The sequence below is a fragment of the Phycicoccus sonneratiae genome (assembly GCF_016887965.1).
Taxonomy (GTDB): domain Bacteria; phylum Actinomycetota; class Actinomycetes; order Actinomycetales; family Dermatophilaceae; genus Phycicoccus; species Phycicoccus sonneratiae.
In genome coordinates, this window is sequence record NZ_JAFDVD010000003.1 from 112376 (window position 1) to 169213 (window position 56838).

51 protein-coding genes and 1 riboswitch (2 of these 52 only partly in view) are annotated in these 56838 nt (G+C 74.9%); of the genes, 25 read left to right on the forward strand and 26 right to left on the reverse strand.

The window, feature by feature from the left end; genetic code table 11:
• The 4 genes from JQN70_RS01305 to JQN70_RS01320 form a co-directional block, all read right to left on the reverse strand.
• Window positions 1-858, reverse strand: partial view of a rod shape-determining protein gene (locus JQN70_RS01305; RefSeq protein WP_204129510.1) — the 5' portion only. Its footprint begins 177 nt before the window's first position; only the first 858 of its 1035 coding nucleotides appear in the window; it begins with the start codon at window positions 856-858; its stop codon lies beyond the left edge, outside the window.
• Window positions 859-1078: 220 nt separating this feature from the next.
• A complete protein-coding gene (ndk, locus tag JQN70_RS01310; protein ID WP_204129511.1) occupies window positions 1079-1501 on the reverse strand; it encodes a nucleoside-diphosphate kinase in 423 nt (140 codons plus the stop codon).
• A gap of 9 nt (window positions 1502-1510) precedes the next feature.
• Entirely contained in the window at window positions 1511-1909 is a 399-nt protein-coding gene (locus JQN70_RS01315) for a DUF4233 domain-containing protein (RefSeq protein ID WP_307835747.1), read from the reverse strand.
• The gene (locus tag JQN70_RS01320; RefSeq protein ID WP_204129512.1) at window positions 1906-2193 is read right to left on the reverse strand and encodes a hypothetical protein; all 288 of its coding nucleotides are present in this window, start codon (window positions 2191-2193) and stop codon (window positions 1906-1908) included. The genes JQN70_RS01315 and JQN70_RS01320 overlap by 4 nt, the downstream gene beginning before the upstream one ends.
• Window positions 2194-2379: 186 nt before the next feature.
• Here JQN70_RS01320 and JQN70_RS01325 point away from each other — a divergent pair, with 186 nt between their 5' ends.
• From JQN70_RS01325 to JQN70_RS01345, 5 genes are all read left to right on the forward strand, one after another.
• The gene (locus JQN70_RS01325; protein WP_204129513.1) at window positions 2380-4596 is read left to right on the forward strand and encodes a carboxypeptidase-like regulatory domain-containing protein; all 2217 of its coding nucleotides are present in this window, start codon (window positions 2380-2382) and stop codon (window positions 4594-4596) included.
• 86 nt (window positions 4597-4682) lie between these two features.
• Complete coding sequence (locus JQN70_RS01330) at window positions 4683-5597, forward strand: ABC transporter ATP-binding protein (RefSeq protein ID WP_204129514.1); 915 nt, start codon at window positions 4683-4685, stop codon at window positions 5595-5597.
• Entirely contained in the window at window positions 5594-6418 is an 825-nt protein-coding gene (locus JQN70_RS01335) for an ABC transporter permease (protein ID WP_204129515.1), read from the forward strand. The genes JQN70_RS01330 and JQN70_RS01335 overlap by 4 nt, the downstream gene beginning before the upstream one ends.
• A gap of 12 nt (window positions 6419-6430) precedes the next feature.
• Window positions 6431-7612 (forward strand): sensor histidine kinase, encoded by a 1182-nt coding sequence (locus tag JQN70_RS01340; protein WP_204129516.1) that lies wholly within the window; start codon window positions 6431-6433, stop codon window positions 7610-7612.
• Complete coding sequence (locus tag JQN70_RS01345; RefSeq protein ID WP_204129517.1) at window positions 7609-8220, forward strand: response regulator transcription factor; 612 nt, start codon at window positions 7609-7611, stop codon at window positions 8218-8220. The genes JQN70_RS01340 and JQN70_RS01345 overlap by 4 nt, the downstream gene beginning before the upstream one ends.
• Window positions 8221-8240: 20 nt before the next feature.
• Here the strand turns inward: JQN70_RS01345 and JQN70_RS01350 are convergent, their stop codons facing one another.
• The 4 genes from JQN70_RS01350 to JQN70_RS01365 all read right to left on the reverse strand — a co-directional run bounded on the left by JQN70_RS01350 (window position 8241) and on the right by JQN70_RS01365 (window position 11516).
• Entirely contained in the window at window positions 8241-9650 is a 1410-nt protein-coding gene (locus JQN70_RS01350; protein WP_204129518.1) for a bifunctional folylpolyglutamate synthase/dihydrofolate synthase, read from the reverse strand.
• A gap of 25 nt (window positions 9651-9675) precedes the next feature.
• Window positions 9676-10479: a class I SAM-dependent methyltransferase gene (locus JQN70_RS01355; protein WP_204129519.1), complete on the reverse strand. Its 804-nt coding sequence runs from the start codon at window positions 10477-10479 to the stop codon at window positions 9676-9678.
• A 97-nt stretch (window positions 10480-10576) separates the two neighbouring features.
• Entirely contained in the window at window positions 10577-11020 is a 444-nt protein-coding gene (locus JQN70_RS01360) for a VOC family protein (RefSeq protein ID WP_204129520.1), read from the reverse strand.
• A 22-nt stretch (window positions 11021-11042) separates the two neighbouring features.
• On the reverse strand, window positions 11043-11516 hold the full coding sequence (locus tag JQN70_RS01365) for a helix-turn-helix transcriptional regulator (protein WP_204129521.1): 474 nt from the start codon (window positions 11514-11516) through the stop codon (window positions 11043-11045).
• 255 nt (window positions 11517-11771) lie between these two features.
• Between JQN70_RS01365 and JQN70_RS19770 the strand changes: the two genes are divergently transcribed.
• Window positions 11772-12257 (forward strand): cysteine dioxygenase, encoded by a 486-nt coding sequence (locus tag JQN70_RS19770; RefSeq protein ID WP_307835748.1) that lies wholly within the window; start codon window positions 11772-11774, stop codon window positions 12255-12257.
• On the forward strand, window positions 12254-12655 hold the full coding sequence (locus JQN70_RS01375) for a rhodanese-like domain-containing protein (RefSeq protein WP_204129523.1): 402 nt from the start codon (window positions 12254-12256) through the stop codon (window positions 12653-12655). Before JQN70_RS19770 ends, JQN70_RS01375 begins: the two co-directional genes overlap by 4 nt.
• Here the strand turns inward: JQN70_RS01375 and JQN70_RS01380 are convergent.
• Together JQN70_RS01380 and ileS are read right to left on the reverse strand one after the other, a co-directional pair.
• The gene (locus JQN70_RS01380) at window positions 12642-13199 is read right to left on the reverse strand and encodes a GNAT family N-acetyltransferase (protein ID WP_204129524.1); all 558 of its coding nucleotides are present in this window, start codon (window positions 13197-13199) and stop codon (window positions 12642-12644) included. The two genes, JQN70_RS01375 and JQN70_RS01380, sit on opposite strands and share 14 nt — an antisense overlap.
• Window positions 13196-16528: an isoleucine--tRNA ligase gene (ileS, locus tag JQN70_RS01385; RefSeq protein ID WP_204129525.1), complete on the reverse strand. Its 3333-nt coding sequence runs from the start codon at window positions 16526-16528 to the stop codon at window positions 13196-13198. The genes JQN70_RS01380 and ileS overlap by 4 nt, the downstream gene beginning before the upstream one ends.
• 323 nt (window positions 16529-16851) lie before the next feature.
• Window positions 16852-16924: riboswitch (cobalamin riboswitch) on the forward strand.
• 106 nt (window positions 16925-17030) lie between these two features.
• On the opposite strand from ileS, the gene JQN70_RS01390 reads away from it, so the two are divergent.
• The 7 genes from JQN70_RS01390 to JQN70_RS01420 all read left to right on the forward strand — a co-directional run bounded on the left by JQN70_RS01390 (window position 17031) and on the right by JQN70_RS01420 (window position 24357).
• The gene (locus tag JQN70_RS01390) at window positions 17031-18575 is read left to right on the forward strand and encodes a hypothetical protein (RefSeq protein ID WP_204129526.1); all 1545 of its coding nucleotides are present in this window, start codon (window positions 17031-17033) and stop codon (window positions 18573-18575) included.
• The gene (locus tag JQN70_RS01395) at window positions 18575-19417 is read left to right on the forward strand and encodes an SCO2322-related protein (RefSeq protein ID WP_204129527.1); all 843 of its coding nucleotides are present in this window, start codon (window positions 18575-18577) and stop codon (window positions 19415-19417) included. Before JQN70_RS01390 ends, JQN70_RS01395 begins: the two co-directional genes overlap by 1 nt.
• Before the next feature lie 21 nt (window positions 19418-19438).
• On the forward strand, window positions 19439-20557 hold the full coding sequence (locus JQN70_RS01400) for an energy-coupling factor transporter transmembrane component T (RefSeq protein WP_204129528.1): 1119 nt from the start codon (window positions 19439-19441) through the stop codon (window positions 20555-20557).
• Window positions 20554-22326 (forward strand): ABC transporter ATP-binding protein, encoded by a 1773-nt coding sequence (locus JQN70_RS01405; protein WP_204129529.1) that lies wholly within the window; start codon window positions 20554-20556, stop codon window positions 22324-22326. The genes JQN70_RS01400 and JQN70_RS01405 overlap by 4 nt, the downstream gene beginning before the upstream one ends.
• A complete protein-coding gene (locus tag JQN70_RS01410; protein ID WP_307835749.1) occupies window positions 22323-23204 on the forward strand; it encodes an ECF transporter S component in 882 nt (293 codons plus the stop codon). The genes JQN70_RS01405 and JQN70_RS01410 overlap by 4 nt, the downstream gene beginning before the upstream one ends.
• Window positions 23201-23740, forward strand: a complete 540-nt coding sequence (locus tag JQN70_RS01415) for an NUDIX hydrolase family protein (protein WP_204129530.1) — start codon at window positions 23201-23203, stop codon at window positions 23738-23740. The genes JQN70_RS01410 and JQN70_RS01415 overlap by 4 nt, the downstream gene beginning before the upstream one ends.
• Before the next feature lie 140 nt (window positions 23741-23880).
• Window positions 23881-24357 carry a VOC family protein gene (locus tag JQN70_RS01420; RefSeq protein WP_204129531.1) on the forward strand — a complete coding sequence of 159 codons (477 nt, stop codon included), beginning with the start codon at window positions 23881-23883 and terminating at the stop codon, window positions 24355-24357.
• Between the two features lie 89 nt (window positions 24358-24446).
• On the opposite strand, the gene JQN70_RS01425 is transcribed toward JQN70_RS01420, so the two are convergent.
• Both JQN70_RS01425 and eccCa read right to left on the reverse strand, forming a co-directional pair.
• Window positions 24447-25199, reverse strand: coding sequence for a lysophospholipid acyltransferase family protein (locus JQN70_RS01425; RefSeq protein ID WP_204129532.1), 753 nt, complete (start codon window positions 25197-25199; stop codon window positions 24447-24449).
• Between the two features lie 14 nt (window positions 25200-25213).
• Window positions 25214-29194: a type VII secretion protein EccCa gene (eccCa, locus tag JQN70_RS01430; protein WP_204129533.1), complete on the reverse strand. Its 3981-nt coding sequence runs from the start codon at window positions 29192-29194 to the stop codon at window positions 25214-25216.
• A gap of 112 nt (window positions 29195-29306) precedes the next feature.
• Here eccCa and JQN70_RS01435 point away from each other — a divergent pair, with 112 nt between their 5' ends.
• Window positions 29307-30878: a hypothetical protein gene (locus JQN70_RS01435; protein ID WP_204129534.1), complete on the forward strand. Its 1572-nt coding sequence runs from the start codon at window positions 29307-29309 to the stop codon at window positions 30876-30878.
• Between the two features lie 30 nt (window positions 30879-30908).
• Here the strand turns inward: JQN70_RS01435 and JQN70_RS01440 are convergent, their stop codons facing one another.
• The 5 genes from JQN70_RS01440 to JQN70_RS01460 form a co-directional block, all read right to left on the reverse strand.
• Window positions 30909-32312 (reverse strand): WXG100 family type VII secretion target, encoded by a 1404-nt coding sequence (locus JQN70_RS01440; RefSeq protein ID WP_204129535.1) that lies wholly within the window; start codon window positions 32310-32312, stop codon window positions 30909-30911.
• Complete coding sequence (locus JQN70_RS01445) at window positions 32309-33796, reverse strand: S8 family peptidase (protein ID WP_204129536.1); 1488 nt, start codon at window positions 33794-33796, stop codon at window positions 32309-32311. The genes JQN70_RS01440 and JQN70_RS01445 overlap by 4 nt, the downstream gene beginning before the upstream one ends.
• Window positions 33796-34380, reverse strand: coding sequence for a hypothetical protein (locus tag JQN70_RS01450; RefSeq protein ID WP_204129537.1), 585 nt, complete (start codon window positions 34378-34380; stop codon window positions 33796-33798). The genes JQN70_RS01445 and JQN70_RS01450 overlap by 1 nt, the downstream gene beginning before the upstream one ends.
• 121 nt (window positions 34381-34501) lie before the next feature.
• A complete protein-coding gene (locus JQN70_RS01455; protein WP_204129538.1) occupies window positions 34502-34792 on the reverse strand; it encodes a WXG100 family type VII secretion target in 291 nt (96 codons plus the stop codon).
• A gap of 44 nt (window positions 34793-34836) precedes the next feature.
• Complete coding sequence (locus tag JQN70_RS01460) at window positions 34837-35154, reverse strand: WXG100 family type VII secretion target (protein ID WP_166121259.1); 318 nt, start codon at window positions 35152-35154, stop codon at window positions 34837-34839.
• Window positions 35155-35386: 232 nt separating this feature from the next.
• Here JQN70_RS01460 and eccD point away from each other — a divergent pair, with 232 nt between their 5' ends.
• From eccD to valS, 4 genes are read left to right on the forward strand one after another with little or no spacing between them, the layout of a single operon-like run.
• Window positions 35387-36718: a type VII secretion integral membrane protein EccD gene (gene eccD, locus JQN70_RS01465; protein ID WP_204129539.1), complete on the forward strand. Its 1332-nt coding sequence runs from the start codon at window positions 35387-35389 to the stop codon at window positions 36716-36718.
• A 1-nt stretch (window position 36719) separates the two neighbouring features.
• Window positions 36720-38051, forward strand: a complete 1332-nt coding sequence (gene eccB, locus JQN70_RS01470; RefSeq protein ID WP_204129540.1) for a type VII secretion protein EccB — start codon at window positions 36720-36722, stop codon at window positions 38049-38051.
• Window positions 38048-39292, forward strand: a complete 1245-nt coding sequence (locus tag JQN70_RS01475) for a S8 family serine peptidase (protein WP_204129541.1) — start codon at window positions 38048-38050, stop codon at window positions 39290-39292. Before eccB ends, JQN70_RS01475 begins: the two co-directional genes overlap by 4 nt.
• A 43-nt stretch (window positions 39293-39335) precedes the next feature.
• Window positions 39336-41966: a valine--tRNA ligase gene (gene valS, locus JQN70_RS01480; protein WP_204129542.1), complete on the forward strand. Its 2631-nt coding sequence runs from the start codon at window positions 39336-39338 to the stop codon at window positions 41964-41966.
• A 136-nt stretch (window positions 41967-42102) separates the two neighbouring features.
• On the opposite strand, the gene JQN70_RS01485 is transcribed toward valS, so the two are convergent.
• Window positions 42103-42576: a hypothetical protein gene (locus JQN70_RS01485; protein WP_204129543.1), complete on the reverse strand. Its 474-nt coding sequence runs from the start codon at window positions 42574-42576 to the stop codon at window positions 42103-42105.
• 6 nt (window positions 42577-42582) lie between these two features.
• On the reverse strand, window positions 42583-43260 hold the full coding sequence (locus JQN70_RS01490; protein WP_307835750.1) for a hypothetical protein: 678 nt from the start codon (window positions 43258-43260) through the stop codon (window positions 42583-42585).
• An 89-nt stretch (window positions 43261-43349) separates the two neighbouring features.
• On the opposite strand from JQN70_RS01490, the gene JQN70_RS20745 reads away from it, so the two are divergent.
• The 5 genes from JQN70_RS20745 to JQN70_RS01515 are packed head-to-tail and all read left to right on the forward strand — an operon-like array spanning window position 43350 to window position 47343.
• Window positions 43350-44057, forward strand: coding sequence for a DUF4129 domain-containing protein (locus tag JQN70_RS20745; RefSeq protein WP_204129544.1), 708 nt, complete (start codon window positions 43350-43352; stop codon window positions 44055-44057).
• Window positions 44050-44517 carry a hypothetical protein gene (locus JQN70_RS01500; protein WP_204129545.1) on the forward strand — a complete coding sequence of 156 codons (468 nt, stop codon included), beginning with the start codon at window positions 44050-44052 and terminating at the stop codon, window positions 44515-44517. Before JQN70_RS20745 ends, JQN70_RS01500 begins: the two co-directional genes overlap by 8 nt.
• Window positions 44514-45479 carry an AAA family ATPase gene (locus JQN70_RS01505; protein WP_204129546.1) on the forward strand — a complete coding sequence of 322 codons (966 nt, stop codon included), beginning with the start codon at window positions 44514-44516 and terminating at the stop codon, window positions 45477-45479. The genes JQN70_RS01500 and JQN70_RS01505 overlap by 4 nt, the downstream gene beginning before the upstream one ends.
• The gene (locus JQN70_RS20750) at window positions 45476-46825 is read left to right on the forward strand and encodes a DUF58 domain-containing protein (RefSeq protein WP_204129547.1); all 1350 of its coding nucleotides are present in this window, start codon (window positions 45476-45478) and stop codon (window positions 46823-46825) included. The genes JQN70_RS01505 and JQN70_RS20750 overlap by 4 nt, the downstream gene beginning before the upstream one ends.
• Entirely contained in the window at window positions 46822-47343 is a 522-nt protein-coding gene (locus tag JQN70_RS01515) for a hypothetical protein (RefSeq protein WP_204129548.1), read from the forward strand. The genes JQN70_RS20750 and JQN70_RS01515 overlap by 4 nt, the downstream gene beginning before the upstream one ends.
• Window positions 47344-47385: 42 nt before the next feature.
• Here the strand turns inward: JQN70_RS01515 and clpX are convergent, their stop codons facing one another.
• The 6 genes from clpX to JQN70_RS01545 form a co-directional block, all read right to left on the reverse strand.
• Entirely contained in the window at window positions 47386-48672 is a 1287-nt protein-coding gene (gene clpX / locus JQN70_RS01520; RefSeq protein ID WP_204129549.1) for an ATP-dependent Clp protease ATP-binding subunit ClpX, read from the reverse strand.
• Window positions 48673-48822: 150 nt separating this feature from the next.
• On the reverse strand, window positions 48823-49557 hold the full coding sequence (locus JQN70_RS01525) for a DUF4118 domain-containing protein (RefSeq protein WP_204129550.1): 735 nt from the start codon (window positions 49555-49557) through the stop codon (window positions 48823-48825).
• Window positions 49558-49641: 84 nt separating this feature from the next.
• Entirely contained in the window at window positions 49642-51768 is a 2127-nt protein-coding gene (locus JQN70_RS01530; RefSeq protein ID WP_204129551.1) for a hypothetical protein, read from the reverse strand.
• 196 nt (window positions 51769-51964) lie between these two features.
• The gene (locus tag JQN70_RS01535; protein WP_204129552.1) at window positions 51965-52609 is read right to left on the reverse strand and encodes an ATP-dependent Clp protease proteolytic subunit; all 645 of its coding nucleotides are present in this window, start codon (window positions 52607-52609) and stop codon (window positions 51965-51967) included.
• Window positions 52610-52636: 27 nt separating this feature from the next.
• Window positions 52637-53263, reverse strand: coding sequence for an ATP-dependent Clp protease proteolytic subunit (locus JQN70_RS01540; protein WP_307835751.1), 627 nt, complete (start codon window positions 53261-53263; stop codon window positions 52637-52639).
• Between the two features lie 159 nt (window positions 53264-53422).
• Window positions 53423-54685, reverse strand: coding sequence for an MFS transporter (locus JQN70_RS01545; RefSeq protein WP_307835752.1), 1263 nt, complete (start codon window positions 54683-54685; stop codon window positions 53423-53425).
• A 103-nt stretch (window positions 54686-54788) separates the two neighbouring features.
• Between JQN70_RS01545 and JQN70_RS01550 the strand changes: the two genes are divergently transcribed.
• Window positions 54789-55856: a LacI family DNA-binding transcriptional regulator gene (locus tag JQN70_RS01550; RefSeq protein ID WP_204129553.1), complete on the forward strand. Its 1068-nt coding sequence runs from the start codon at window positions 54789-54791 to the stop codon at window positions 55854-55856.
• A gap of 72 nt (window positions 55857-55928) precedes the next feature.
• Here the strand turns inward: JQN70_RS01550 and tig are convergent, their stop codons facing one another.
• Window positions 55929-56838 carry the 3' portion of a trigger factor gene (gene tig, locus JQN70_RS01555; protein ID WP_204129554.1) on the reverse strand. 443 nt of this gene lie beyond the right edge of the window, so 910 of the gene's 1353 nt are visible here — the last part of the coding sequence; the start codon falls outside the window, past its right edge — the gene reads right to left on this strand; its stop codon occupies window positions 55929-55931.

A 56838-nucleotide genomic window follows, 5' to 3' on the forward strand; every position in this document is an offset into this window, starting at 1 on the left:
GATGCCGCGGTCGACGACGTCGCCGGCGAGCTCGGGCGGGCAGACGTCGAGCACGGTGCGGACGAGCTCGACGACCTGCGCGACCGGGGTCTCGATCGCCCGGCGCACCTCGGCCGACCCGATGGTGACGGTCTTCGGCAGGCCCGTGACGAGGTCGCGGCCGCGGACCCGTTCGGAGAGCTCGTCGCGCAGCGGGAACGCCGACCCCGCACCGATCTTCAGCTGCTCGGCGCTGGACTCCCCGAGCAGGAGGGAGTACTCGGACTTCACGTGCGCGACGATCGCGTCGTCGATCTCGTCGCCGCCGATGCGCACGGTGCGCGAGGTGACGAGGCCACCGAGGCTGATGACGCCGACGTCGGTGGTGCCGCCGCCGATATCGACGACCATCGACGCCCGCGTCTCGTCGACCGGCAGACCGGCCCCGATGGCCGCCGCCATCGTCTCCTCGATGACGTAGACGCGCCGGGCGCCCGAGCGCAGCGTGGCGTCCTCGAGGGCGCGGCGCTCGACGCTCGTGATGTCGCTCGGGACGCAGACGACGACGCGGGGGCGGACGAGCCGCGAGGGGGCCACCTGGTCGACGAACCAGCGGATCATCCGCTCGGTGACGTCGGCGTCGGAGATCACCCCGTCGCGCAGGGGGCGCACCGCGGTGACCGTCTCCGGGGTGCGGCCGAGCATGTCCTTGGCGCGGCGCCCGGCCGCGACGAGCTGGCCGGTGCCGGCGCGGACGGCGACGACCGAGGGCTCGTCGAGGACGACGCCGCGGCCGCGCTCGTAGACGACGGTGTTCGCGGTGCCGAGGTCGATCGCGAGGTCCCTCCCCCGGACCCATCCCGCCGACCACCCAGCCATGGCCAGCAGGCTAGGTCGGTCCGGGAGTGCCTCCGCGACGCAACGCCGGGGGCGGGCGGGACACGTCGGCATCCGCGTGACGCGTGTGACGCCTGATGCCGATGGGGCTCCCGAGACGAGGACACTTTCTCTCCGGATGCCGGAAGGTTCAGTGACCTGCCGGTTGCAAGCGGCAGGTCACCGAAGGAACCGGCAGCCGGAGAGAAAGTTGAGGCTCGGGTCAGAGCTCGGGGAACCAGATGCCGATCTCGCGGGCGGCCGACTCCGGGGAGTCCGAGCCGTGGACGATGTTCTCCTGGACCTTCCGGCCCCAGTCTCGGCCGAGGTCGCCGCGGATGGTGCCGGGCAGCGCCGCCGTCGGGTCCGTGGCCCCGGCGAGGGCCCGGAAGCCCTCGATGCACCGCTCGCCCTCGATGACGACCGCCGTCACCGGACCGCTGGACATGAACTCGCACAGCGGCTCGAAGAAGGGCTTGCCGACGTGCTCCTCGTAGTGCACGTGCAGCCGGTCGAGGTCGGGCGTGAGCACCTGGAGGGCCACGAGCCGGTAGCCCTTGGCCTCGATGCGGCGCAGCACCTCCCCGGTGAGGCCCCGGGCGAAACCGTCGGGCTTGACGAGGACGAGCGAGCGTTCTGTGGTCACGCCGCCAGCCTACTCAGCGGCGGCGGCGCCCTCGGCGGCGCGTCGGGCGCTCAGCGCATCGACCCGGGTGCCCTGGACGAGCAGGAGCACCCAGAGGGCGGTGAAGACGACGGCGACCCCGACCATCGCCGGCACGAGCAGCGCGCTCGCCCACGTGAGGACCTGCACGAGCCACCCCAGCGGCAGGCCGACCGGCCCCCGCATCAGGCCCGCGGCGACCACCGCGAGGGCCGCGAGCCCGAGCCCCACCCAGAGCAGCCGTCCGCCGTCGGCGGCCCGGTCGTCGGCGATGGCCAGGGCCCGCACGACGAGGGCGAAGAACGAGAGCACGACGGCCTGCCCCACGAGCGCCACCGCGAGCAGCCGGTAGGTGAACTTCCCCGTCGTGCCGACGAGCGGCAGCCTCACCGGGCGTCCCCGCCGTGCTTCCAGCGGTAGGTCTCGACGGCGGTCTTCGACTCCTTGAGCCCGGCCCCGGTCGCCTCGCGGTAGAGCTTGATCGCACCGATCAGCTGGTCCTGGGCGAGCTGGACGTCGATGGCCTGCTGGGCCTGCTCGGGCAGCTCCTCGACCGGTGTGAAGCTGACGTGCGAGCGCAGTGACGGCCCGGTGCCGTCCCGCAGCGCCCGGACGACGAACCACACGGCGGCCACCACGGCGACGAGCAGGAGGAGCTTGACGAGGGGGCTCATGCCTCCAGCGTAGGTGGCGCCCGGCGGAGGGCGCCTCGGCGACCTCGCCCGAGCCGGCCCGCGCCCGCTGCCGGTGGACTTCCTGAGAGGCCGTCTGCGAGAACTCGCAACCCGTGCTCGCGGACGGCCCCCGCCGACATATCCTCCGACCGTCCGACCGCACGACCACTCCCGGGGGAACCCTTCATGGCCCGCGCCCGCACCACCCTCACCCGCCTCGTCACCGTGGTCGGCGTCGCCGCGCTCGCGGTGCTCCCCGCCGCCGCCGCGCGGGCCGCCGCCCCGTCGACCGCGCACCCGGTCGCCGCCGTCACCGCGGCCCCGGCCCCCACCGTCGAGCGCACGAGCGGGGTCACCCAGCTGAGCGACCAGGCGACGCCCGAGGCCCCCGGGACGGTCCTGTACGACTCGCGCTCGCAGGGTGGCGCGCTCAGGGCCAAGGAGGTGCGTTCGCTCGACCTGCTCTCCGGCACGCCGCTCACCGCGCCGTCGGACGCCACGGCGGTGATCCTCAACGTCACCGCGGTCTCGCCGAGCACGGCCGGCTGGCTCACCCTCTGGCCGGCGGACCAGAGCCGCCCCGCCGCCTCGACCCTCAACTTCGCCCCCGGCACGCCGACGCCGAACATGGCGGTCGTCCGGCTCACCGGCTCGCGCACGCTGCGGGTGATGAACGGCTCGGGCGGCACGACCCACGTCCTCGTCTCCTTCCGGGGCTGGGTCCGGTCGAACAGCGGTCAGCAGCGCCCCGGCTCCCTCACCCCGACGGACGCGACCCGCGTGCTCGACACCCGGCTCACCGGTCCCGCCGTCCCGGCGTACGGCTACCGCGACGTGACGGTCACCGGGGTCGGGGCGCCCAGCGGCGCCTCGGCGGCCCTGCTCGACGTCGTCGCGGTCAAGCCGACCCGGGCCGGCTACCTCGTCGCGCACCCCTCCGACACCGCCCGGCCCGCGACGACCGCCCTCACCTACCGGGTCGGCGGCGACCGGGCCGCGCTCTCGCTCATGCGGCTGTCGTCCGGTGGCGCCGTGCGGGTCTGGAACATGTCCAGCGCGCCAGTGCACCTCGTCGTCGACTCCTTCGGCTGGGTGGCCGGCGGCGACGACACCGGGACCCCCGCGGTGATGTCCGCGCAGGCCCCGGTCCGCGTGCTCGACACCCGGCCCTCCATCGGCGCACTCTCGCCCGGCCACAGCTCCGTCGAGGTCCCCGTCCCCGGCGACGACCAGGGCTCGCCCGGCGACCGGCCCTCCGGCGTCGTGCTGGCCATCACCGCCACGGCCGGCACCTCCGGCGGCCACCTCGACCTCGACGTCGACGGCAACACCACGCTCGACCCCGCCGCCCTCACCCCGAGCATCGTCAACTTCGGCCGCGGCGAGACCGTGACGAACACGACCGTCGTCAGCGTCCCCACCGGCGGCCGCCTGCGCCTCCACTCGAACACGACGGGGTCGGTGCACGCCGTCGTCGACGTCGTGGGGGTGGTGCGGCCGCGCACCGAGCTCAACGGCCGGCTGGTCACCGAGGACGGCGGCGCCCCGGTCTCGCCGGGGGCGGTCACCTTCGGCCCCAGCGGGTCGTTCGTCGGGCGGACCGCCGCGGACGGGACGTACCGCGTGCGGACGAACACCGTCTACGCGGTCAACGCCTGTGGGCGCGCGACGACGACGCAGGGCGCCACCGACCCCGCGTACGCCCTCGCCTGCGCCGGCGGCACCGTCTACCCCACCTCCATGCCGCTCGGCGTCGGGGTGCGGGTCAGCGCCCCCGACGTGCTCGTGCCCCGGGTCGGCAGTGCGACGGGCACGGTCACCGTGCCCTTGGGGAGCTCGGTCTCCGGTACCTCGGTCGTCCTGCGCCGCACCGACGACGCCTACGCCGTGCGGATCACCCCCAACGCCGCGGGTCAGTGGACCATGCCCGCCGTGCCGGTCGGCGACTACCTCGTGAGCGCCAACGCCCCCTTCGGCCTCGTCGGGGAGGTGCTCGACGAGCTGCCCTCGGACCTCGGGGCCGGCACCGCGAGCGCGCAGCAGGCTCGCATCGACGACCTGCTGGCGGCCGGCGCGCAGACCCTCACGGTGTCGGCCGGCGCCCAGTCGACGCCGCCCGAGGCCCAGCTCCTCGTCCCCGGCTCGCTCACGGTCGACGTCACCGACCCCGACGGGTCGTACGGGAACGTCACGACGACGTGGCGCACCGCGTCCGGCTACGTGGCCCTCACCATCACGGGCAGCCAGACGTTCACCCGCTCGCTCCGTCCCGGCGCGTACACGGTCTGCGCGACCGAGGGCACCGCGACCGTCTGCACCGGCGGTGCCTCGACGTGGCAGGAGGCCACCCCGGTCACCGTCGAGTCCGGCGCCACGACGGTCGTCCCGCTCTCCGTGCCCTGACCGCCGGCGTCCCCTGACATCCGTCACGACCACCTCGTGACCGGCGTCGGGGGCGCTGCGGCCGACGCCGGGCCACCGTGGAGGGCATGAACGCGATCACCCTCCGCTCCGTCACGAAGCACTTCGGCGAGGTCCGGGCCGTCGACGGCATCGACCTGACCATCGGCCAGGGCGAGGTCGTCGCCGTCCTCGGGCCCAACGGTGCCGGCAAGACGACGACCATCGACATGGTCCTCGGCCTGAGCACGCCCACCGACGGCGACGTCGCCGTCTTCGACCTGCACCCGCGGGAGGCGGTCGAGCGGGGGCTGGTCTCCGCCGTCCTCCAGAGCGGCGGGCTGCTCAAGGACATGACCGTGCGCGAGTCGGTCGAGTACACCGCCGCGCTCTTCCCGTCGGCCCGCCCGGTCGACGAGGCGCTCACGGCTGCCGGCCTCACCGCCATCGCCGACCGGCGGATCAAGGACTGCTCGGGCGGTGAGCAGCAGCGCACCCGCTTCGCGATGGCGCTCGTGCCGGACCCCGAGCTGATCATCCTCGACGAGCCGACGACCGGGATGGACGTCGCCGCCCGCCGGGCGTTCTGGCAGGCCATCCACGCCGACGCCGAGCAGGGCCGCACCGTCGTCTTCGCGACGCACTACCTCGAGGAGGCCGAGACCTGGGCCGACCGGGTGGTCGTCGTCCGCTCGGGGAAGGTCGTCGCCGACGGCACCCCGGCCGAGCTCGGCGCGATGACCGCCGGACGCGTCGTCCGGGCGACCCTGCCGGACGCCGATCCCGACGCCCTGCGCGCCCTCCCCGGCGTCGTCGAGGTCGAGGTGCGCGGCTCCTCGGTGACGCTCGTCAGCACCGACTCCGACGCCCTCGCCCGCCACCTCCTGACCCAGACCGCGGCCCGTGACCTCGAGGTCGCCGGCCGCAGCCTCGAGGACACCTTCGTCGCGCTGACCGGCGGCGACGCCGAGACCACCCCCGCACCGGAAGGACTCCCCCGATGACCACCGCCCCGTCGACCGACGTCACGAGCCGGCCGCTGCCCCGGCGCACGCTCGTCAACCCGACGATCCTGCGCATCGAGATGCGCCGGCTGGTGCGCAACCGGCGCATCCTCGTCTTCACCTTCGTCTTCCCCGCCGTGATGCTCGTCTTCATCGGCAGCCAGATCACCGGCTCCGACGACTCGATGGGCCCGCACGCCGTCGCCAACGTCGGCGCCTACGTCATGGCGAGCATGGCGGTCTACGGCGCGGTGATGGCGACGACCTCGGCCGGGGCCTCCGTGTCGATCGAGCGGGCCGCCGGCTGGAGCCGCCAGCTGCGCCTCACCCCGGCCCGCCCGCTGTCGCACGTCGTCGTGAAGATGCTCGTCGCCGTCGTGCTCGGCGCCACGGCGACCCTCGTCACCTTCGTCGTCGGGGCGGCCACCGGGACCGCGCACGTCACGGCGATTGCGCCCTGGTGGCAGATGGCCCTCGTGATCGTGCTCGGCTCGCTCGTCTTCGCCGCCTTCGGCCTCTTCATGGGCTACCTGCTGCCGAGCGAGAACGCGATGCAGTTCCTCGGCCCGATGCTCGCCATCCTCTCGATCTTCGGCGGACTGTTCTCCGGACCGCTGCCGACCGACTCGCTCTACGGGCAGATCGCGCAGTGGACGCCGATCTACGGGCTGAGCCAGCTCGCGCACTGGCCGCTCACCCTGACCACGACCGGGGCGCACGACGCCTTCCGGATGGCCTGGGTGCTCAACCTCGTCGTCTGGGGCCTCGTCTTCGTCGCGGGTGCCGTGTGGCGGTTCCGCCGTGACACCGAACGGGTCTGACACGCTGTGAGCGTGGGTGGGCTGACACGGACCGGCCGGTGGGACGAGGACGACCTCGTCGCACCGGCCCATCCGGCCGGGCGGACGGCCGGCCGGGCCCTCGCGCTCATCTGGCTGTTCTACCTCGCCGAGCCGTTCGTCACCGCGTGGAACGACCCGCAGCGGCTGCGCGGCGTCACGGCGATGCTCGCGCTCGTCGTCTTCGCCGGGCTCTACGTGTGGCACTTCCTCGTCTCGCCGCTGCCGGTGCTGGGCCGTTCCGGCTTCCGGCCGCACCCGGGCCCCCGGTGGCCCGCGCTGGCCCGCTACGCGGCGCTCGCGGTGGCCGCCGCGGTCGCGACGCTCCTCGTCGGTCAGTCGGCCGCCTCCACCTGGGTCTTCCTCGCGGTCTCGGGCATCTGGGCCCTCACCGGGTGGTGGCCCTACGTCGTCGCGGTCGTTCTCGGCGCCGGGTACGAGCTCGCCGCCTACCGGCTGGACAGCTGGGAGCGCGACAGCAGCCTCGTCTTCGGCCTCGCGGTGGCGATCGTCGCGGTGACGAGCATGACGATCGCCGTCGGCCGCTCGCGCGACCTCGCGCTCGCCCAGCGAGAGAACGCGCGGTTGGCCGTGCAGGAGGAGCGCAACCGCGTCGCCCGCGACCTCCACGACATCCTCGGCCACTCGCTCACCGTCATCCGGATCAAGTCCGAGCTCGCCGGGCGGCTCGTCGAGCTCGACCCCGCCCGCGCCCGCGCGGAGGTGGAAGCCGTCGAGGCCCTGGCCCGCGAGGCGCTCGCCGACGTGCGCGGGGCGGTCGAGGGCTTCCGGGAGATCTCCCTGTCCGGCGAGATCGCCCGGGCCCGCGCGGCCCTCGAGTCGGCGGGCATCGAACCCTCCCTGCCCCGGGCGGTCGACGGGGTCGACCCCGACCTGCGCGAGCTGTACGCCTGGACGGTGCGCGAGGGCGTCACGAACGTCATCCGGCACAGCGGCGCGAGCACGTGCACCGTGACGATCGACGCGCACGGCCTGCGCCTGCGCGACGACGGGCGCGTCCCTCCGGCCGGACCCGCGGCGCGCGCGGGCGGCCACGGCCTCGGCGGGCTCGCCGAGCGGGCCCGTGCGGCCGGTGCGACCCTCACCGCCCGGCGCCTCGACCCGCGCGGCTTCGAGATCGTCGTCGCTCCCGTCCCGGCCGCGAGCGAGCGGTGACCCCCATCCGCGTCGTCCTCGCCGACGACCAGGCGCTCGTGCGGGGCGGGCTCGCCGCCCTCCTCGACCTCGAGCCGGACCTCGAGGTCGTCGGGCAGGCCGAGGACGGCGAGCAGGTGCTGCGCGTCGTCGGCGAGACGGTGCCGGACGTCGTGCTCATGGACGTCGAGATGCCCGGCGGCGACGGCATCGAGGCCACGGCCCGGGTGCGCGAGCGGCACCCCGGGGTCCGGGTGCTCGTCGTGACGACCTTCGGCCGGCCGGGCTACCTGCGGCGCGCGATGCAGGCCGGCGCCTCCGGGTTCGTCGTCAAGGACACGCCGGCGCACGCACTCGCCGACGCCGTGCGCCGGGTCCATGCCGGGCTCCGGGTCGTCGACCCCGCGCTGGCGGCCGACTCCCTCGCCCTCGGCGACTCGCCGCTCACCCCGCGCGAGACCGACGTGCTCCGGGCCGCCGAGTCGGGGGCGACGGTCGCCCAGCTGGCCCGCTCGCTGCACCTCTCCGAGGGCACCGTGCGCAACCACCTCAGCGCGGCGATCGGGAAGACGACGGCGCGCAACCGCGCCGACGCGGTGCGCGTGGCCCGCGACGCCGGCTGGCTCTGACCCTCGTCGGGGCCGGCGGGTCAGACCTCGGTGGTGCCGAGGAGCATCCTCACGTCGGCGGCGGTGACGACCGAGCCCGTGGCGAGCACCCCACCGGCGACGCCGCCCTCGTCGGCGAGACCGGCGGCCCGGTCCAGGGCGTCGGGCAGGTCGTCGACGACCGTGACCCGGTGCTCGCCGAAGATGTCGGACGCGATCTCGCCGAGCTCGGCGGCCCGCATCGAGCGCGGCGAGCTGTTGCGGCTGACGACGACCTCGTCGAGGACCGGCTCGAGGAGCTCGAGCATCTCGGCGGCGTCCTTGTCCCTCATGACGGCCAGAACACCGACGAGCCGGACGAAGGTGAACGCCTCGGAGAGGGCGTCGCGCAGGGCCCTGGCCCCAGCCGGGTTGTGCGCGGCGTCGACGAGCACGGTGGGGCTGCGGCGGACGATCTCGAGCCGGCCCGGTGACTCGACCGCGGCGAGCCCGGCGCGCAGGACCTCGATGTCGAGGGGCTGCTCGCCCCCGCCGACGAAGGCCTCGACGGCGGCGACGGCGACCGCCGCGTTCTGCGCCTGGTGCGTGCCGTGGAGCGGGAGGAAGAGGTCGGGGTACTCGGCCGCCAGGCCACGCAGCGACAGCTGCTGCCCGCCGACCGCCACGTCGTGCGCGGTGACGCCGAAGTCGTTGCCCTCGAACACGATCCGCGCACCGACCTCGGTGGCGCGGTCGACGAGGACCTCCGCCGCGGCGAGGTCGGGCTGCACCGCGGACACGGTGATGGCGTCGGGCTTGATGATGCCGGACTTCTCGCCGGCGATCTCCTCGGGGGTGTCGCCGAGGAAGTGCCGGTGGTCGACGTCGATGGGCGTGATGACCGAGACGGGGGCGTCGACGACGTTCGTGGCGTCCCAGGCGCCACCCATCCCCACCTCGACGACGGCGACGTCGACGGGCAGGTCGGCGAAGGCCGCGTAGGCGACGGCGACGAGCACCTCGAAGTAGGTCATCCGCGGGCCGCCCTCCTCGGCCGAGCGGGCGTCGACGAGGTCGATGAACGGCGCGACGTCGTCGTACGCGGCGAGGAAGCGCTCGGCCTCGATCGGCCGGCCGGCGACGGCGATCCGCTCGAGCATCGAGTGCAGGTGCGGGCTGGTGAATCGCCCTGTCTTGAGCCCCATCTCGCGCAGCACCGACTCGACGATGCGCGCCGTGCTCGTCTTGCCGTTCGTCCCCGTCACGTGGACGACGGGGAAGGTGCGCTGCGGGTCGCCGGCGAGCTCCATGACGGCCCGGATGCGGTCGAGGGAGGGCTCGAGGTCGTGCTCGGGGGCGCGGGCGAGGATCGACTCCTCGACCTCGCGCATCCGCTTGCGGACCTCGAGGGCGTGCGCGGCCTCGCGCTGGGCGGCGTCGGGTGCAGGGCTCACCGGCCCATCCTCCCGCATCCGGCGGCGGGCACGGGCGCGGGCCTCAGCCGGGGCGGCGGGCCACGGCGCAGCGGGCCAGGGCACCGAGCGTGAACCCGCCGGTGGGGTCACCGAGCCGTCGCCCCACCTCGGACCGCACCCGCGCCCGCTCGTCCTCGGCGAGCGAGAGGCAGTGCGTGCCCGCGGGGCCGATGCCCGCGAGGAACCCGGACCACAGCTCGTCGAGGTCGCGGTAGGTCGACGACACGGAGAGCTCGGACTCCTCGACGTCGACCAGTCCGGCGGCCTCGAACAGGTCGGCGATCTCGCCCGGCTTCCCGAAGCGCAGCGTGCGGGCCTCGTCGGGGGCGTCGGGGTCGACCACCAGGGCCGCGTCCCAGTAGACGCGCAGCATCTCCATCCCCGCGGCGAAGTCCCAGACGCACGCGGCGACGGTGCCGCCGGGGCGCACGGCGCGGGACATCTCGGCGGCGGCCGCGGCCGGGTCGCTCGTGAAGTGCAGGACGAGCTGGGCGAGCGCGACATCGGCGGAGGCGTCGTCGACCGGCAGGTCCTCGGCCCGGCCGAGGCGCACGTCGACCCCCGGGTTCCGGTCCCGGCAGGAGGCGACGAAGGGCTCGGAGGGGTCGACGGCGGTGACGACGTCGGCACCGAGCCGGTCGACCAGCACGGTGGTCAGCGCCCCCGGTCCGCAGCCGACGTCGAGCGCCGTCGAGCCCGACGCCACCCGGGCGGCGTCGGCGAACACCGGCGCCAGGGACCGGGAGTAGCGGCCCATGAAGAGGTCGTAGACCTCGCCGGGCTGCCGGAACGAGCGGGCGCCCTCGACGTCGGGGACGGGGTCCATCGGTCCTCCTCGGGCTGCCGCCCGTCCGGGAGGAGGACGGCCGGTGCCGCCCCGGACGCTACGCCGGTGCGGCAGCGGGCGACACCCCTCGACCGGATCAGGCGGGCGGGACGCCGCCGAAGTCCTCCGGCGTGAACTCGCGCGGCTCGACGAGCACCATCCAGTTGCCCGAGTTGTCGCGCATGAGCGCCTCGACGCCGTAGGGCCGGTCCTCGGGCTCTTGGAGGAACTCGACGCCCTTGGCCTTGAGCTCCGCGACCGTCCGCCGGCAGTCGTCGACGTGCAGGCCGACGCCCGGCAGGCCGCCCTCGAGCTGGGCGCGCTGCATCGCGGCGATGAGGTCGTCGGAGAGGGGCTTGCTCGGCGTCGTGAGGTGGAGAGAGAGCTCGGGCTGCTCGGGGTGGGTCACGGTGACCCAGCGGAAGTCCTCGCCGAGGGTGATGTCGTCACCCGGTGCGAAGCCGAGGACGTCGGTGTAGAAGGCGAGGGACTCGTCGAGGTCCTTGACCCAGACGGACACGAGGGAGACGTTGGTGATCATGGCTCGACGCTAGGGGCTCACCTCAGCCGGACGCTTCTCCCGGATTGCTCGCCCGTCCCGTCCCGTCGTGCGCCGGCGCCCCACGCCGCTCGACGAGCCCGGACATGAAGACCCAGCAGCCCGGGATGCGCGGCGCCCCCTGCACGGCGTACCGACCCTGGAACGCACTCGGCGTCTCGCCGACGACGTCCCGGAAGCGGGCCGAGAACGACCCGAGGCTGGAGTAGCCGACCGCGTGGCAGACCTCCGTGACCGTGAGGTTCGTCGTCCGCAGCAGGTCCTGGGCGCGCTCGACCCGCCGCTCCCCGAGGTAGGCCAGCGGGGTCGTGCCGTAGACGGCCGCGAAGGAGCGGAGGAAGTGGAACTTGCTGAGCCGCGCGGTGGCGGCGAGCAGGTCGAGGTCGAGCTCGTCGGCGAAGCGCCGGTCGATGAGGTCGCGCGCCCGGCGCAGGTGCACGAGGACGTCGCCGGGGACGCGACGCTCGGGCTCGGGCACGACCCCGACCCTACGGGTGGTCGCGGAACCGAAACCCCTGTACCTACATGTGGTTATGGGTTGCATAACGTTGTGTTGGGGCATACCGTCGTCGCATGAGCTCGTCCCGACCGACCACCACTCGCCCGGCCCCGCCGGCGATGCGCTGTCGCTGTCCGCGCTGACCGCTCCCTCGACCCGCACCTCCTCGTGGCGGCGACCCCGGTGGTCGCGCCCTCCCCGAACGCACCCCGATCCCCCACCGAAGGACCTCCCGTGACCGTCATCGCCCGACCCCGGACCCTCCCGACCACGCACGTCGCCGGGCCGCTCGCCACCGCGCGCCGGCTCGCCGCCGACGACACCCTCTGGCGCCCGCACCTCGACTTCGACCCCGTGAGCCGCTACTACCGACGCCTCCTCGCGACCGGCGAGCACGAGGCCTGGCTGCTCACCTGGCTCCCCGGGCAGGGCACGCCGTGGCACGACCACGGCGGCAGCGCCGGCGCCTTCGTCGTCCTCCAGGGCGCACTCGTCGAGCGCACCGCACGGCACGGGCTGGTCCGCGGCCCACGGCGCATCCACGGCCGCGGCGCCACCCACGCGTTCGGGCCGGAGTACGTCCACCGCGTGACCAACGAGGGCTCCGACCCCGCGGTCTCGCTGCACGTGTACGCCCCGCGGCTGGCCTCGATGACCGACTACGAGGAGGATGACGGCGTGCTCGCGCCCACCCTCGTCCGGACGGCGGAGGCCTGGTGACCAGCCGGGTCGACCTCCTCCTGTCAGCGGCCCGGGCCCGCCTCGACCGGCTGTCCCCGGAGCAGGCGGCCGCCGAGATCCGTTCCGGGGCAGCGGTTCTCGTCGACATCCGGCCCGCCGCCCAGCGTGCGGAGCAGGGCGAGCCCGACGGCGCGCTCGTCGTCGAGCGCAACGTCCTCGAGTGGCGCTTCGACCCGACGAACGACGCCGCCCTGCCGATCGCCGCGGACGACCTGCGCGTCGTCGTCATCTGCCAGGAGGGCTACACGTCCTCGCTCGCGGCCGCGGCGCTGCGCGACGTCGGCGTGCACCGGGCGACCGACGTCGACGGCGGGTTCGCCGCCTGGCGCGCGGCCGGGCTCCCGACGACCCCGGGCCGGGCGGTCAGCCCCCGCTGACCGGCCGGAGCGCGGCGAGCAGCACCATGTCGCACCACGCGCCGCCGATCCGGTGGTGGTCGCGCAGCAGGCCCTCGCAGACGTAGCCGGCCCGCTCGGCCGTGCGGAGGGAGGCCACGTTCCACGGCTCCACGTACAGCTCGACCCGGTGCGCGACCTCGAGGGTCCACGCGAACGCGGTCAGGGCCCGGAGCGCGTCCCCCGCCAGGCCGTGACCGCGGCGGCCCGGGGCGATGGTGTACCCACCCCGGAACCGGCCGTGGCCGAGGTCGTCGACCCACAGACCCGCGGTGCCGACGGCGGCGGAGTCGTCGGTGAGGGCCACGCAGAAGCTGAAGCCGCGCCCCTCGGCGAGCCGTCCGTGCTGGCGCCCGATGTAGGCCAGCGCCGCCGCCTCGTCCGCGTCGGCGGGCAGCGTCGAGATCCGCGGGACGTACGGGTCGGTCGCGAGGTCGAGCACCATCGGGAGGTCGGTGTCCCGGAACGCCCGCAGGCGCACGCGGCCGGCCACCGGGTCGGTGGCCGGCCAGCGCAGCGGCGTCACCGGCGGGTGACCCGCACGTGGGCCTGGTGGCCGTCGCCGACCGTGACGACCGAGACCCGCTCGCCGTCCGGCGCGAGGAGCGGCTCGACCTGCGCGGCGAGGGTCTCCGCCGCGACGAGGTCGCCGTGCGCCTCGACCGCGGCCTCGACCTCGGCGTCGCCGGAGACCTCGAGGTGGATGCGGTCGGAGACCTCGAGCCCGGCGTCCTTGCGGGCCTGCTGCACCGCGCGGACGAGGTCGCGGGCGATGCCCTCGCGGGCCAGCGCGGGGGTGACCTCGGTGTCGAGGACGACGAAGCCGCCGCCGGGGAGCATGGCGGTGGCCAGCGAGCCACCGCTGCCGCCCTCGACGACCGTCTCGAGCGAGTACTCGCCCTCGACGAGCGCCAGCCCGCCGGCCGTCACCGTGCCGTCCTCGGCCACCGACCAGTCGCCGGACTTCGAGCCCTTGATGGCGGTCTGCACGTCGCGGCCGAGGCGCGGCCCGGCCGCGCGCGCGTTGACCGTGAGCCGCTGGCTGATGCCGAAGTCGGACTCGTGCGCCTCGGCGACGTCGAGGACGGTGACGCCCTTGACGTTGAGCTCGTCGCGGACGATCCCGGTGAACGGCTCGAAGCCCGCGGGGTCGGCCGTCACGACGGTCAGCTCGCGCAGCGGCAGGCGCACCCGCAGCCCCTCGGCCTTGCGGAGGGAGGACCCCGTGGAGCACACGGCCCGCACCTGGTCCATCGCCGCGACGAGGGCGTCGTCGGCCGGCAGGTCGTCGGCGGAGGGCCAGTCGGCGAGGTGGACGGACCGGCCGCCGGTGAGCCCCCGCCAGACCTCCTCGGTGAGCAGCGGCAGAAGGGGCGCGGCGACGCGGGTCAGCACCTCGAGCGCCGTGTAGAGGGTGTCGAAGGCCGCCTGGGCCGCTGAGGAGTCACCGGAGCCGGTGTCCCAGAACCGCTCCCGCGACCGGCGGATGTACCAGTTGGTGAGCCCGTCGACGAAGCCGCGCACCGACTCGCACGCGCCGGGCACGTCGTAGGCGTCCATCTGGGTCGTCACCGTGCCGACGAGGTCGTGCAGCTTCGCGAGCACGTAGCGGTCGAGCGGGTCCGTGGACGCCGTGGACCAGCGCGCCTCGTACCCGGCCCCGCCGTTCGCCGCGTTGGCGTACAGCGAGAAGAAGTACCAGCAGTTCCAGAGCGGCAGGATGACCTGGCGCACGCCCTCGCGGATGCCCTCCTCGGTGACGACGAGGTTGCCGCCACGCAGGATCGGGCTGGCCATGAGGAACCAGCGCATCGCGTCGGCGCCGTCGCGGTCGAAGACCTCGCGCACGTCGGGGTAGTTGCGCAGCGACTTCGACATCTTCTGCCCGTCGTTGCCGAGGACGATGCCGTGGCTGATGCACGACGAGAACGCCGGCCGGTCGAAGATGGCGGTCGCGAGGATGTGCAGCGTGTAGAACCAGCCGCGGGTCTGGCCGATGTACTCGACGATGAAGTCGGCCGGGAAGTGCGCGTCCTCGCTCTCCGTGCCGGCGAACCAGTCGGCGTTCTCGAACGGGTAGTGCACCTGCGCGTAGGACATCGAGCCGGAGTCGAACCAGACGTCGAGGACGTCGCTGACGCGGCGCATCGTCGAGCGGCCGGTGGGGTCGTCGGGGTTGGGGCGGGTCAGCTCGTCGACGAAGGGCCGGTGCAGGTCGGGGTTGCCCTCGCGGTCGCGCGGGAGGTCGCCGAAGTCGGCCTCCATCTGCTCGAACGAGCCGTAGACGTCGACGCGCGGGTACGCGGGGTCGTCGGACTTCCACACGGGAACCGGGCTGCCCCAGAAGCGGTTCCGCGTGATCGACCAGTCGCGGGCATTCTCGACCCACTTGCCGAACTGGCCGTCCTTGACGTGCTCGGGCACCCAGGTGATCTGCTGGTTGAGCTCGGCCATCCGGTCCTTGAACGCGGTGACCTCGACGAACCAGGACTCGACGCCCTTGTAGATGAGGGGCTCGCGGCAGCGCCAGCAGTGCGGGTAGCTGTGGTCGTAGGACTCGCGGCGTAGCAGCACCGTCCCGGGCGACACCGACCCGGTCGGCCCCTCGCCGCGGGTGGCCGCCCGGAGGTGGTCGATGACGAGCGCGTTGGCGTCGAAGACCTGGACGCCCTCGTAGTCGGTGACGGGCGCGGTGAACCGGCCGTCCTTGCCGACCGGCATGACCGCCTCGATGCCCTCGCGGTCGGTGACCTCCTTGTCGACCTCGCCGAAGGCGCCGGCCGTGTGCACGACGCCCGTGCCGTCGGTGGTGGTCACGGCGTCGTCGGCGGCGACGATGCGGAACGCGTTCTCGTGGCCGGCGTAGTACGAGAAGGGCGGGGTGTAGGTGCGCCCGACGAGCTCGGACCCCTTGTAGCGCCCGACGACCGCGAACTCGCCCTCGGCGGAGGCCAGCTCGCGCTTGTGGGCCTCCAGCCGCGCCTCGGCGAGGACGTAGCGCGCGGTGCGTTCCGTGCCCGGCACCGGGGCCTCGACGACGACGTAGTCGATGTCGGAGCCGACCATCGCCGCGAGGTTGCTCGGCAGCGTCCACGGCGTCGTCGTCCAGACGAGGAGGTGCGCGCCGTCGAGCACCGGGTCGGTGCCGGTGTCGTCGAGCAGGTAGCCGACGGTGACCGACGGGTCCTGCCGGTTCTGGTAGACCTCGTCGTCCATCCGCAGCTCGTGGTTGGACAGCGGCGTCTCGTCGTTCCAGCAGTAGGGCAGCACGCGGAAGCCCTCGTAGACGTACCCCTTGTCGTACAGGGACTTGAAGGCCCAGATGACCGACTCCATGTAGTCGGCGTTCATCGTGCGGTAGTCGTTGTCGAAGTCGACCCAGCGGGCCTGCCGGGTGACGTACTCGCGCCACTCGCCCGTGTACTTCATCACCGAGTCGCGGCAGGCGGCGTTGAACTTCTCGATGCCGAGCTCGAGGATCTCGTCGGTGGTCTTGATGCCGTTGAGGCGCATCGCCTCCAGCTCGGCGGGCAGGCCGTGGGTGTCCCAGCCGAAGCGGCGCTCGACGCGGCGGCCGCGCATCGTCTGGTACCGGGGCACGACGTCCTTGACGTAGCCGGTCAGCAGGTGGCCGTAGTGCGGCAGGCCGTTGGCGAAGGGCGGGCCGTCGTAGAAGACGAACTCGTTCTCGCCGCGCTCGCCGGGGTCGCGCTGGTCGATCGAGGCCTGGAACGTGCCGTCGGCCGCCCAGTGCGAGAGCACCGCCTCCTCGACCTCGGGGAGGCGGGGGCTCGCGGGGACGCCGAAGGCCGCACCGGTGTGGTCGCCGGTGGTGGACACCCTGGGGTAGGTCATGGCGGTGCTGCTCCTGCGGGTCGTCGACTCGTTCCTCACGAGGACGACGGGCCCGGCCGCTCGCCGGGCACCTCCGCGGTACCACCTCGCTTGCCGCCCCGGAGGACGACCGCTCTTGCACCAGGTCGTGACGTGACCCCGACGTCCGGTTCTACTGGGGCCACCCGGGGGCGGCCCGTTCTTCCGGAGGCTCGCCGCTGATGACGGCTCGAACGCCTGTGCCCGGGAGTCTACCGGGGCGGACGCGCGGTTCCGACCGGGTTCCCGAGGAGGTAGCATCGCGGCGTCGCCCGTGACGGGCGGCACCCACACGCACCTGTCTGGGGGAAGCCGGTCCGAGTCCGGCACTGTCCCGCAGCCGTAGGTCACCCGCGAGGGTGGCGAGTCGGAATGCCCATCAGGCGCGAGCGGCTCCATCAACCCGTCGAGGAACGCGGGGCGGAGCCCGAGTGCCGGGGTTCCGGTGGTTCGGGCGTCGTCCCGAACCGCTCAGGAAGGCCCCATGTCCCCCACCACGCTCCGCCCCGGCGCCCGCGCGCTCGGTGCCCTGCTCACGGCCGTCGTGCTCGTGGGCGCCCCCTCGGCCGCTCTCGCCGACGACGCCACGCCGACGCCCACCGCGAGCGGCTCCCCCTCCCCGAGCGCCACCGACGCCTCGACGCCCACCCCGAGCGCGACGCCCACGCAGACCCCCGGCGACGAGCCGACCCCCTCGGCCACCGTCACGCCGGCGCCCACCGCGACCGCCCCGGCCCCCGCCCGCCCGGCGACGACGGCCCCCGTGCGGGCCCAGGTGCTCCCGGGTCCGGCCGAGCCCGAGACCCAGGCGGCCTCGGACTTCATCGCCCGCACCCTCGCGCAGTACGGCGACCACTACGTGTACCCCGACGGGGCGGGCGCCCTCGACCCCTCGGGCTACCCGGACCACGGCAACACGATCGACGCGATGATCGCGCTCACCGCCGCCGGGGCCCACCCCGACCAGGTCGCGCGCTCGCTCGCGTGGCTCGAGTCCACCGTCGGCTCGTACACCGGCGCCGACTTCGGCGCGTCCTACGTGGGCGCGACGGCCAAGGCGCTCATCGGAGTCGTCGTGGCCGGGGGCGACCCCCGGGACGTCGACGGCACGGACCTCGTCGCCCAGCTGGAGGCCCTGCGCACCCCGACCGGGCGGTTCAGCGACACCGGCGGGGACGACTACACGATCACCCTGACCCAGGCCCTGGCGCTGCTCGCCCTCGACCGCGCGGGTCGGCCGGTCACCACCCCGTCGATCGAGCTCCTCCTCGACCAGCAGTGCGGTGACGGCGGGTTCCGCAGCGCCATCGGTGGTACGACCTGCGTCAGCGACCCCGACGCCACCGCCTTCGCGGCCCAGGCCCTCCTCTCGCTCGACGACACCCTCCTCTGCTGGGGCGACGTCGACGGCACCCGGGCGGCGGCCGCGGCCGGTGCCGAGCGGGCCCTCGACCACCTGGCCGCGGCGCAGGACGCGTCGGGCGGCCTCGAGAGTGCCGACGGCATCCTCAGCGCGAACACCGCGGGCGTCGCCGGCCAGGCCTTCCTCGCCGACGGACGGAGCGCGGAGGCTGCCGACGCGGCGGCCTTCGTCGCCACGCTCCAGTACGGACCCACCGCGCCCGCGGCGCTGCGCGGCGGGATCGCCAAGTCCGACGGCGACCGCTCGACGACCGTTCCGGCCGACACTGACCTGCGCGCGACGCCGCAGGCCGCCCTGCTGCTGGCCGGTGGCGACCTCCTCGACACCCTCGCGGAGGGCTCCGAGCCCGCACCGCCCGCGACCGTCTGCCCGGCGCAGCCGACGAGCACGCCGACGACCACCCCCACGTCGGGCACGGACCCGAGCACGACCGCGCCGGCCGGCGACGGCGGCTCGACCCCGAGCACGCCCGTCGCGGCCGCCCCGGCGGGGGCGCTGGCCCAGACCGGCACCGACCCGCTGCTGCCGGTGCTCCTCGGGTTCGCGCTCGTGCTGCTCGGCGCCGTCGCGGTCGTGGCCTCCCGACGCCGGGGGGCGCACGCCTGATGCGCCGCCTCCTCGCCCGTCTCTGCGGTGCCGTCGCGGCGCTGGGCCTGGCCGGTGCCGGGCTCGCCGTCGTGGCGGCCCCGGCCCAGGCAGCGGCCTGCTCGGGGTCCACCGGCGTCACGGTCGTCATCGACACCGGCTCGTCGTCGAGCACGTCGTGCGCCTCGAGCGGCGGCACCGCCATGGCGGTGCTGAAGTCCGTGGCCACGGTCGTCAGCCCCCAACAGTTCCCCGGCTCGGTCGTCTGCCGCATCAACGGCACACCGGCGAGCGACCCGTGCGTCCGGATGCCCCCGGCCTCGGCCTACTGGGGGTTCTTCCACGCCCCCCGCGGCGGGTCGTGGACCTACAGCAGCACGGGCGTCGCCTCGTACACGCCGGCCGCGGGCACGGTCATCGGCTTCCGGTTCGGCTCCGGCCAGCAGCCGCGCACCGCGCCGCCGGCCACGGCCTCGAGCCCGGCCCCGAAGCCGACGACGAAGCCCAAGCCGACCCCGACTCCCGCTCCGAAGAAGCCCACGGCCAAGCCGCGGCCGACCGGTGCCGGCGCGACGGCCGGTTCGTCGGGCGCCACTGCCGCGCGCCCGGGCGCCACCGGCGCCGCGCCGTCGGGCAGTGCGTCGCCGTCCGCCCCGGCCGGCGCGTCCCCGAGCCCCTCCTCGACGCTCGCCCCCACCGGGTCGCCGTCCGCGACCCCCGGCGACGGCACGACGACGCTCGCCTCGGAGCCGACGTCCACCGAGGCCCGGGGGTCCGGCGCCGGCACGCTGCTCGCCGGAGGTGCCCTCGTGCTGCTCGTCGCCGGTGGTGCGGGCGTCGCCGCCTGGCGCCGTCGCGGCTGACCCGGCTGGGATGATGCCCCGGTGACCCGTCCGCTCCCCCGTGCCGTCCACCCGGCGGCGTGGTGGGGCTGGGCGGTCGGGCTCGCCGTGGCCGTCAGCACGACGACCAACCCGCTCCTGCTGCTGCTCGCCCTGGCCGTCACGTCGCTCGTCGTCGCCGCCCGCCGGGGGTCCTCCCCGTGGGCGCGGGCCTTCCGGCTCTACCTCTGGCTCGGGATGGCGATCGTCGCCGTCCGGCTCGTGCTCCACGTCCTCGTGGGGCTCAAGGTCGGCTCGACGCTGCTCCTGCCGCTGCCCGAGGCGAGGTTGCCGTCGTGGGCGGCGGGCATCCAGCTCGGTGGCGACGTGTACCTCGAGGGGCTGCTGGGGGCGGCGCTGCTCGGCCTGCGGCTGGCCGTCATCATCGCCTGCATCGGCGCGGCGAACGCGCTGGCCAACCCCAAGCGCCTGCTGCGGAGCCTGCCGAGCGCGCTCCACGAGGTCGGGGCCGCCGTCGTCGTGTCGGTGTCCGTGGCGCCGCAGCTCGCCGAGTCGGTGCAGCGGGTCCGCCGGGCCCGTCAGCTGCGCGGCGACGGCGGGCGCGGGCTGCGGGCCGTGCGACGCATCGCCCTCCCGGTCCTCGAGGACACCCTCGAGCGCTCGCTGCTGCTCGCGGCGGCGATGGACTCGCGCGGGTACGGGCGGTCCGGCGCGGCGCCGGAGCGCGAACGGAGGCTCACCGGGGCGGTCGTGCTCGTCGGGCTGCTCGCCTGCGCCATCGGCCTCTACGGCGTCCTCGACGCCACCACGCCGGCCCTCCTCGGCACGCCGACCCTCGTCGTCGGGCTCGCGCTGTCGGCGCTCGGCCTGTGGCTCGGGGGCCGGCACGTGCGCACGACGACGTACCGGCCCGACCCGTGGCGCGGCGCGGAGTGGCTGACCCTCGGCTCCGGGGTCCTCGCGGCCGCCGCCACGACCGTCGTGGCCCGGACCGCCCCGGACGCCCTCGCCATGCCGCTCGACCCGCTCGGCGTGCCGGCCCTGCCGCTGGTCGCCGTCGCCGGGCTCCTCGTCGCGGCGCTGCCGGCCGTCCTCACCCCGGAGCCGCCGCGCCCGGCGCCCCGGGTCGTCGTGCGCGGGGCCGTGGGGGTGGCGGCGTGAGCGAGCACGCGGTCGTCCTCGAGTCGGTGTCGGTCGTGCCGGCCGGTGCCGAGGGTCCCGTCCTGCGCGACGTCGACCTCGTCGTCGAGGAGGGCGAGCTCGCGCTCGTCGTCGGACGCACCGGGTCGGGCAAGTCGACCCTGCTCGGCGCGATGTGCGGGCGGGTCCCGCACTTCACGGGCGGGACGCTGCACGGCCGCGTGCTCGTCCACGGCCGCGACACGCGTGAGCACCGCCCCCGCGACCTCGCCGACCTCGTCGGGGTCGTCGGGCAGGACCCGCTCGCCGGCTTCGTCACCGACACGGTCGAGGAGGAGCTGGCCTACGGGATGGAGCAGCTCGGCCTGCCAGCCGCGACGATGCGCAAGCGGGTCGAGGAGACGCTCGACGTCCTCGGCATCCCCGAGCTGCGTGGCGCCGCCCTGCGCGAGCTGTCCGGTGGGCAGCAGCAGCGGGTGGCCATCGGGTCCGTGCTCACCGCCCACCCGCGGGTCATCCTCCTCGACGAGCCGACCTCGGCCCTCGACCCCACCGGCGCCGAGGAGGTGCTCGCGACGATCACGCGGCTCGTGCACGACCTCGCCGTCACCGTCGTCGTCGCCGAGCACCGCGTCGAGCGGGTGCTGCACTACGCCGACCGGGTCGTCCACGTGGCGGTCGACGGCACGGTCACGGTGGGGGCGCCGGCCGGGGTCATGGCGACGAGCGACATCGCGCCGCCGGTCGTCGAGCTCGGCCGCTGGGCCGGATGGACGCCGCTGCCGCTGTCGGTGCGCGACGCCCGGCGGGCCGCCCGGGGGCTGCGCGAGCGGCTGGCCACCACCTCCGGGTCCGGGCCCGACGACGTGCCGGGCCCGGACGGCGCGCGCGACCCGTCCAACAATCGACACATTCGTCGAAAGATGGACGACCCCCACCCCACCGAACCGTCCAACAATCGACACATTCGTCGAAAGATGTCGACGGCCACGTCCGCGCCGTCGGTCGTGCCGGTGCTGCAGGCGTCCGGGGTCGTCGTCCGGCACCCCGGCGACGTCGTCGCGGTGGCCGGGGTCGACCTCGACCTGCACGCCGGCGAGGTCACCGCGCTCATGGGGCGCAACGGGTCCGGCAAGTCCTCGTTGCTCTGGGCCCTCCAGGGCAGCGGCGCGACCGCGGCCGGTCGGGTGCGGGTCGGTGGCCCGACCACGCCGGCCGTCGACCCCGCCGCCCTCGACCCCGTCGAGCGCCGGGCCCGCGTCGGCCTGGTGCCGCAGAGCGCCACCGACCTGCTCTACCTCGACTCCGTCGGCGCCGAGTGCGCCCAGGCCGACCACGAGAGCACCGTCCCGGCCGGCACCTGCGCGGCGCTGCTCGCCCGCCTCGCGCCCGGCGTCCCTGCCGACCGGCACCCCCGCGACCTCTCCGAGGGTCAGAAGCTCGCCCTCGTCCTCGCCGTCCAGCTGACCGCGGACCCGCCCGTGCTCCTCCTCGACGAGCCGACGCGCGGGCTCGACCCCTCCGCCAAGGCCGTGCTCGCCACGACGTTGCGCGACCTCGCCGCGCGCGGCCGGTCGGTCGCCGTCGCCACGCACGACGTCGAGTTCGTCGCCGAGTGCGCCGACCGGGTCGTCGTCATGGCCGCCGGTGAGGTGGTCGCCGACGGCCCGACCGCCGAGGTCGTCGTCTCCTCGCCCGCCTTCGCGCCCCAGGTCGCCAAGGTCCTGGCGCCGGGACCGTGGCTGACCGTCGACGACGTCCGGTCCGCCGCCCCGGGGGTGGCACCGTGACGGCCGCGGCACCCGCGCGGCGCACCGCCGCCGTGGCGCTCCGGCCGCGGTCGGCGGCGGCCGTGGCCCTCGTCAGCGTCGCGGGGCTCGTCGCGTTCGGCTGGCCGCTGCTCGTCACCCCGGGGTCCGGCCTGGCGCACTCGACCGACGCCCCCCTCGTCCTCGCCCTCGTCCTGCCGCTGCTGCTCGCCGTCGTCCTCGCCGAGGTCGCCGAGGGCGGGATGGACGTCAAGGCCGTCGCGATGCTCGGGGTCCTCTCGGCGGTCGGCGCGGCGCTGCGCCCGCTCGGTGCCGGCACGGCCGGGCTCGAGACGGTCTTCTTCCTCCTCGTGCTCGGGGGGCGCGTCTTCGGAGCGGGGTTCGGCTTCGTGCAGGGCGCCGTCACCCTCTTCGCGTCCGCGCTCATCACCGGCGGCGTGGGGCCGTGGCTGCCCTTCCAGATGCTCGGGGCGGCGTGGGTCGGCTGGGGCGCCGGCCTCCTGCCGCGCGCGTCCGGGCGCCGCGAGGTGGCGATGCTCGCCGCGTACGGCGCCTTCGCCGGCCTCGCCTACGGGGCGCTGCTCAACCTCTCGTTCTGGCCGTTCTCGACCGGTCTGGCGGGCGAGCTGTCCTTCGTCGCCGGCGCCCCGCTGCTGGAGAACCTCCACCGCTTCCTCGTCTTCAGCCTCGCGACGAGCCTCGGATGGGACCTCGGCCGCGCGGTGACCAACGTCGTGCTCGTCACCCTCACCGCCCGACCGGTCCTCGGGGCCCTGCGCCGCGCCTCCCGCCGGGCCGCGTTCGGCGCCCCGGTGGCCTTCGCGGACGCCGCAGGTCAGGGCCGGTCGGCGCGCCCGGGGCAAGCCACACCGGAGGGCTTGGCACAATCGCCCCCATGAACCCCCTCGAGCTGGACCGCGACCCCGCCTGGCTGAGCCGCGAGGAGCTCGACTCGGCGCGCGAGAAGCTCCCGATCCTCTACGTCGACGCCGTGCCGGTGCGCGTCGACGAGCGGGGCGAGGTCTCGGCCCTCGGGGTGCTGCTGCGCCTCGACGGGGAGGGCCGGGTCTGCCGCGAGCTCGTGTCCGGCCGGGTGCTGCACCACGAGCGCGTGCGCGATGCGCTGCTGCGGCACATCGAGAAGGACCTCGGGCCGGTGGCCCTCCCCCGCATCCCGGCCTCGCCGCAGCCGTTCACGGTCGCCGAGTACTTCCCGACGCCCGGCGTCACGCCCTTCCACGACCCGCGCCAGCACGCGGTCTCGCTCGCCTACGTGGTGCCGGTCGCCGGCGACTGCGCCCCTCAGAACGACGCCCTCGACCTCACCTGGCTGACGCCGAGCCAGGCGCTCGACCCCGGCATCCAGGCCGAGATGGAACGCGGCCACGGCGTGCTGCTCCGCCAGGCGCTGGCCCACCTCGGCCACTCCGTCTGACCCGCCCGCTCTTCCCCGACCTTGTGGGGGCACATCCGGTGAAACGCCGCAGAAACCGGGTGTCTGGCGGACGGCGGCCCACAAGGTCGGGGTGAGGCACCCCGTTGACGGCCGAGGTCCACCGGACGACAGTGGCCGACATGCCGGAGTTCTCGGGTCTGAACCACGTCTCGCTCAGCGTCACCGACCTCGATGCCAGCCAGCGCTTCTACACCGAGGTGCTCGGGTTCCGCCGCATCCTTGACGTCGGGTACGCCCGCATCTGCATCCACCAGCGCACAAGGTTCGTGCTCGCCCTGGTCCACCACGCCGAGGGCACGGGTGGCCGGTTCAGCGAGCTGGCCACCGGGCTGGACCACCTCGGTCTGGCCGCGCGGGACCGCGACGAGGTCGTCGAGTGGGAGGCCCGGCTCGAGGCAGCGGGTGTGCCCCACAGCCCGATCCAGGACATGCCGCTCGGGTACCACCTGAACTTCCGCGACCCCGACGGCATCGCGCTCGAGCTGCAGGCCCCCACCGCCCAGTACGCCGCCGTACTCGCCGACGTCGCGGCCCAAGAGGTGTCCGACGAGGAGGTCGCCGCCCTCGCGGCACGACTGCTCGGACCACCCGCCTGACCCCCGCGTCCCCGACCTTGTGGGGGCAGGTCCGCTGAATCGGCGCAGAAACCGGGTGTCCGGCGGACGGCGCCCCACAAAGTCGGGGGTCAGCCGGTGAACTTGTCCCGGGTGCGCTGCATGTCCGAGGCGTCGGCCTCGTGCGACTGCTCCGGGGTCGGCGCCGTGCCGCCGAGGCGGGCCGGCACGTACCGCAGCTCGTCGCCGGACAGGGTCGGGTAGGCCGCCTGCTGCGCGTCGAGCTGGGCCTGCATCGCCGCCTTGACCCGCGCCGTGGCCTCCTCGACGTTCTCCCGCCGGCCGATCTCCAGCGGCTCGCCGACGGTGATCGAGATCGGGATGTTGGCCCGGCCCATCCGCTTCGGGAGGTCCTTGGTCCACACCCGCTGCCCACCCCAGATCGTCACCGGCAGCACCGGCACCCCGGCGACCTGGGCCATCTTCACGGCCCCGGGCTTGAACTCCTTGAGCTCGAAGGAGCGCGACATCGTCGCCTCGGGGAAGACCCCGACGATCTCGCCGTCCTTGAGCGCCCGCACGGCGTCCTTGAACGCCTGCCCGCCCTGGTGCCGGTCGACGGGGATGTGGTGCATCCCGCGCATCAGGGGCCCCGAGACCCGGTGCGCGAAGATCGACTTCTTGGCCATGAACCGCACGTAGCGGCGGTGCGGCCAGGCCGGCAGCCCGGCGTACATGAAGTCGAGGTAGGACGTGTGGTTGATCGCCATGACGGCGCCGCCGACCCGCGGCACGTGCTCCTCGCCGGTGATCCTCAGGCGCGCACCCTGGAGGAAGAACAGCGTCTTCGCCGCGTGGATGACGGGCCGGTACACGGGCTCCATGCCCGCAGCCTAGGTCAGTCGTGCCGCGGCGGCTGCCACGCGGTCTGGAAGACCTGGTCGCCGAGGTCGCGCGAGACGATGCGGGCCCGCCCGGGTGGCTGGACCGAGGCCTTGACCCGGCCGATGAGCATCCCCTCGTCGGCGCTGCCGGACAGGAGGATGCCCGGCGACCCGAGGTCGCGGACCGACTGGAGCACGGGCTCGAAGAGCGCCCGCGACGCACCGCCGGTGCGCCGGGTGAGGACGAGGTGCAGGCCGACGTCACCGGCCTGGGCGAGCATCGGCACGAGGGGACGCAGCGGCGAACCGGAGGACGTGACGACGAGGTCGTAGTCGTCGACGAGGAAGTACACCTCGGCCCCGGACCACCACGAACGCGCCCGCAGCTGCTCGGGCGTGACGTCGGGGCCGGGCAGGCGGCTGCGGAGGAAGTCGGCGATGCCCTCGACCGCGGCGACGGTCTGCTCCTCGGTGGTCAGGTACTCGCCGACGTGCGCCTCGGGGAGCTCGCCGAGCAGGCCGCGACGGTAGTCGACGACGAAGAGCTTGGCCTGCTCCGGGGTGTGGAGCCGGGCGACCTCGTGGGCGACGGTGCGCAGGAACGCGGTCTTGCCGCTGTCGCCGTCGCCGAGCAGGTAGAGGTGCGGCTCCTCGGTGAGGTCGAGGCCGATCGGGGCGAGGTTGGCCTCGTCGACACCGAGCAGCAGCCGCCGGTCGTCGGGCCCCGCGAGCGCGCGGACCTCGTCGAGGGTGATCTGCTCGGGCAGCAGGCGCAGCTTCGGGCCGCGAGGCCCCTGCCACGCCGCGTTGACGCGCGTCACGAGGTCCTCGACGCCGTCGCCGAGGTCGTCGACGCTGCCGCGGTCGTCGATGCGCGGGACGGCACCGAGGAAGTGGTGCTTGGTCATCGTCAGGCCGCGGCCGGGGCGCCCCTTCGGGACGTTCGCCGCGACCTTGCGGTCGACCTCGGAGTCGGTGGGGTCGCCGAGCCGCAGCTCGACGCGGGTGCCGAGGACGTCACGGATCTGGTTGCGGAAGTCCATCCAGCGCGAGGTCGTGACGACGAGGTGGACGCCGAAGGTCAGGCCGCGACCGGCGAGCTCGGTGATCTGCGCCTCGAGCTCGTCGAACTCGGCGCGCACCGTGGGCCAGCCGTCGACGACGAGGAAGACGTCGCCGTAGCCGTCGTCGGCCCGGCCCTCGGCCCGGCGCCGCCGGTAGGTCTCGATGGAGTCGATGCCCTGGGTGCGGAAGTAGGACTCGCGGGCGTCGACGATGCCGCGGATCTCGGCGACGAGGCGGCGCACGACCTCGGGCTCGCTGCGGTTGGCCACGCCGGCCACGTGCGCCAGCTTGGCGAGCGGCGTGAACGTGCCGCCGCCGAAGTCGAGGACGTAGACCTGGCTCTCGAGCGGCGTGGTCGTCAGGGCGATCGCGGCGACGACGGTGCGCGCGAAGGTCGAGCGTCCCGAGCGCGGACCGCCGACCACGGCGACGTGGCCGGCCGCCCCGCCGAGCCGCAGCACGTAGAGCTCGCGGCGCTGCTCGAGCGGGCGGTCGACGATGCCGACCGGCAGCACGTAGTCGCCCCGGTCGCGCCACGAGCGGCTGACCAGCCCGAGCTCGGGGTCGGCGACGAGGTCGCGGAAGAGCTGGTCCATCGAGTGCGGGACGTCGAGCGGCGGCAGCCAGACCTGGTGTGCCGGACGCCCCTTGCCCTTCATGCGCGAGACCGCGATGTCGAAGACCGCGCGCTCCTCGGGCGCCTCCGTGGCCGCGACCTCGACCGGCTCGACGCTCCCCCGGCGTCCACCGGTGACGGGCGCGAGCGTGAACGGGAGGATCTCGGTGGACGTGCTCGGGGCGCCGCTCTCGGCGGCCGCCCGGCGACGGCGGCCCTTCGGCGGCCCCGAGACGTAGGCGGCCTTGAACTTCGTCAGCGTCGTCTGGTCGGGCTTGAGGTAGCCCAGCCCCGGCACCGGCGGCAGCTCGTAGGCGTCGGGGACGCCGATGACCGTGCGCGACTCGCCGGCCGAGAAGGTCCGCAGGCCGATGCGGTACGACAGGTGCGACTCGAGGCCGCGCAGGCGCCCCTCCTCGAGGCGCTGCGAGGAGAGCAGCAGGTGCATCGAGAGCGAGCGGCCGAGGCGGCCGATGGCGACGAACAGGTCGGCGAACTCGGGCTTGGCCGCGAGCAGCTCGGAGAACTCGTCGGCGACGATGAGCAGCGCCGGCAGCGGCTCGAGGTCGGCGCCGCCCGCGCGGGCCCGCTCGTAGTCGGTGACGTTGGCGAAGTTGCCGGCCGAGCGGAGCAGCTCCTGGCGGCGGGTCATCTCGCCCTGGAGGGCGTCCTGCATGCGCTCGACGAGGGTGAGCTCCTGGCCGAGGTTGGTGATGACGGCCGAGACGTGCGGCATGTCGGCCATCCCGGCGAACGTCGCACCACCCTTGAAGTCGACGAGGACGAAGTTCAGCGCCTCCGGCGAGTGGGTCATCGCGAGCGCGAGCACGAGGGTGCGCAGCAGCTCGGACTTGCCGGAGCCGGTGGCGCCGATGACGAGGCCGTGCGGCCCCATGCCCTGCTGGGCCGACTCCTTGATGTCGAGGGCGACCGGCAGGCCCTTCTCGTCGACGCCGATCGGCACGCGCAGGCGGTCGCGCTGGAGCCGGGCCCGCCACGCGGACTCGGTGTCGAAGTCGCGGACGTCGCCGGTGCCGAGCAGGTCGACGAGCTCGGTGGAGGCGGTGAGGGCGTCGCGGACCTCGGGCTCGTCGGCGGCGAACCGCGGCGCGAGCCGGCGGGCGGCGGCCTCGGCGCGGGTGGTGGAGACCTGGTCGGCGACGCCGTGGGCCACCCCGCGCGCGAGGCTGATGATCTCGAGCGGTGCGGTGCCGGCGCGGGGCCCACCCTCGGTCCGCGCCCCGACGGCGAGTCGCAGCGTGGTCGGCGAGTCGAGCTCGCCCCACTGCTCGGGCAGGTCGAGGACGGTGACCCCGAGGACGCCGTCGGCGGTGACGACCGGGTTGCCCGGCGGCACGTGGCCGCCGTCGACGACGAGGAGCACGTGCGGCAGCGACGGGCGGTCGGTGGGGCCGAAGCGGGGCCGCTCGACGATCTCCTGGGGCAGCAGCGGCAGCAGGTCGTGGACCGACTCGCCGACGAGGCGCACCGGCCCGACGGCGTCGTGCTCGCGCGGGCTGAGGGCGTGCGGGAGCCACTTGAGCCACTCCCACTCGGCGCGCGCCTCGCGGGAGACGAGGGCCGCGACGACGAGGTCCTCGGGCCCGTGCTGCATCGCCGCCTGGAGGACGACGGAGCGGGCCAGCGAGCGCGCGGGGTCGGCGTCGCCGGTGACCTCGACGTGCGGCCAGGCCCGCAGCGCGACCGAGGCCGGCAGGCCCGGCTGGACGCGGTGCGTGGAGAGCAGGCGGTGCAGCCCCGAGGCCGCGACCGGGTCGAGCTGGGCGAGCGGGGCGGTCTCGGGGGCCTCGAGCTCGAGGCAGAGCGGCTGGGCGGTCGTGCCCATCCGGACCTGGAGGAAGTCGACGTCGGAGGGCTGGCGCTCCCAGACCCGGCTGCCCTCGGCGGCGATGACGGGGAGGGCACCGGGGTCCGGGTAGTCCCAGAGGGCGGCCTCGCGCTGGCGGGCGGCGGCGTCGCGGATGGTCTCGCGGACCTCGGCGAGGTAGGCGAGGTACTCGCGCCGGGCGGCGATGACGCCGGCCCCGTGCTGCTGGCGCTGGCGCACGCCGCTGACCGCGACGAACCCGACGCTGGCGACGAGGAACATCCCGGCCGTGAACCAGGCCCGGGCGCCGTTCTGGGAGAGCGCGACGAAGCCGATGGACCCGAGCGACCCGAGCATCGGCACGGCCTGCATGAGCAGGCCGCTCGCCCCCTCGGACGGGGTGATCTCCGGGGGTGGCTGGAGCGCGATCCGCCCGGTGGGCACCTCCGGTGCCTTCTCGCGGGCGCCGCGCGCGGCCACCGTCATTCCCGTCCCCTCCCGTGTCGTGCTGCCGGACGGGCCCACGGTACCCGTGGATACTGTTCCTCGCGGGCAGTGGCCGCAGCTCGCGGCCACGACGACACGGGGAGGGACGACGGTGGAGCCGACGCACCAGCTGACGCTCGTCGCCGACGAGCGGCGCTACGACCTCGTCGTGCCCGTGGGCACCCGCGTCACCGAGGTGCTCGCGGTCCTCGGCATCTCCTCGAGCGCCGCCCCCAGCTCGGTGGCGACCGCGGCCGGACACGTCTACGGGCCCCAGGACCGCATCGGCGAGGAGCTGCCCACCGGCGCCGTCCTCACGGTGGTCCGCACGACGACGCACCGGCTGCACCGCGAGGTGGTCAGCCTCGGCCGGTCCTCCGCGGCCCCCGGCGCACGAGCCGCCGGACCGTCGTGGGCCGGCGGGTCGCGCTCGGTGGCGGCCCCCGAGCGCCCGGCCGTCTCGCTCGTCGACGACTCCACCCGCCGCCGCGACGAGGTCGACGACGGCGAGGCCACCGTCAGCCGGGCCGCGCTGCACGCCGAGCGCCGCCGTCGTGGGCGTGGCCGCCGACCGCGCCGCCGCGGCCGCGGGCTCGACGCCGGTCCCGCCCTCGTCGTCGGCACCGCGCTCGTCAGCCTCGTCGCGGGCGTGCTCGCGCTCGCCGTGCCGGCGGGCGAGTCCACCGGGCTCCTCGGGTCCACCACCGCGCGCTGGGTGGCCTCGGGCCTGCTGCTCGCCGCCGCGGCCGCGGCCACGCTCCTCACGCCCCGGCACCGGGAGGGCGCCGGGCTGGTCCGCCTCGCGGGCGCCCCCGCGCTCGCCGCGGCGGCCGGCCTCGTCGCACCGCTCGCCGACTCGCCGTCACGGGTCGCGGTGTCGCTCACCGTCGCCGCCGCGCTCGGGGCGGTCGTCACGGCGCTCGCGTCCTCCGACGGCTCCCCCGCCGACCGGGCCGAGCGCACGGCCACGGCCTGCCTCGGCGGGGTCGCGGTGGTCCTCGCGCTCACCGTCCTCACGGGTCTGCCGCTGGCCGCCGCGGCCGCGGTGCTCGTCGGCCTCGCGCCGGTCGTCGTGCGCGCGCTGCCCAGTGCGAGCCTCGACGTCGACCCCACGCAGCTCCTCGACACCGACCGGCTCTCGACCACGGTCTGGTCGGTCCGCGAGCGGCACGCGGCGCGCCGGCGCCGGGTCACCGCCCCCGACGTCCTCGACCGGGTGGCGCAGGCCCGCTCGGTCGTCTCGGTCGGCACCGCCTACCTCGCGCTGCTCGCCGCCGTCGGCGGCTGGGCGCTGGCCCTCACCCCGGCACTGTCCACCATCGCGCCGTGGGCCCGCTGGGCCGTGCTCGCCGGGGCCGCGGTGGCGCTCGGGTACCAGTCGCGCCACGTGCGCGACCGGCTGGCCCGCTACGCGATGCTCGCCGCCGCCGCCTCCCTCACGGTCGCCGGGTCGGTCGCCCTCGTCGACTGGGACGGCGACTGGCGCTGGCCGCTCGTCGGCGTCGGGGTCCTGCTCGGGGTCGTGGGGGTCGTCGCGGCCGTGGCCATCGCCGGCGGCTGGGCCTCGACCCGCCTGTCCCGCCTCGCCGACCGGCTCGAGTCGCTCGCGGTGGTGACCGCGCTGCCCCTCGGCGTGCTCGCCGCCGGAGCCGTGGAGACGCTGCGGCGCCTCACCTCGGGCTGAGGCGAGACGCCGCACGCGTCGTCGGAGGGGTCAGCGCCACACGGGCGGCGTGGCGTCGTCCTCGCCCTCGAACCAGGTCTCCTCGTCCTCGTGGGTGAGGAAGTCGACGTCCTCCGGGCGGCCGTCCTTGTCCTTCTTCCCGCGCCCGCCCGCGCCGGACCCGGCGGCCACGCCGCCGCGCGCACCGCGCCCGTTCTCGCCGAGCTTGGGGACCCCGTAGCGCCCCGTCCCGCGGGCTCCCCGGACGCCGCCGGACCCCCGGCCACCCGAGCCGCGGCCCGCGGCACCGCCCTGGCCACCGGCCACGAGCCCGCTGCGTCCCGCTCCACCGGCCGCACCGGCCCGCCCCGCGGCACCGGCACCGCGGCCGGTCGCGCCGGAGGAGCCGCCGGCGAAGAGCGCGCCCTTGCCGGCTCCCCCGAGGGCGCCGGCGCCCATCTTGCCGAGCAGGCCCTTGCCGAGCATCGCGGCCCCGCCGGCGAGCACGCCGCCGCCGACCGCACCGGCACCGGTCCCGCCGCCGATGCCGCCGGCACCACCGGAGGACCCACCGGGCCCCGTGCCCGCCCAGTCGACGCTGCCGGGGGTGCCGGGCGTCACCGTGCCGGTCGTCTCGCCGTCGAGGTCCACCCCGGGATCGGGGTCGACGGGGTCGACGATGACGGGCGGGTCGACCTCCGGGGGGATGTACCCGGTGCAGATCACGTAGTCCGTGGGGCCGGTGGTCGGGGGCTCGGTCGGGGTGGTGCCCCACGTGCCGCCACCGGTGGGTGCGACGTACCCGCCACCGGACGGGGTGCCGCCGGTCGGGTAGTTGCCCCCACCGCCCCCACCGCCGCCACCGGACGGGTCGATGGTCACCGCGTCCTGCTGCGCCGCGACGGGCATCTGCTTGGCCGCCGTCGCGATGTTGCCGTCGAACGCCGAGAGGACCTGGCCGGCGGCCTGCTCGCGCTGCTCCCGCTTGCCGGCGACGGCCGCGTCGTACGACGCCTGGTCGAAGCGCGTGCCGTCGGGGATGTGCGGGATGGGGTGCTCGTACGACGAGCGGTCGACGGAGGTCGAGATCGAGCGCACCTGGCCGGAGTAGGCCGTCCGTGCGGTGTCGGCGGCCTCGGCGGCCAGCTCGAGGCCCTTCTTGACGTCGGTGATCTCCCCGGCCCGCTGGTCGAGCTGCTTGGCGAGGGTCCGGAGCGTCCCGAAGGCGCTCTCGGCGGCCGGGCCGCTCCACGGCTGGTCGGCGTTCTGGAGCTTGCGGATGACGTCGCGGACCTCGCTGGCGAGCCCGGTGACCGTGTCGGCCGTGTTCTTCCAGTCGTCGGCGGTCATCCGCACCAGCCCGGACGAGAAGCCGTAGATGTCGTAGAGGCGGCGCTCGTTCGGTCCGGCGTCGGCCGGCAGCGGCGGGTTGACGGGTCCCTCGTCGGGTCTCATCGGTGGATCCTCCCCTCGGCGCCTGGGGCGCCCTGGCTCGTGGAGCTGTCGGTGTCGGTGGGTGTGGTGCCGGGTGCGGCGGCCGCGGAGCCGGCACGGCGTCGGAGGACGACGACGGCCGCCCCGGCGAGCAGGAGGAGCACGACGGCGACGCCGCCGAGCACCGGCAGCACCGAGCCGCCGGACTCGCCGGACTGCTCGGCCGGAGCGGCGGCGGACGGGGCCGTGCTCGAGGCGCTCGGGGACGGGCTCGCGCTCGGCGAGGCGGACGCGGCGGTGCCGGACGCGGCCGTGATCTCGGCCGCGGTCGGCGTGCTCGCGACCTCGTCGGTGACGAACGGGTTGGCGTCCGGCAGGCCGGTGGGGTCGGCGGCCGCGGCGTCGGCGGGGTCGAAGATGCCCCAGCCGTAGGTGCGGTTGGGGGCCGTGACCCGCGGGAGGTCGGTCCCGACCCGGCGGAACCACGTCTCGAACCCGCTGCCCTTCGCCCGCAGCCCGGTGTTCTGCTGGACGGCCTGGAGCACCTGGCCGGCCGTCGCGTCGGGGTGCGCCGACCAGACGGCCGCGATGCCGCCGCTGACCAGCGCCGTGGCGATGGAGGAGCCGGAGACGATGCGGTCGCTGTGCCAGCCGCTCTCGTCGTACCGGCCGGCCATGATGTCCTCGCCGGGGGCCGCCAGCTGGACGAAGCCCTTGTCGCGCACGGCGAAGTCCGTGACCTTGCCGTCCTTGCCGAGCGGGTTGACGAGCAGCACGCCGTTGCCCAGCCCCGGCCACTGCGGGACGACGTCCTCGTTCGGGGTGCCGGCGACGACGATCGCGCCCTCCCGGTAGGCGGTGAGCAGGCCGTCGACCATCGCCTGCGAGTAGCTGCTCACGAGACTGATGCTGATGACGTCGGCGCCGTCCTCGGCGGCCTGGCCGATGGCCTGGCCGATGGCGATCTTCTGCTCGTTGCCGTTCGACGAGAGGTCGATGCCGCACTCCTTGCCGTCGGGGTCGTCGGCCTTCGTGGCGTCGTACATCGCGGCGTAGTGGCGGATGGTGGCGTCGGGGGCGATGCCCCGGATCCCGCGCCCGCCCGGGCCCGTACCCCGGCCGGTGCCGGCGATGAGCGCCGCCATGCTCGTCGCGTGCTCGCCGGCGTGGTTCTTGGCCGTGGCCGAGCGCGGCCGGATCTTCCGGGGCGACGCGGGGTCGTTGCACAGGCTGGTGCTCGAGACCACCTTCCCGCGCAGCTCGGGCACGGTGGGGTCGATCGGGCCGTCGACGACGGCCACGGTGATGCCCTTGCCGGTCCCCTTCGCGTGGAGGTCGTCGACCCCCATCGCGCTCCACCACCACTCGCCCGCGCTCGGCTTCACCTCCGCCGGAGCCGCGACCGCCGACGTCCCGGCGGCCGACGCCGCGGGCACGCCGGCGAGACCGCCGACCCCCGTGACGAGGGCCGCGGCGACGGCGACGGTGGCGGTCCGGCGCGGCATCAGCCCACCTGCATCCCGGTGTCGTCGCCGCCGCTGCCGGGCTCGGAGGCCGGCTGGCCCGGGGTCGTCGCGTCGGTGGGCATCGTCCCGTCGGAACCGCCGTCGGCGGGGCCGTCGCCCTCGGGTGCGGGAGCGCCCTCGGCGAGGGTGACCTGGGCCTCGGACCCGGCCCGGCCCTCGTCGTCCTGGCTGGCCTGGGCGTTGTTCTGGGAGGCCGAGAAGTTGTCGCCGTCGTTCCAGCGCGCCTCGAGGGTCCGGAAGGCGTCGCCGGAGGCCTCGTCGCGGTCCTGGATCTCCTGGTGCGCCTGCGCGAGCGCCGTCGCGGCGGCGACGAGGTCCTCGCGGATGCCGCGCAGGGTCGCCTCGTAGATGTGCTGCGCCGCGGTGTAGACGCTCGCGAAGCTCTTGGCCGACGGGATGTCGCCGAACGTCGTCTCGGTGGTCACCGAGTACTGCACGGTCTTCAGCGCGTCGTGCGTCGTGCCGGTCCAGTTCTGCTCGTAGTCCAGCCCGAGCGTCTGGAGGACGGACGGGTACCGGATGGGCGCGGTGCCGCCCGCGCCGTCGTCGTCGATGCGTGGCACGTTCTCTCCTCCTGCTTCCTCCCCGGGGCCTCGACGGGCCCCGGGACTCCCCCGGTGACGCCGACCGTGCCGGCACCCGGTGGTCCCGGGCGCCGGCACGTCGGCGTGCGTGGTGGCTCGGTCAGCCCCACATGTTCGTGTTGCGCAGCTCGCCCGCGAGGTAGTCCTCCTTGGACGTGATGACGGCCTGGCGCACGTCCTGGAGCAGCATCTTGCACTCCTGGATCTGCTTCTCCCAGTCCGCCTGGGCCTGCGAGTACGCAGCGCGCGCCGAACCGTCCCACTGCTCGACGTACTTGCTGAGGTCGCTCTTCATGTCGCCGAGACGCGTCTCGATGGCCGTGAGGCCCTTCTGCATCTCGTCGACGAGCGTGTCGATGCCGGCGCCGCCGACCTTGATTCCGTCACCCATGGTGGTCGTCCCCTTCGTCTCTCGTCTGAGTTCTCGTCCGCGGCTCAGCCGTTGCCGAGCATGCTGCTGTACTTGCTGAGGTTCGAGGCCGACGCCTGGTCGTCGGCGTCGTACTGACGCTGCGTCCCGGTGAGGTTGGCCTCGAAGGTGTCGAGCACGTCGACGATGTCCTGCGTCTGGATCTTCCAGGCCTCGCTGACCTGCTGGAAGCTGGAGGCGCCCTGGCCCTCCCAGTGCGCCTTGACGGCCTCCATCTGCGTGCGGAGGTTGTTGACCTGCGTGCGCAGGTCGCCCCGTGCGACCGACACGATGTCGGCGCTGGCCTTGACGACGCCTGCGCCGGCCCTGAACTGGTCACCCATGGTGTGTCCTTCCTTCGTGCGACGACGATCGTGTCGCGGTCGATTCCACTGTCCCCCTGAAGGGCTGGTGTCCTGCAGACGGGGACCGTCGCGGTCCCTCGTCCTGCCCTCGACACTACGGTGCCATGCCGAAAGGGTCGATGGGGAGAACTCCCCGAGACTCGCGCGTCTATGCTCGGAGCCCGTCGGCCGGCACCGCCCGGGTGTGCCGCCGGAGGGGAGAGCCGTCATCGTGAGCCAGACCAGCGCCGCCGCGTCGCTCGTGCGCGTCTCCGTGTCGTCGGGGACCCGCCGCGCGGACCTCGGTGTGCCCGGGGGCATCCCGGTCGTCGAGATCGTCCCCGAGCTCGCCCGCGAGCTCGGCGTCCTCGACACCGAGCAGGCCTCGCACGGCTACCGGCTCGTCGCCGGCGGGGGCGTCCTCGTCGACCCCGACCGTTCGCTCGCGGCGCAGGGCATCACCGACGGCACGGTGCTCTCGCTCGAGGTCGTCGACCCCTCGACCGAGAAGGTCTACGACGACGTCGTCGAGGCCGTCGCCGACGTCGTCGAGACCCAGTTCGCGCCGTGGACCGCCCGGCACAGCGCCGGCACGGCCGTCGGGGCGGCCACCGTCTTCTTCCTCTGCGCCGCCTGGGCGCTGTTCACCGCGCGCGACTCCGGCGCGCTCGTCGCGGCCGTCTCGCTCGCGGTCGCGCTGCTCCTCGTCGGGGCGGCCGCCGTGCTCCACACCCGGGCCCAGACCGGCGGCGCGCTCGCCCTCGGCCTCACCTCGCTCGCCTACGCGGCGACCGCCGGCAGCGCCCTCGTCCCCGGTGACCCGCTGTGGGGCCGCGGCCTGCTGTGGGTCGGCGCCTGCGTCGCGGTCCTCGGGCTCATCGCGGCCCTCGCGGTCGGGCGGCACCGCCTCGTGCTCGCCGCGGGCGCCGTCGTCGGGATCGCGGTCACCGGGGTCGGCGTCGCCGCCGGGGTGTTCGGCGCCTCGATGACCTCGACCTGCGCCGTCACCTTCGTCCTCGCCGTCGTCCTCGGCAACGTCCTGCCGTGGCTCGGGCTCTCCTCGAGCCGGCTCTCGACGCACGCCCCTCGCACCGAGGCCGAGATCGAGGCCGAGGTGCCCGAGGTCGACCGCGAGCGGGTGCGCTCGCTCGTCGGCCGCGGCCACGACGTCATGGTCTCGGTGGCCCTGGCCTCCGGCGGCGTGATGCTCGTCGTCGTCCCCCAGCTCGCGGCCTCGGGCCTGCCGGGCACGCTGCTCGTCGTCGTCGGCAGCGTCGCGGTCCTCCTGCGGACCCGCCACAGCCGCACCCGCACCTCCGTCGTGCTCGCGATGGCCACCGGCGTCCTCGGCCTGGCGCTCGCGGCGGTCGTCGCCGCCCTGGCCCACCCGTCGTGGCGGCCCGCGCTCGCGGTCGTCCTCGGGGCGGCCGGGGCCGTCGTCGTCACCCTCGCCGTCCTCGCGCCGCGGACCCGGGTGCGCCTCGGCCGGATCGCGGACGCCCTCGACGGGCTCGTGCTCGTCGCCCTCCTGCCGCTCGGTGCCGCGACCGTGGGGATCCTCTGACGTGGCGACCAAGAAGGACCTCGTCGAGGCCCAGTCGTTCAGCAAGCGACGCCTCACCACCGCGTTCGTCAGCGGCGCCCCGGGCGGCCGCGAGGTCGAGCCGGACCGGCCGCTGCGCGCCGTCGTCGGCGGCCTCGCCCTCACGGTCGTGCTGGTGCTCGGCAGCCTGGCCTTCGGCTGGCTGCGCTCCTCGCTCCCCGACGACTGGGGCAACGACCGCCTCGTCATCGCCGAGGACAGCGGGGCGCGCTACGTCGCGATCAAGGAGCGGCTGCACCCGGTCGTCAACACGACGAGCGCGCGGCTGCTCATCCCCGCCGACCGGTTCAAGGTCCTCGCGGTGCCCGACGAGGAGCTCGCCGACATCAAGCGCGGCGCCACCCTCGGCATCCTCGGCGCCCCCGACTCCCTGACCACCCGCGACCGGCTCGTCAACACCGGCTGGATCTCGTGCCTCGGTGCAGGGCAACAGGTCTCGACGGCCATCGGGGCCAACGCCTCGGCACGGCCCGCCGGCTCGGCGGCCGTGCTCGTCCGCTCCGGCGACGCCACCTTCGTCATCGGCAACGGGATGCGCTACCCGGTGGCGCCGCGCGACCTCAGCGCGGTCTCTGTCGCGCTGCGGCTCGACGGCCGCCCGGCCCTCGCCGCGCCGGCGGCCTGGCTCAACCTGTTCCCCGAGGGCACCCCGTTGACCCCGCTGCGCGTCGACGACCTCGGCAAGCCGCTGTCGGGCCTCCCGAGCGGCGCCACCGTCGGCTCGGTGCTGCGGATCACGAGCGACGGCCGGCACTACCTCGTCACGCCCCGCGGCACCCTCGAGCCGCTGCCCGACGTGGCGCTCGCGATGTACCGGCTCGGGTCGGGTGCCTCCGGGCAGGACGTGCCCGCGACGTCGGCCCAGATCGGCCGGCTCCAGGTCGAGCAGCCCCGCACCGCGCCGTCCGACTGGCCCGACCGCCTGCCCACGGTCCTCGAGACAACGCCGTGCGCCACCCTGACCGCCGCGGCCGGCACCGCCCCGGTCGTCACCCTCGGCACGGTGACGAAGGACCCGCCGGCCGACCAGCGCGGTCGCACCGTCGTCGACACCGGCTCCGGCGCCCTCGTCCGGGCGGTGTCCGGTGCGGTGCTCGGCAAGGGACCCGTGCTCGCGGTCGACCAGACCGCCACCGCCTACGCCATCGACGGTGCCGACGCCGAGGTCCTCGCGCGCCTCGGGTACGCCGCCGACGACGTCGTGCCCGTCCCCGTCGCGTGGACCGAGCTCTTCCGCTCCGGCCCGTCACTGGGGACCGCGGCCGCGCGCACCGTCGTCTCCGGCACCTCATGACCCGCGGGGTCGGGGCGGGGGCGCTCGTCGTCCCGGTGCTCGTCGCCGGGATGCTCGCCGTCCCCGGGTCGCCGGCGTCGGCCGCGCCCGCGGGCTCGGCCGCGGCGGCGGCCGTCCCCTCGGCGGCCGAGCCGTGCGAGGAGGGGCGCACCCAGTGGGTCACCGACACCCCGCCGGCGCTCAACCGCTTCGCGGCCCAGCGCGCGTGGGCGCTGACGCGCGGCCAGGGCGTCACGGTGGCCGTCGTCGACAGCGGGGTCGCGCGCAACCAGCACTTCCCGTCGGGCACGGTCCTCGACGGCCGCAGCTTCGTCGGGGGCTCGCCCCGCACCGACGGCCGGCTGCACGGCACCGCGGTGGCCGGGATCATCGCCGCCCGCAGCCTCGCACCGACGTCGGGCGTCGAGGGGCTGGCGCCGCGGGCCCGCATCCTGCCGGTCAAGGTCGTCCCGGACGAGTCCGACCGCGAGGAGGGCCCCGACACCGATGCCGGCACGCTGGCCGCCGGCATCCGCTGGGCCGCCGACCAGGGCGCGAAGGTCGTCAACGTTTCGCTGAGCACGGGGCGCGACGACGCCGCGCTGCGGTCGGCCGTCGCGCACGCCCGGTCGCGGGGCGCGCTCGTCGTCGCGTCGGCGGGCAACACGACCACCCAGGCGCCGGTGCGGGCACCCCGCTACCCCGCCGCCTACCCGGGGGTGCTCGGCGTGGCCGCCACCGACGACGCCGACACCGTCGCGAAGGGCTCGGTCCCGGGGAGCCACGTCGACGTCGCCGCGCCCGGCGTCCAGGTGCTCACGACGTTCGGGGCCTGGGGCGACTGCTACCTCGGTGACGAGTCGGGGTCCACGAGCTACGCCACCGCCTACGTCAGCGCGGCGGCCGCCCTCGTGGCCCAGCGCTTCCCCGCCGAGGGCCCGGACCGCTGGGCCCACCGGCTCGAGGTCACCGCCGCGCGCGACCGGCGCGACGCCCGCGACGACGCGGTCGGCTGGGGCGTGGTCCAGCCGGTCGAGGCCCTCACCGCGGTCCTCGACGACGCGATGGCCGGCCCGCTGCTGCCCGGCGCCTCCCCCCGTCCCACCGAGGAGGCGCCGAACCGCACGCTCGCGATCCCCCTCGTCGTCGACCCGCGGGCGGCCGACCGGCGCCAGGTGCTCTGGGTCGCGGTCGGCGGCACCTCCGCGCTCCTCGGTCTGGCCCTGCTGCGGCTGGCCCGGCGCCGCCGTCGCCCGGCCTGAACCCGGGTGAGGGCGCCCTTGCCCGTCTGGGAGGATGTGCGCCATGACCGAGCACGCCTCCACCACCGCCTCCGCCATCCCGGACCGGCCGTCCCTCGACGGCCTGGAGGAGAAGTGGGGCGCGGTATGGCAGGAGCAGGGCACCTACGCCTTCGACCGCGAGGCCGCCCTCGCCGGTGACCGCTCGCAGGTCTTCTCCATCGACACCCCGCCGCCGACCGCCAGCGGGTCGCTGCACATGGGGCACGTCTTCAGCTACACCCACACCGACTGCATGGCCCGCTACAAGCGGATGTCCGGCTTCAACGTCTTCTACCCGATCGGGTGGGACGACAACGGCCTGCCCACCGAGAAGCGCGTGCAGAACTACTACGGCGTGCGCGGCGACGCCACCCTGCACCACGACCCCGACTTCGAGCCGCCGTTCCGCGGGGACGCCAAGAGCACGAAGGCCGCCGACGAGCTGCCCATCTCGCGGCAGAACTTCATCGAGCTCTGCGACGAGCTGACCGTCAAGGACGAGGAGGCCTTCGAGTCCCTCTTCCGCCGCATCGGGCACAGCTACGACTGGTCCATCGGCTACCGCACCATCGACGACCACTCGCGGGCCACCTCGCAGCAGGCCTTCCTGCGCAACGTCCGGCGGGGCGAGGCGTACCAGTCCGAGGCGCCCGGCCTCTGGGACGTCACCTTCCAGACCGCCGTCGCCCAGGCCGAGCTCGAGGCGCGCGACTACCCCGGCGCGTACCACCGGGTCGCGTTCCACGGCGCCGACGGGCCGGTGCACATCGAGACGACGCGCCCCGAGCTCATCCCCAGCTGCGTGGCCCTCATCGCGCACCCGGACGACGAGCGCTACCAGCCGCTGTTCGGGTCCACCGTCCGCACCCCGCTGTTCGGCGTCGAGGTGCCGGTCGTGGCCCACCCCGCCGCCGAGATGGACAAGGGCGCCGGCATCGCGATGTGCTGCACCTTCGGCGACCTCACCGACGTGCTCTGGTGGCGCGAGCTGCGGCTGCCGACCCGCTCGGTCATCACCCGCAGCGGCCGGCTCCAGACCGAGCTCCCCGAGTGGCTCGAGGGGTCGGCCGGCGAGGCGCTCTGGGCCGAGGGACTCGCGGGGAAGACGGCGTTCTCGGCGCGGGAGGCGGTCGTCGCCGCCCTGCGCGAGTCCGGCGACCTCGACGGCGAGCCGAAGCCCACCCAGCGCAAGGCCAACTTCTACGAGCGCGGCGAGAAGCCCCTCGAGATCGTCACCACCCGCCAGTGGTACATCCGCAACGGCGGCCGCGAGGCCGACCTCAACGCCGCGCTCATCGCCCGCGGCGAGGAGATCGACTTCCACCCGGCGTTCATGCGCAGCCGCTACGCCAACTGGGTGCAGGGCCTCAACGGCGACTGGCTCGTCTCGCGCCAGCGCTTCTTCGGCGTCCCGATCCCGGTCTGGTACCCCGTCGACGCCGACGGCGAGCCCGACCACGACCACCCGATCCTCCCCGACGAGGCCGAGCTGCCCGTCGACCCGGCGGCCAACCCGCCGGCCGGGTACACCGAGGACCAGCGCGGCGTGCCGGGCGGGTTCGTCGGCGACCCCGACATCCTCGACACCTGGGCCACCTCGTCGCTCAGCCCGCAGATCGCGGCGGGGTGGCGCGGCCGTGACGGCGTCGACCCGGACCCGTTGTTCGAGAAGGTGTTCCCGATGGACGTCCGCCCGCAGGCGCACGACATCATCCGCACCTGGCTCTTCGCGACGGTCGTGCGGGCGCACTTCGAGCACGGCTCGGTGCCGTGGACGAACGCCGCCATCTCCGGCTGGATCCTCGACCCCGACCGCAAGAAGATGAGCAAGTCCAAGGGCAACGTCGTCACGCCCGAGGACCTGCTCAAGGAGCACTCGGCCGACGCCGTGCGCTACTGGGCGGCCAGCGGGCGCCTCGGCACCGACGCCGCGTACGACGTCGGGCAGATCAAGGTCGGCCGGCGCCTCGCCATCAAGGTCCTCAACGCGAGCAAGTTCGCGCTGTCCTTCGGCGCGGTCTCCGGGGACCTCGCCGCCCAGGTCACCGACCCGCTCGACCTCTCGGTGCTCGCGGCGCTGCGCGAGGTCGTCGACAAGGCGACCGCCGGCTTCGAGGCCTGGGACCACACCCGGGCGCTCGAGGCCACCGAGTCGTTCTTCTGGACCTTCTGCGACGACTACCTCGAGCTCGTCAAGGACCGCGCGTACGGCTCGCGCGGGGACGCGGGTGCCGCGTCCGCGCGGGCGACGCTGCGCATCGTCCTCGACGTCGTGCTGCGCCTCCTCGCCCCGGTGCTGCCGTTCGTCACCGAGGAGGTCTGGAGCTGGACCCACGACTCCGGGTCGGTGCACCGCGCCCCGTGGCCGACCCTCGACGAGGTGCCCGCCGGCGGGGACCCCGCCGTGCTCGCGGCCGTCGGGTCCGCGCTGGCCGCCGTCCGGAAGGCCAAGTCCGAGGCCAAGGTCGGGATGCGCGCCGAGGTTCCGGTGGCCACGCTCGTCGGGCCCGCCGGCCTGCTCGAGCACGTGCGCACCGGTGAGGCCGACCTGCGCGCCGCCGGCCGGCTCACCGGCTCGCTCGACTACGCCGAGGGCGAGGAGGTCGCCACCCGCGACCTCGAGCTCGTCCCCGTCGCCAAGCCCACCGCCTGAGGCCCCCTCGGTCGAGGTGAAACCCGACCTCCAGACGGTCGCGTATCACCTCGACCCAGCACGACGCCTGCTCGGTCGAGGTGAAACCCGACCCGCATCCGGTCGCGTATCACCTCGACCCGGCGGGGGCCGTGCCTCAGCGCAGCGGTGAGCGCCAGCGGAGGCGGACGCGGTCGAGCCCGTGCTGCTCGGGCCCGGCGTCGAGCCGCCCGGCGCGCACCGCGGCGACGAGGTCGTCGGTGACCCCGACGAGCGCGGCGCGGTCACGGACGCCGACCCAGGCCACCGTCCCCCCGACCTCCTCCTCCGGGGTGAAGCGGTCGACCTGCACCCAGGCCCGCGCCCCCGGCGGGAAGCGCAGGGCCCAGACGGCGGCCCCGACGACGAGCCCGAGGAGGACGACGAGCCGGCCGTACCCCCACGGCGCCAGGAGGGCGAGCGGCCCGGCCGCCCACCACCCGACGAAGCCCCCGACGAGGGCGTGCCGGACGACGTGCCGGCGGTCGGAGCGGACGGAGTACTGCCCCACCGGCGAGGTGACGACGACCCGCCCCAGCTCCTCGACGAGCTGGAACGCGCGTCCGGGTGCGGTGTCCTCGGGGAGCGGCATCGCGGCTCAGGCCGGCGCGGGACCGAGGCTGGGGGCGGTCTGGCGAGCCTCGACACGGCGAAGACCGGTGGGGCGCACCGCGACCCACGGCACGTCCCAGCCGGACAGCCGCAGCCGGTGCTGCACGACGGTGTCGCGGCGCAGGTGGTCGACCCGGCCGGTACCGGGGTCGTAGACGTCGAGGGTGCGGTCGCCGTCGCCGGGCAGGACGAGGACGACGTGCCTCGGCAGGCGGGCGCTGCCGATGTAGAGGAGGGCCGGCTCGCCGTCGGCGACCACCTGGACGAGGGTGTCGAACGCCTCGACCAGCCCGTACTCGTCCTCCCCTCGCAGGACGTCGAGCCGGTAGGTCGTGCCGAGCCGCGAGGCCCCGAACTCGAGCTCGCGGCGGGCGCCCCAGGGCGGGGTGCCGAGCGCCCGCGGCCAGGGGAGGTTGAGGCGCCGCCCGCCGGCGAACACCCCGTTCGTGCGGCGCATGACGACCCGCTCGTACGCGGCGAAGCGCTCGCCCTCGCTGGCCCCCTCGGGTGCCCCCGGCAGCTGCGGCTGCCCCGTTCGGACCCAGCCGGCGAACACGGGGTCGACGAGCATGCGGGCGACGGTGAGGCACGCGGAACCGCACGTCACCGGGGACTGCTGCACGGGACCGGTGTCCCCCGCCCGGAGCCGGAACGTCGTCGCCACGGCCACATCGTCCCCTCCCGGGCCCCCATCGCCAAGGACGATGTGCTTGGGTGTGTCTCGTGGGGGACACACGAGGAAGGGTCATCGGCGTGCGCGGCAACCGGGTCGGGTTCGCGGTGGGTGCCGCGCTCACCGCGCTGCTCGCCGTGTGGGCCAGCGCCGTCCCCGACGTCCCGCGGGTCTTCGGCCCCGCGTTCTCCGGCCCCGTCCGGGTCCTCGGGGTCGACGACGAGGTGGGGCGGCCCACCTCCGAGGTCGAGGCCCCGCCGTTCCGCTCCGCGTCGATCGACGGCGACACCATGGGCTCGGTCGTCGGCTGGACGGCCGTCGCGCTCGTCGTCCTCGTCCTGCTCTTCGTCCTCGCCATGGTGCTGCGCGAGCTCCTCAGGATGCACGAGAGCCGCGCGGTCGAGGCCGACGACCACACCGGTCCCGACCTCGCGCGCGTGCGGGTGGCCCTCACCACCGACGCCGGCGAGCGCCTCGCGGTGCTCGGCCGGGGGACGCCCGCCGAGGGCATCGTCGCCGCCTGGGACCGGCTCGAGGACTCCCTGCGCGACGCCGGGGTCCCCCTGCCGGTGTCGCGCACCTCCACCGAGACCGCGGTCGGCGTCCTACGCCGCTTCGCCGTCGACGAGGCGACGCTGCAGACCCTCGCCGCGCTGTACCGCGAGGCCGCGTGGTCGCTGCACCCCCTCACCGAGACCGACCGCGAGGCGGCCGAGGCCGCCCTCGGCCGCCTCGACGCCGACCTGCGCACCGTCACGTCCGGGCACCCGGAGCCGGCCGGTGCGTGAACCCCTGTCGCGACGCCGCCGCCTCGCGCTGTTCGCCGGGCTCGCCGCGGTGCTCCTCGCGCTCACCCTGGCCCGCGGCCTCGTCGTCCTCGCGGCCGCCGCGAGCATCGCCCTCGTCGTCTGCGCGGTCGGTGCGGTGCTGCCGCTCCAGCGCGACGACGGCGTCGACTGGGACTGGCTCCCGCGCCGCGCCGACGAGGTGCCGCCGGAGCCGGGCATCGGGGCGCTGCGCCGGCTCCTCGCCCCGAACCCGAAGGACACCACCGCGCCCGCCCAGCTCCACGAGCTCCTGCGGACCCTCGCCGAGGAACGCCACGGTGGTGCGGCCGGGCGCCCCGACGGTCCGCTCGCCCGCTACCTCGCGAGCCCGCCGCGCCGACTGACCCTCGCCGAGGCCGAGGACGTCCTCGCCGACCTCGAGACCTCCCGCAGCCCGTACCCGACGAAGGAGACCGCATGACCGACCTCGCCACCACCCACCGCCGCGCCGTCGCCGTCCTCGACGAGGTCGACACGGTCGTCGTCGGCAAGCGAGCGGCCACCGAAGTCGTCGTCGCCGCGGTGCTCGCGGGCGGTCACGTGCTCCTCGAGGACTACCCCGGGCTCGGCAAGACGCTCGCGGCGCGCACCCTCGCCCAGGCCCTGGGGCTGGACTTCACCCGGGCCCAGTTCACCCCGGACCTGCTGCCCTCCGACCTCACCGGCAGCTTCGTCTACGACCAGGGCGAGCGGCGCTTCGAGTTCCGCAAGGGTCCGGTCTTCACCGGCCTGCTCCTCGCCGACGAGATCAACCGCACCCCGCCGAAGACCCAGGCCGCGCTGCTCGAGGCGATGCAGGAGGGTCAGGTCACCGTCGAGGGCCAGACCTTCGCCCTCCCCCGGCCCTTCCACGTGCTCGCCACCGCCAACCCGGTCGAGTACGAGGGCACCTACCCGCTGCCGGAGGCCCAGCTCGACCGCTTCCTCGTCCGCGTCGCGTTCGGCTACCCCGACCCCGAGGAGGAGTGGCAGGTCCTCGGCCGTCGCCTCGAGCGGCGCCAGGAGGCGCAGGAGGCCCGCCGGGTCGTCGACGCCGCCGAGCTGCTCGAGCTGCAGGCCTCGCTCGAGGACGTCACCGTCTCCCCCGAGGTCGGCCGCTACTGCGTCGCCCTGGCCCGCGCCACGCGCGAGCACGAGCACGTCCTCATGGGGTCCTCGCCGCGCGGCTCGCTCGGCCTCATGCTCGTCGCCCGGGGGCTGGCCGTCGTCCGCGGCCGCGACTACGTCGCCCCCGACGACGTCAAGGCGGTCGCCCCGGCGGTCCTCGAGCACCGCGTCGTCGTCCGCCCCGAGCTGTGGATGGGCGAGGTCACGTCGCGCACGGTCGTCGAGGACGTCCTGCGCACCGTCCGCACCCCGCGGTCGATGGCCCGTCCCGCGTGACCGGCGGGTGGCGACCCACCCGGGCCCTCGGGCGCGCCCTCGGCGTGGGTCTGCTCGTGCTCGTCGGCGCCGTCGCGCTCGGCCGCGGTGACCTCGCCGTCCTCGGTGTCCCGCTGCTCGGCGCCGCGGTGTGGCCGCTCGTCACCCGGCCGACCCGCGCGCCGGGTGTCACGACGTCGGTCGACCCCCTCGTCGTGGCGGAGGGCGAGCGCTTCACGTGGCGGGTCGACGTCGAGCCCGTCGAGGGGCTGCGCGACGTCGTCGCCCACCTGCCCGCCGACCGCTGGGGTCGCTCGACCCCGCGCCACGGTCACGTCGCCGCGTCGGCGGACGGCGCGTCCCGGGGCGAGCTCGTCCCCCTCGGCATCGACGTCGAGGCGGTGCGCTGGGGCGCCCGCCGGCTCGGCCCCGCCCAGCTCGCCGCGTTCGGTGACCTCGCCGGCGTCGTCTGGGTCTCGCCCGCGCAGCCCGAGGCCGTCGTCACCGCCGTCCCGCGACCAGGGCGCTTCAGCTCGCGCGCCGGGCTGCCGCACCCGTCCGGCCTCGTCGGCCAGCACCGGTCGAACCGGCAGGGGTCGGGCACCGAGCTCGCCGACCTGCGTCCGTTCCGCACCGGTGACCGGCTCCGGCGGATCAGCTGGCCGGTGTCGCTGCGCACCGGGCAGCTCCACGTGACGACGACCCACGCCGACCAGGACGCGGAGGTCCGCCTCGTCGTCGACGCCCTGCGCGACGTCGGGCTCCCCGACCTCGAGCGCGAGCGCCGCTCGAGCCTCGACACGGCGGTCGACGCGGCCGGGGCCCTCGCCGCCCACTACCTCTCGACCGGCGACCGGGTCGGACTCTCCGTCCTCGGCGGCGGCCGGGCGGTCGACGTGCCCGCGGTCGGCGGCCACCACCAGCTGACCCGGCTGCTCCTCGCGCTCGGGCGCGCCGAGCCGACGACGGGCTCCCTCGTCGAGGAACGGGCCCTGCGCGCCCAGCTGCGCCGGTCGGTCCCCCCGGGCGCGGTCGTCGTCCTGCTGTCGGCCCTCGTCTCCGCCGAGCCCCTCGCGCACGCCGTCCGCCTGGCGCGCAGCGGCCACGTCGTCATCGTCGTCGACACCCTGCCGCCGCACCTGGCCACCGCCGCGGCCGAGCCCGACGACGTCGTCGCGGCGACCGGCATCGAGGACCCCCGGCTGGCCGGGCTCACCTGGCGGCTGCGCCTGCTCGAGCGCGAGCGGGAGGCCCGCCGGTGCGCGCAGGCGGGCGTCCCCGTCGTCGCCTGGAGCGGGGACGGCTCGCTCGACTCCGTGCTCCGCGGCATCGGCCGGCGACCCCGCACGGCAGGGGCGGCCCGATGACCCCCGCCCGGCGCTGGCGGCCGCTCGCCGCGCTCGTCGTCGTCCTCGCCGACGTCGTCCTCCTGCTGCTCACCGCGCTGCCGCTCCCGCTGACCGCGGCCCTGCTCGCCGTGCCCGTCGCGCTCGTCACCGGGTGGGCGCTGCGCCGGCCGGGACGCTGGGGGGCGAGCGTGCTCGTCCTCCTCCAGGCGCTCCTCGTCCTCGTCTCCGGCGGCCGGCCCACCGACGTCGGGGGCTGGGCGGCGGCGGCCGTGGCGGCCGTCCTCGTCCTCGCGACCCACCTGGCCCTCGCGCTGCTCGCGGCCTTCCCGCCCGGTGCGGCGCTCCCGGCCGCGACCCGGCGCCGCTGGGCCGCCCAGGCAGGGGTGCTCGCGGCGGCCGGGGGTGCGGTGGCGCTCCTCGGGACGCTGGCGACGAGCACACCGTCGGCGTGGGGCCTGGCGCTCGTCACGCTGGCGCTGGCCGCCCTCGCGGGGACCGCGGCCCTCGTGTGGCGGACGACGAGCCGGCGGGCCTGAGCGCCTCGACCGGCGTCGGCCCCCGAGGGGGGCCGGGTGGGATCAGGCCGAGCGCTTGCGGGGCGTGCGCTTGCGACCGCCCTCGCTGTCGTGCCGGACGATCGTCGGGTTGACGTTCTTGAGGACGACGTCGCGGGTGACGAGGACCTTGGCGATCTCCTCGTCGCTCGGCACGTCGAACATCACCGGGAGGAGGACCTCCTCCATGATCGCGCGCAGGCCACGGGCTCCGGTGCCGCGGGCCAGGGCCTGCTCGGCGACGGCCTCGATGGCGTCGTCGCTGAACTCGAGGACGACGCCGTCGATCTCGAACATCTTCTGGTACTGCTTGACGAGCGCGTTGCGCGGCTCGGTGAGGATGCGGACGAGGGCGGCGACGTCGAGCGGCGAGACGGTCGTGATGACGGGCAGGCGGCCGATGAACTCGGGGATGAGCCCGAACTTCATGAGGTCCTCGGGCATCACCTCGTGGATGCTCTCGGCGAGGTCCTTCGGGGTGTGCAGCTCGGAGCCGAAGCCCAGGCCCTTCTTGCCGTTGCGCGACTCGATGAGCTTCTCGAGGCCCGCGAACGCCCCGCCGACGATGAACAGCACGTTCGTCGTGTCGATCTGGATGAACTCCTGGTGCGGGTGCTTGCGGCCACCCTGCGGGGGCACCGACGCGGTCGTGCCCTCGAGGATCTTCAGCAGCGCCTGCTGCACGCCCTCACCGGAGACGTCGCGGGTGATCGACGGGTTCTCGGACTTGCGGGCGATCTTGTCGACCTCGTCGATGTAGATGATCCCCGTCTCGGCCTTCTTGACGTCGTAGTCGGCGGCCTGGATGAGCTTGAGGAGGATGTTCTCGACGTCCTCGCCGACGTAGCCGGCCTCGGTGAGCGCGGTCGCGTCGGCGATGGCGAACGGGACGTTGAGCATCTTCGCGAGGGTCTGCGCGAGGTAGGTCTTGCCGCAGCCGGTGGGGCCGATGAGGAGGATGTTCGACTTGGCGATGTCGACGTGCTCGGCGTCCTTCTTCGAGGAGCCGGCCTCCCCCGCCTGGATGCGCTTGTAGTGGTTGTAGACGGCGACGGCCAGGGCCTTCTTCGCGACGTCCTGGCCGACGACGTAGTTCTCGAGGAAGTCGAAGATCTCGCGCGGCTTGGGCAGCTCGTCGAGGCCCAGCTCACCGGACTCGGCGAGCTCCTCCTCGATGATCTCGTTGCACAGGTCGATGCACTCGTCGCAGATGTAGACGCCGGGGCCCGCGATGAGCTTCTTGACCTGCTTCTGCGACTTGCCGCAGAAGGAGCACTTCAGCAGGTCACTGGTCTCTCCGACGCGCGCCACGGACATGTCCTCCACTCGGCTCCGACAACGGGCCCGACGCTACCTGCCGGGCCGTCCTGTCGCACCCATTGAAGCCCCCAGCCGCCCGGCGCGTCGCGCCGGTTCGCTCACAGCGCAACACGGCCCGCACGCGTCGGCCGGGGTCGGCGCTCAGCCGGGCAGCCGGGCTCCCGGGGCCGCCACGCGCACGAGGAGGGCCGCGACCCGCAGCTGCTCGCGGGTCGGCCGCACGACGTGACCCGCGGCCGTCAGCGCGACGTGCCCGACGACCTCCTCCCCGCGGCGGGCGCAGACCACCGCGACCCGGTCGGTCGGCAGCCCGGAGCGCCGGGGGTCGGCGGTGCCGCCCGCGAGCGCCAACGAGCCGTCGGGCAGGACGAGGGCGTCCCGGCGGTCGGGGGGCCCGGCGTGCCAGCGGGCCCGCTCCGCCCCGACGACCTCACCCACGGCGCGGGCGAGGGCCTCGCCACGGGCCGGGCCGGAGGTGTCCTCGGGGAGGTCGAGCAGCGCGGCGACCCCGGAGAGGTACCCCTCGCGCCGGGCCGAGGCGGCCCGTTCGCGCCGAGCGCGGATCGCCAGCTCGCTGACGGCCAGGCCGACGAGCACGAGCGCGACCGCCAGCTCGACGTCCGACGGGTCGGCGATGGCCAGGCTGAGGTACGGGGCGGTGAGGAAGACGTCGAAGGCGACGGCGGCGCTCAGCGCGGCGAGCACGCCGGAGAGCCGGTCCCCCGCCGCCGCGACGGCGACGACGACGAGGACGAGGACGAGCGCCGCCGGCGCCTGGTCGACCGTCCCCCGCGCGAGCCCGAGCAGGGCGGCGACGGCGAACGGCCCACCGACGGCGGCGGCGTGGAGGAGGGTGAGGTCACGACGCGGCGGCATGCCTCCAGACCAGCATCGGCGCGGTCCGGACGCGTCGGGACGACGCCACCTTGACGGCGTCCTGACGCGATCCTGACGCCGCCCTCAGCGCACCCAGGTGCGAGCCGTCGGAGCGGGACCGGTGGCCGCCTTCGGGCCCGCGACGTCCGGGGCCGCGGCCTTCCCGGCGGCTCGCAGGCTCGTGGGCGTCGACGGCTCGGGGACCCCCGCGAGCGTGTCCGGGGACGGCGGGAACAGCTCGAAGCTCCCGGTGACGTCCATGACCGCCTCGAGCGAGCCCGCCGCGTTGTGCAGCCGGAACCCGTTGCCGGTGTCGAGGCCCGGCCACGCCGAGTTCGCGCGCGTGGCCCCCTTCATGAGGTTGAGGTTGCTCGCCGCGGGACGCGGTCCGGCGTCCCACGCCGTGAGGTAGGTGTTGACCGACGGGGCGACCCCGGTGAGGTTCCCGACGAGGCTCCAGGTGTCGCGGCCCGCGACCGTGGCCGGGGCCTGCACCCGGCCCACGGTGTTGGTGCCGATGGACGCGAGCCCGAGGTCGGTCCGGGTGTCGACGACCCGGGTCGGCGTGAGCGGCCGGAAGCGGAAGCCGTCCTCGGGGGCGGGCCCGACACCCCCGGCGTAGAAGCCCACGACGTCGACGACCACGTGCGTCGAGGCGCTGCCGGTGTTGGCGACCCAGAGGCTCGGTCGGGTCCCCGGGTGGCTCTCGACGGGCACGACGGCCATGTTCGCGCTCGTCAGCCCCTTGGTGTAGTTGAGGGTCGAGGTCCCGGGAGGCCCGTACTGCGGCTCGAACGTCGTCGCGCTGAGGTACCCCGTCCCGGTCGTCCCCGTGGAGGTGACGTTGACGACGACCGCCGTCACCGAGTCGTTCCACGCGGCGCCGTAGTCCGGACGCAGCCCGAAGTACTCGTTCGGCCCGAGCCGCTCCTTCCACGCGGTGCGCGAGTCGAAGATGCGGGTCGGCTCGTGCGGGTAGAAGTCGCTGCCCGAGATCGGCGAGGTCCTGTCCTTGGCGTACACGCCCACGAGGTCGGCGACCAGGTTCACCGACCCGCCGGCGTTGTAGAACGTCACGGCGCCGCCCGCGCCCAGCGGCACCGTCACGAGGTTGGCCCCGGTCCAGCCGGCCGGGAAGTTGATGCTCGACGCGGTGGGCCGGGTACTGCCGGCCGGGTAGGCGGTGACGTAGCCCGGCCGTGTCGACCCGGTGACGGTGAGGTTGAGCACCGCCGCACCGGCCCCGGTGGCGGGGACGTTCGTGCGCCCGGCGACCTTGAGGGTCACCGACTGGCCGGCACCGACCGCCCCCTTGCGCACCCCGGTGCCCTTCCGGGTGTCCATCACCCGGCCGGTCATCGGCGCGAAGCGGCCCCGCGGGGAGTCGTAGACGGTGGAGTAGCTGAGGGTCGTCGTGCTCGTCGTGCCGTCGGCCATCCGCAGGTACAGCGGCCGGGCGCCGCGGCCCCACTCCGCCGACTGCGGGGCCGGCATGAGCGTGAGCGAGCAGGACGTCCCGCCGGTGAGCGGGGTGCCGGTGCACGAGTCGGTGCCGTGCCGGACGACGAAGTCCTGGAGGGTGTCGCCCGGCCCGAACTCGACGGCGTCGACCGTGGACCGCTCGGTGCCGTGACCGGTGACGACGAGCTGCTCGGTGCGGTTGGTCTCGCCCCGCAGGACCGTGTCCCACCAGATCGAGGTCCGGACGTCGACGCCCCCGTACGGGACGGTGGAGTTGAACCGGACCTGCCCGGACGGCGCCCCCTGGCAGTCCCCCGTCCAGTCGAGGGCGGCGGCGGTCGGGACGCCGTCGGCGTCGAGGGTCATCTCCCGGACGGTCACCTCGCCCTCGACGACGCACCAGCCCCACTCACCGTCGGAGAGCCACAGGCTCAGCGGCCCCCCGCTCGACAGCGGGTGCGTGCCCGAGGTCGGCAGCGGCGTGGCCTCCATCTCGGTGAAGAAGTGCGCGCCGCCGCCGTTGCTGCCGTCGGCGTGGGTCGAGGTGACGTACAGCGACCCGGCCGAGGCCTGGGTGTCCATCGTCGCGTTGCTCGCGTCCTCCACCCAGGCGTTGCGGTTGCCCCCACCGGCGGAGGTGAAGGCGGTCGCCGCCCCCTCCGCGGCCCCGGCGCTCGGTGCCACCCCGACGAACCCTGCTCCGGTCAACGCCACCACGACGGCGACGACCCACCCACGACGACGAGCCACGACGGCCCCCTCCTTGCTCGGCAACGAGCGGAGCCTACGGTCGGCCCGGCTGAGACGAGCGGAGGTTTGCGAGAACTCGCAACGCCACGGACGGACCGCTCGATCCCGGTGCCTCCCACCGTCCCCCGGACGCGCCGACGCCGCCCGGTCGCGGGGACCGGGCGGCGTCGTCGGTGGTGCTGCGGAGGAGGGTCCGTCAACTGGAGGCCTTGCGCGAGGCGAGGACCTCGTCGATGAGCCCGTACTCCTTGGCGGCCTCGGCCGAGAGGATCTTGTCGCGCTCGATGTCCTTGCGGACCAGCTCGACGTCGCGACCGGTGTGCTGCGCGATGGTCTCCTCGAGCCACTCGCGCATCCGGATGATCTCGTTGGCGTGGATCTCGAGGTCGGAGGCCATGCCCCCGGTGCCCTCGATGGCCGGCTGGTGGATGAGCACCCGGCTGTTCGGCAGCGCGAACCGCTTGCCCGTGGCGCCGGCGCCGAGGAGCACCGCCGCGGCGGAGGCGGCCTGCCCGATGACGAAGGTCTGCACGTCGGGGCGGATGTACTGCATCGTGTCGTAGATGGCCGTCATCGCCGTGAACGAGCCGCCGGGGCTGTTGATGTACATGAGGATGTCGCGGTCGGGGTCCTGGGACTCGAGCACGATGAGCTGGGCGATGACGTCGTCGGCGGAGGCGTCGTCGACCTGCACCCCGAGGAAGATGATGCGGTCCTCGAAGAGCTTGGTGTACGGGTCGAGGCGCTTCATGCCGTACGAGGTGCGCTCCTCGAACTGCGGCAGGATGTAGCGGCTCTGCGGGCCGGGCACGCGGAGGCGGCCGGTGATGTCTGCGTTCATGTCTCTCTCTCGCGTCGTCTCGGCCGGTCAGTCCGCGGTCACCGGGTTGTCGGCGTGCCGCCCGGCCATGTCGGCCTTGGTGATGACGTGGTCGACGAACCCGTACTCCTTGGCCTCGGCCGCGGTGAACCAGCGGTCGCGGTCGGAGTCGGCCTCGATCTGCTCCTTGCTCTGGCCGGTGTGCTCGGCGATGAGCTCGGCCATCTGCTTCTTGATGTGGAGCAGCTGCTCGGCCTGGATCTTGATGTCGGAGGCCGTGCCGCCGATGCCGCCCGAGGGCTGGTGCATCATCACGCGGGCGTGCGGCGTGGCGTACCGCTTGCCCGGCGTGCCGGCGGAGAGGAGGAACTGGCCCATCGAGGCCGCCATCCCCATCGCGACCGTCGCGACGTCGTTGGGCACCCACTGCATGGTGTCGAAGATCGCCATGCCGGCGGTCACCGAGCCACCCGGGCTGTTGATGTACAGCCAGATGTCCTTCTCGGGGTCCTCGGCCGCGAGCAGGAGCATCTGCGCGCAGATGGCGTTCGCGTTGTCGTCGCGGACGTCGGAGCCGAGGAAGATGATCCGCTCCTTGAGGAGACGGTTGTAGATGGTGTCGTCGAGGCCGGCCTTCTGGCCCTCGCCCGCGGCGACGATCTCGCTGCTGGTCACGCTGGGTTGCTCCTCGCTCGTGGGGGCTGGTCCTGTCAGTGACCCTAACGCCCGGGTCCCCCGCCGCACTCCACCACCGGGCCCGTGTTCGCCGTGAGCGTAGGCGGGGACGAGGGCGGGCCCGCGCGCTGCGCGGGCCCGCCCCGGGTTCCCCTCCCGTCAGCCCAGCGGGCTGCCGGCAGCGGGGTCGGGGGTCCGCGCCGCACCGGCGGGGCGGCCGTCCGGCTCGCGCACGGAGGTGACGACGGACAGCGCGAGGATCGCCAGCGCCCCGACGACGAGCAACGCGTGCAGCACGCCGACGTGGTCGCCGAGGAAGCCGAGGAGCGGCGGGCCGGCGATGAAGGCGACGTACCCGATCGTCGCGACGACCGACATCCGGGCCGCCGCCCGCTGCGGGTCGTCGGCCGAGGCGCTCATCCCGACCGGGAAGCCGAGGGCGGCGCCGACGCCCCACACGGCGGCACCGGCGAAGGCCAGCCAGTCCGCGCCGAAGACGACGAGGAGCGCGCCGACGACGGCGAGGCCGAAGCTGACCCGCAGGACCGGCTCCCGTCCGTGGCGGTCGAGGAGGCGGGTGCCGAGCAGCCGGCCGACCGTCATGAAGGTGAGGAAGGTGGCGAAGCCGAGGACACCGGCCCAGGTCGGGAGCTCGTGACCCTCGACGAAGGCGACGGCGAGCCAGTCGTTGGCCGTGCCCTCGGTGAACGCGGCGGCGAGCACGACGACGCCGATGAGGAGGGTGCGCGGCTCGAGCCACGCGGAGCGCCGGCGCTCACCGGTGGCGGACTCCGCGGCCTCCTCCTCCGCCTCGACGCCGCGCGGCAGGAAGCGCGGCAGCGCCCACGCGGCCCCGGCGACCGTGACGAGCACGGCTCCGCCGAAGTGCAGGAGCAGCGGCACGTGGGCGGCCGACATCCCGGCCCCCACGAGGGCGGACAGGACGGTGCCGCCGGAGAACGCGGCGTGGAAGTGCGGCATGACCGAGGACCCCAGCTCGCGCTCGACGGCGGCGCCCTCGAGGTTCATCGAGACGTCCCAGAGACCGACGCCGAGGCCGACGAGGAAGAGCCCGACCATCACGAGGTAGCGCGAGCCGTGCGCGTCGACGACCGCGCCGGTGGCGAGCAGGCCGACGAGCGAGACGACGGCACCGAGCCCCACGGTGCGCGACGCGCCGAGCCTCCCGCTGACCCGGCCGGCGAGCGGGAGGCCGGTGACCGAGCCGACGCTCGCGGCGAGCAGCGTGGCGCCGAGCTCGCCGGCGCTGAGGCCGAGCGCGACCTTGGTGTCGGCGATGCGGGCCGCCCACGAGGCGAAGACCAGCCCGGCGAGGGCGAAGACGACGAAGACGGCGGTGCGCGCGGTCCTCACCCGGGGGAGGTCGAGGGTGGGGGCGGCGGCGGACATGGCGGTGGTCACGGTTCTCTCGGGGCGGGTCGGGGTGTGCGGTCGAATCGATTCGATCGAATCGATTCGATATTCTCTGTCCCGTGACCCGTCCCCGTCAAGCCGGCCGGCCGCGATGAGCGGCCCGACCCGCCGTCCCACCCTGCGCGACGTCGCGGGGCGCGCCGGCGTCTCGACCTCGACGGCCTCCCTCGTCTTCAGCGGCAAGGGACCGGTCGCGCCCGCCACCGCCGACCGGGTGCGCGCCGCGGCCGCCGAGCTCGGTTTCTCCGGTCCGGACCCCCTCGCGACCTCGCTGCGCCAGGGCCGCGTCGGCACCGTCGCGGTCGTCGTCGAGGCCCCGCTGCGCGAGGCCTTCCGCGACCCCTTCGCGCTCGCCGTCCTCGACGGCCTCGCCGACGAGCTCGAGGCCGCGGACCGCACGATGCTCCTCGTCGCCCAGCCGGCCGACGACCCCGTCCGCGCCGTCGCCCAGCTCTCGAGCCAGGCCGTCGACGCCGGCGTCTTCCCCCTCTGCGGCATCCGGGACAACCCGGTCGTCGAGCACCTCGCGGGGCGCGGCGTCCCGCTCGTCGGCAGCGGCTCGCCCGACGGTCCGGGGATGGCCCACGTCCGCACGGACGAGGAGGCGGCCATCGGGCTCACGACACAGCACGTGCTGGGGCTCGGGCACACCCGCGTCGCGCACGTCTCGATGAACCTCGGCCTGCGCTCCCCCACGCGAGCGGCCCGCCCGGACGACCTCGAGGCGGCCCTCTACCTCGACGCCGCCGGCCGGCTGCGCGGCTTCCGGGCGCTGGCCGGGGACGCCGCGCCCGTCGCCGTCGCGGCGGACCTCACCGTCGGGTCCGGGGAGGAAGCGGGCCGGCTGCTCCTCGACGTCCCGGCGGACCGCCGGCCCACGGCCGTCGTCTGCCAGTCGGACCTGCTGGCGGCCGGCGTCGTCCGCGCCGCGTGGGCGCTGGGGCTGCGGGTGCCGCAGGACGTCTCGGTCACGGGCTTCGACGGGGTCGACCTGCCGTGGCTCGACGCGACGCTGACGACGGTGCTCCAGCCCGGCGTCGAGAAGGGCCGCGCGCTGGGCCGGCTCGTGCGGCGGGCCCTCGAGGGCGAGCCGGTGGCCGACGTCGGGTTCCCCGTCTCGCTCCGGGTCGGGACGACGACCGCTCCCCCGCCGGCCTGAGCCCGCCCGGCTCCACCACGCGAGGACGCCGTGCCCCGGTGGGGCACGGCGTCGTCGGTGGAGCGGGAGGCGTCAGGCCTTCGCGGGCTCCTCGGCGGCGGCCTCGGGGGCCTCGTCCACCGGGGTGTCGGCGGCGTCGTCGGCCGGCGCCTCCTCGGCGTCCGGGACGAGGGCGTCGAGGTCGACGGCGTTGCCGCTGGCGTCGGTGACGGCCGCGTCGTCGAGGACGGCCGCGAGCGCCTTGCGGCGGGCGACCTCCTGGACCATCGAGGGGATCTGGCCCTGCTGGTCGATGGCCTGGGCGAACTGGTTCGGGTCCATGCCGTACTGCTGGGCGCTCATCACGAGGTACTCGATGAGCTCGGGCTGCTCGACCTTGACCTCGAGCTTCTCGGCGATGGCGTCGAGGAGGAACTGGGCCTTGAGCGCCTTGCGGGTGGACTCGCCGACCTCGTCACGGTGCTCGTCGTCCTCGAGGCGGTTCTCGCCCTCGAGGTGCGAGTGCACCTCGGCCTCGACGACGCCCTCCGGCACGGGGACCTCGACGGTCTCGAGGAGGTGCTCGAGGACCTTGTCGCGGGCCTGGATGCCCTGCTCGTAGCGCGCGGCCTGCTCGGCCTGCGACACGACGTCGGCGCGCAGCTCGTCGAGGGTGTCGAACTGGGAGGCGAGCTGGGCGAACTCGTCGTCGAGCTCGGGGAGCTCGCGGACCTTGACCGACTGGACGGTGACGGTGCAGTCGGCGTCGCGGCCCTCGTGGTCGCCCCCGGCGAGCGGAGCGGTGAACTCCTTGGTCTCGCCGGCGCTCATGCCGACGAGCGCGTCGTCCATGCCCTCGAGCATGTTCTTGCTGCCGACCTCGTAGGAGACGCCGGTGACGGAGTCGATCTCCTCGCCGTCGATGCTCGCCGAGAGGTCGATCGAGACGTGGTCACCGTCCTCGACGGCCCGCTCGACGCCGACGAGGGTGCCGAAGCGCTCG

Coding starts and splice junctions, on each gene's coding strand:
- JQN70_RS01525 (WP_204129550.1), bottom strand. CDS start 49,557: ATGCCGCCGCGTCGTGACCTCACCCTCCTCCACGCCGCCGCCGTCGGT.
- JQN70_RS01535 (WP_204129552.1), bottom strand. CDS start 52,609: ATGAACGCAGACATCACCGGCCGCCTCCGCGTGCCCGGCCCGCAGAGC.
- JQN70_RS01355 (WP_204129519.1), bottom strand. CDS start 10,479: ATGGACCCCGTCCCCGACGTCGAGGGCGCCCGCTCGTTCCGGCAGCCC.
- ileS (WP_204129525.1), bottom strand. CDS start 16,528: ATGACCTACCCCAGGGTGTCCACCACCGGCGACCACACCGGTGCGGCC.
- JQN70_RS01350 (WP_204129518.1), bottom strand. CDS start 9,650: ATGCGGGAGGATGGGCCGGTGAGCCCTGCACCCGACGCCGCCCAGCGC.
- valS (WP_204129542.1), top strand. CDS start 39,336: ATGACCGAGCACGCCTCCACCACCGCCTCCGCCATCCCGGACCGGCCG.
- JQN70_RS01455 (WP_204129538.1), bottom strand. CDS start 34,792: ATGGGTGACGGAATCAAGGTCGGCGGCGCCGGCATCGACACGCTCGTC.
- JQN70_RS01515 (WP_204129548.1), top strand. CDS start 46,822: ATGACCCCCGCCCGGCGCTGGCGGCCGCTCGCCGCGCTCGTCGTCGTC.
- JQN70_RS01550 (WP_204129553.1), top strand. CDS start 54,789: ATGAGCGGCCCGACCCGCCGTCCCACCCTGCGCGACGTCGCGGGGCGC.
- JQN70_RS01460 (WP_166121259.1), bottom strand. CDS start 35,154: ATGGGTGACCAGTTCAGGGCCGGCGCAGGCGTCGTCAAGGCCAGCGCC.
- JQN70_RS01425 (WP_204129532.1), bottom strand. CDS start 25,199: ATGGAGCCCGTGTACCGGCCCGTCATCCACGCGGCGAAGACGCTGTTC.
- JQN70_RS01390 (WP_204129526.1), top strand. CDS start 17,031: ATGTCCCCCACCACGCTCCGCCCCGGCGCCCGCGCGCTCGGTGCCCTG.
- JQN70_RS01485 (WP_204129543.1), bottom strand. CDS start 42,576: ATGCCGCTCCCCGAGGACACCGCACCCGGACGCGCGTTCCAGCTCGTC.
- JQN70_RS01320 (WP_204129512.1), bottom strand. CDS start 2,193: ATGAGCCCCCTCGTCAAGCTCCTCCTGCTCGTCGCCGTGGTGGCCGCC.
- eccCa (WP_204129533.1), bottom strand. CDS start 29,194: ATGACGGTGGCCGCGCGCGGCGCCCGCGAGAAGGCACCGGAGGTGCCC.
- JQN70_RS01360 (WP_204129520.1), bottom strand. CDS start 11,020: ATGATCACCAACGTCTCCCTCGTGTCCGTCTGGGTCAAGGACCTCGAC.
- JQN70_RS01440 (WP_204129535.1), bottom strand. CDS start 32,312: ATGAGACCCGACGAGGGACCCGTCAACCCGCCGCTGCCGGCCGACGCC.
- JQN70_RS01325 (WP_204129513.1), top strand. CDS start 2,380: ATGGCCCGCGCCCGCACCACCCTCACCCGCCTCGTCACCGTGGTCGGC.
- JQN70_RS01445 (WP_204129536.1), bottom strand. CDS start 33,796: ATGCCGCGCCGGACCGCCACCGTCGCCGTCGCCGCGGCCCTCGTCACG.
- JQN70_RS01330 (WP_204129514.1), top strand. CDS start 4,683: ATGAACGCGATCACCCTCCGCTCCGTCACGAAGCACTTCGGCGAGGTC.
- JQN70_RS01415 (WP_204129530.1), top strand. CDS start 23,201: ATGAACCCCCTCGAGCTGGACCGCGACCCCGCCTGGCTGAGCCGCGAG.
- JQN70_RS01335 (WP_204129515.1), top strand. CDS start 5,594: ATGACCACCGCCCCGTCGACCGACGTCACGAGCCGGCCGCTGCCCCGG.
- JQN70_RS01420 (WP_204129531.1), top strand. CDS start 23,881: ATGCCGGAGTTCTCGGGTCTGAACCACGTCTCGCTCAGCGTCACCGAC.
- JQN70_RS01505 (WP_204129546.1), top strand. CDS start 44,514: ATGACCGACCTCGCCACCACCCACCGCCGCGCCGTCGCCGTCCTCGAC.
- JQN70_RS01395 (WP_204129527.1), top strand. CDS start 18,575: ATGCGCCGCCTCCTCGCCCGTCTCTGCGGTGCCGTCGCGGCGCTGGGC.
- JQN70_RS01475 (WP_204129541.1), top strand. CDS start 38,048: ATGACCCGCGGGGTCGGGGCGGGGGCGCTCGTCGTCCCGGTGCTCGTC.